Source organism: Corynebacterium intestinale, assembly GCF_023574125.1.
Taxonomy (GTDB): domain Bacteria; phylum Actinomycetota; class Actinomycetes; order Mycobacteriales; family Mycobacteriaceae; genus Corynebacterium; species Corynebacterium hesseae.
In genome coordinates, this window is record NZ_JAMKFF010000009.1 from 1 (window position 1) to 56,400 (window position 56,400).

Genomic DNA, 56,400 nt, shown 5'->3' on the forward strand with positions numbered 1-56,400 from the left:
CTGTCCAAAAACACCAAAGACTCCCTGCCCAAAAAGCAGGGAGACTCCACGTCCAAAAAGTCATTGGACTCCTAGCCCAAAAAGTTACTGGACTCCGTGTCCAAAAAGCCCATGGACATAACACACGTAGCTGCCCTATCGCATACCGGGCTAGCTAGCGCTGGCCAAAGTAACGGTGGCGAGGGTGCGGCCTGTGGGTTGCTCGCTGCCGCCTGCGGGTTCCTCGGTGACCATGACTTTGACTGCCGCGCCGTCGAAGGGCATCCATACCCCATCGTGTGGGTCCTGGCCGATGACCCCTGCCGAAGCCATGCCGCCATCGGCGCTGACTGCCCATACCTGGGCGCCCATGCCATCGGCGAGCTGCGGCTGGCCATCCACCATCGCGCCGGATTTTTCCATCGACTCCGAAGACACGATATCCAGCTGTGCGCCCGATGCATCGGCGTTGCCCTGCATGAGATCCTCTGCCCCCATGATGGCGTGCATCGACTTCTCGCCAGGCGATTCAGCCTCTACCCGCGCGCTATCGCTCGTCTGATTCTGCGAGTCATCGGACTGCAACAAGGGCGGCACGGCAACCATGCCTACCACGAGGACCGCCGCCGCAGCCGGCACCGCCACGAAGGCCCGCCAACGGCGGCGCGGAAGCTCGATGACCTCGGCAGCTTCGCCACCGTCAATTTCCGCAAAGACGGCATCTTTCATTCGCACCGGCGGCTCGACCTCGGGGAGGGAATCGAGGAAGTCATCGAAAGTCTCATCAGAAAACTCATGCGTGTTGCTCATCTTCCCTCCTTTCCGAGAACCGCTTTTAGCTTCTTTATGCCATCGCGCACACGCGTCTTCGCCGTACCCAGCGGTACTCCCGTTGATTCTGCCAGTTCGGCATGCGTCAAACCATCGAAAAACGCGAGGGCCACCGCCGTGGAATGCGGCTCCCCAATCTCGTCGACGGCCTGGCGCAGGAGGTGTGCCTCCACATTGTTCAGGGCTTCGTCTTCGATCGGCTCAGCGAAGGTGGCGTGATCAAGCTTCGAGTCGCGGTCATCACGCTGCACTGCGGCCACATGGCTGCGCAGCTTATCGACGGCCCTCCCATGCGCCAACCTACCCACCCACGAGCGAGCATTCCCCCGTCGCGGGTCGAACTTCGCGGCGGAGGTCCAGACCTCAACGAAGACGTCTTGGGCAACCTCTTCGGCTAAGGCGGGATTGCGCAGAACGCTCAGGCACACGCTGTACACGGTGGGTGCGAGGGCGTCGTACAGCGCGCTGAAGGCATGCTTGTCTGCGGAAGCGGTCTGAACCAAAAGGCGGTTCAGCCGCTCGTGTTCATCGGGGGACATCGCAGGCACGGGTGTTGAGCTTACCTCCAGCAGCGGGGCGGACATGGCGCTTTTACTTAGTCATTTCTTCACTCGGCGCCATCATCTCAGAGCTGGGCATCATGTCCATGTCTTCCTTCTTGTCGTTGCAGGCGACCAACCCACTGGCGGCAACAGCAAGTGCAGCGGCGACAGTAACAAGCTTCTTCATTTCGGTGCTCCTTCTTCAAGCAATCGGGGCTCGGCTTTTCCGGGCCCTGTATCTGACTATTCGGAGCCGCCCCGCGATGCGGATTGGATGGATTTAAAACCAATCCGTTTTCACTCGTGCTCCGAACTAGTTGCATACCCACACCGCACACCAAGCGAAGGAGTACAGCATGCTATCAACGCTGTTCATCGGGTTTACCGGTGGCCTTATCACGGGCATCTCGCCCTGCATCTTGCCGGTCTTGCCGCTGGTCCTCGCCGTTAGCGGCGGCTCACGGTGGCGGCCATGGCAGGTCGTGGGCGGACTCGTCACAAGTTTCAGCCTCGTCACGCTGTTTGCCACAACGCTGCTCAATTCCCTGGGCCTGCCCGCCGACGTCCTGTGGAAGGTGGGAATCGCGCTGTTGATTCTTGTTGGCCTGGGAATGGTGTTTCCCCGCGTGCAGGAAGCCCTTGAGTGGCCTTTCCAGAGGCTTCCGAAAGCCGGCAGCTTGCAATCCAAGGCCCGCGGCAAAGGCGGGTTCGTCGTCGGCTTGGCCATGGGGGTTGTCTTCGTCCCCTGCGCCGGCCCCGTACTCGCAGCCATCTCCGTGGCGGGCGCCACTGGGACTGTCGACGCCCACATCCTCGCCCTCTGCTTCTCCTTCACCCTCGGCGTAGCCATCCCGCTGCTGGCCTTCGCTTTGGGCGGCAACGAGGTGGGCAAACGCGTCGATGCTTTCCGCTCCCACCAGCGCGGGGTGCGCATCACCGCGGGCATTGTGGTGATCGCTATGGCCGGTGCGATTTCGCTTGGCGCGCCCGCCTGGCTGCAGCAAAATCTCCCCAGCATCAACGCCGACGCCACGCCCGTTGAACAGGCCGCCCGCACAGCCGAAGGAACCCCAGTGCCCGCGTTCGCGGGGTTGACCGGCTGGTTCAACACGGATGCGCCCGTCGATCCGCGCACCTCCGGCAAGGTCACCCTCATCGATTTCTGGGCCTATGCCTGCATCAACTGCCAGCGCAACAACACGCACCTGACCAAGCTCTATGCGCACTACAAGGACTACGGCCTCGACATCATCGGCATCCACGCGCCGGAGTACGCCTTCGAGCACGAGGCAGCCAACGTGCGCCGCGCGGCCCGCGAGCAAGGAATCGAATACCCGGTGGCGCAAGACAATGACTTCGCCACGTGGAAGAACTTTGGGAATCGGTACTGGCCGGCGCACTATGTCGTCGACAAGCACGGCATGCTGCGCCAATCCCACCATGGCGAGGGCGACTACGCCGAGACCGAGCGCCTCATTCGTGAGCTTCTCCTCGAGCGCGACCCCAGCATAGAGCTACCCGAACCAATCGAGACCGCCGATGCGAACAGCGCGCCGCGCTCGCCGGAGACGTACCTCGGCACCGCACGCGCGCAGTACTTCGCCAACGCCGACTACCGCGTCGGCACGCACCAGTTCACCATGAACGAGCCGCCGTTAGGTCAATATTCGCTGGGCGGGACGTGGACGCTGGCCGACCAGCCCATCACCGCCGGACCTCACGCGCGCCTGCGACTGAACTACCGCGCCGCCTGGGTACAGCTCGTGGCATCAGGGCAAGGAACGGTTCGCGTGCATCACGCCGATGGTTCGGTCCGCACCTTTGACATCACCGAGGACGGCACGGTGGATCTCGTCCGGGAACCTGACAATCACACCGAAACAATCGAGCTGGAAGTAAGCGAAGGGCTCTCGCTGTATTCCTTTACTTTTGGCTAGCGTGGGGTTTATGAAGATTTCGCTGTATGGACAATCCGCCGTGGCCGTTGAGGCTCCCCAGGGGCGCATCGTCATCGACCCCGGTCCCCTCTCTGACCTGAGCTGCCTCGAGGACGCCAAAGCGGTGCTGCTCACGCACGCACACGGTGACCACCTCGACGTCGATGCCGTGCGCGGGAGCGGCCTGCCGGTGTGGGGAACGCGGGAGGCTATCGACGCCCTCGGCTCCGGCACCATCGTGCATGCTGGAGAGACGTTTACAGTTCTGGGCCTTGAGATTCACGCGGTGGGCGGCCTCCACGAGGAGATCCACCCCAATATCCCGCGCCCGGAGAACCTGGGTTATTTCTTCGGCGGCGTGCTGCACCCCGGCGACCAGTGGGTTGTCTCGGAAGGACTCACGGTAGACGTGCTCCTGCTTCCCATCTCCGGCCCGTGGGTACGCGGGGCGGATGCTGCGGACTACGCCATGCGCATCGGCGCGCGGCTAACAGTTCCCATCCATGACGCCGTGCTTTCCGACGCCGGCAAGCAGATCACCGACGGCATGCTCCAACGCGCCGGGGTGAGCGGCTATCGGCGCCTGCGGGTTGGTGAAAGCATCGAAATTTAAGCCGAACCAACCGCTCGGTCTATTTTTATTCTCGGGCTTGCCTGCGGTTTCCGGAAAACCACTAACGGCACTGAACCGCTTGGTCTAGCCTTTCCTGACATGAGCACCAAATACGATAATTCCAAAGTCAACGAGTGGTCCTTTGCCACCCGCGCCCTCCACGCCGGCCAGAACCTGGACGGCTCCACCAACGCACGCAACGTGCCGATTTACCAAACCACCTCCTACGTCTTCAACGACGCCGAGCACGCCGCCAACCGCTTCAACCTTTCGGATGCCGGCCCGATTTATACCCGCCTGACCAACCCCACGCAGGACGCGCTGGAGGAGCGCCTCGCTTCCCTCGAAGGTGGCGTGGCCGCCGTGGCATTTGCTTCCGGCCAGGCCGCCGAGACCGCTGCCATCCTGAACCTGGCCTCCGCCGGCGACCACATCGTCACCTCCCCGCGCCTCTACGGTGGCACCTCCACCCTCTTTACCGTGACCTTGAAGCGCCTGGGCATCGATGTCACCCTCGTGGAGAACCCCGACGACCCGGCATCCTGGCAGGACGTCGTCCAGCCCAACACCAAGGCTTTTTACGGCGAGACCTTCGGCAACCCAGTCGCCGATGTCCTCGACATCCCCGCCATCGCCGAGGTAGCCCACAAGAACCAGGTCCCGCTCATCGTAGACAACACCATCGCCACCGGCGCGCTGGCCCGCCCGCTGGAGCTGGGCGCAGACATCGTCGTGGTTTCCACCACCAAGTTCTACAGCGGCAACGGCTCCGCCATCGGTGGTGCCATCATCGACGGCGGCTCCTTCGACTGGACCGTCGAGCGCGACGGCGAGCCCGTCTTCCCCTACTTCGTCACCCCGGACGAGGCCTACCACGGCCTCAAGTACGCCGACTTGGGCGCACCGGCCTTCGCCGTCAAGGCGCGCGCAGGCCTGCTGCGCGATACCGGTGCCGCCATCTCCCCCTTCAACGCCTGGCTGACGCTGAATGGCATTGAGACGTTGCAGTTGCGCGTCGAGAAGCACAATGCCAACGCCCAGGCCGTGGCCGAGTACCTGGAGTCCCACGCCAAGGTCACGAAGGTCAACTACGCCGGCCTGGAGTCCTCGCCGTACAAGGCCACCAAGGAGAAGCTGGGCTATGACTACACCGGCTCCGTGCTCTCCTTCGACATCGACGGCGGCCGCGAGGAGGCGTGGGCGTTTATCGATGCGCTGAAGCTGCACTCGAACCTGGCCAACATCGGCGATACCCGCTCATTGGTGGTGCACCCGGCGACCACCACGCACTCCCAGTCCGATGAGGCAGCGCTCAAGGCCGCGGGCATTACGCAGGCCACGGTGCGCTTGTCCGTCGGTATTGAGGACGTCAACGACATCATCGCCGACCTCGAGCGTGGGTTCGCGGCCATTGGTTAGCGCCATCCCGGAGCTCGCGCCCGAAGGCGAGCTCGCCGTCGTCCCCATCGGTGACTTCACCACCGAAGCAGGCGCCGTGCTTGCCGACGCCCACGTGGCCTACCAACGCTGGGGCGCTTTCGCCGGCGACCCGGACGGCGTCAACAATGTCTTGGTGGTCGAGCACGCGCTGACCGGGGATTCCAACGTGGCGGACTGGTGGTCCGACCTGGTGGGCCCAGGCAAGGCCCTGGACACCACGCGCTGGTGCGTTATCGCGACCAATGCGCTGGGTGGCTGCAACGGATCGACGGGGCCGAAGTCGCTGCACCCGGATGGAAAGCCGTGGGGCGGGCGCTTCCCTGCGCTGTCGATTCGGGACTTGGTGGAGGCCGAGCACGACTGCTTGAAGAAGCTGGGTATTTCGCGTGTGCACGCGGTACTCGGCGGCTCGATGGGCGGGGCGCGGACTCTGGAGTGGAGCTTGCTGCACCCGGAAAGCGTGTCGGCGGTATGTGTGATTGCGGTGTCGGCCCGAGCTTCGGGCTGGCAGATTGGCATCCAATCCGCGCAGATTTCCGCCATCGAGCGCGACCCGTTTTGGCATGGCGGCAACTACTACCTCACGGACAAGACTCCGCGGGATGGCCTGGCGGCGGCGCGCCGTATCGCGCATTTGACGTATCGCGGCGAGCAGGAAATCGACGAGCGCTTCGGCGCTACCGCACAGCAAGGCGAGAATCCCTTGGGGCCGCACCGCCAGCTCAACCAGCGTTTCGCGGTGAACTCCTATCTGGATTACCAGGGGGCTAAGCTCACCGAGCGCTTCGATGCGGGTTCCTACGTGGTTCTCACGGAGGCGCTGAACCGGCATGACGTCGGCCGCGGGCGCGGCGGGCTCATCAAGGCGTTGGCGGCCTCCCAGGTGCCGACGATGGTGGTGGGCGTGGACACGGATATCCTCTACCCCTATCACCAGCAGGAGCACATCTCCCGCAACGTCAACCAGCTGCTGGCGATGGCCAAGATTGTCTCCCCCGTGGGACACGATGCTTTTCTGACAGAGACCCGGCAGATGAACCGTATCCTGCGCAACTTCCTGCTGCTCTCCGCGCCAAATGGCTTGGACGTGGGCCCTGCGTACGTGGGCGATGAGTATTACATCTAATCCTGTCTGATTAAGATCCAAGCGCGTCGATGGAAAAAGCCATGAACACCATCGCCGCGCCCAAGATGCCTGTAAAGCAGGCGTCGAAGCGCCGGGAGCGCACTGCGAGCACGCCGACCCGCGAGGAGTCGCAGGTCAGGCGGACCACCGCCAGCCACACCAGCGCCCCGCCCAGCAGCAGCGTGGCGCGGCGCCAGTGCTCGAACACGGCATAGAAGCCCGACACCACAACCGCCGCCACGAACAAGCCGATGGCCAACCACTGAAGAGCCGGCGGCAGCGCCGAGGGCTTCAGGTGCGCATCGTGCGGGTTCGATAAAGACACCGGCGGCGCAGTTTTCCCGCGCGGCTGTGCTGGTTGCTCAGACATACTCACTACTCGAGCGCTCGACTTCACGCGCTACTGAGCGGCGAGCTTTTCGGCACGCTCGACGATGTTGCTCACCAGGAACGCGCGCGTCAGCGGGCCCACGCCGCCCGGGTTCGGGGAAACGTAGCCGGCCTTCTCCCACACGTCCTCAGCCACGTCGCCGGCGAGTTTGCCGTCAACGCGGGACACACCGACGTCGAGAACCGCAGCGCCTTCCTTGACCATGTCGGCGGTGAGCATGTGTGCCTTGCCAGCGGCCGCGATGATGACGTCTGCTGCGCGGGTCTCCGCGGCGAGGTCCTTGGTGCCGGTGTGACACAGCGTCACCGTGGAGTTTTCGCTGCGGCGGGTCAGCATCAGGCCAATTGGGCGGCCCACGGTCACGCCGCGGCCGATGACCACGACCTTGGCACCATCGAGCTCCACGCCGAAGCGGCGCAGCAGGTGGATGCAGCCATTCGGCGTGCACGGCAGCGGGGCGTCCTCGTTGAGCACCAGCTTGCCCAGGTTGATCGGGTGCAGGCCATCGGCGTCCTTGGCTGGGTCGATGAGCTCGAGCACGCGGTTTTCATCCAGGTGCTTCGGCAGCGGCAGCTGCACGATGTAGCCGGTGCAAGCATCGTCATTGTTGAGCTCTTCGATGACGCGCTCGAGTTCTTCCTGGGTAACGTCGCCAGGCAGGTCCTTGCGAATCGAATTGATTCCGAGCTTCTCGCAATCGCGGTGCTTCATCTTCACGTAGGAATGCGAACCCGGATCATCGCCCACCAGGACCGTGGCCAGTCCCGGGGTAATTCCCTTCTTCTTGAGGGCGGCCACACGCTGGGCCAGGTCCTCAAAAATCTCGTCGCGGTACAAGTTGCCATCTAGTTTGGTAGCGCTCATGCCCACCATCCTAGACTGATGCCTATGAGCAGCTTGCACATCGTCTTCGACAACCCCGTGATCCCCACCAACACCGGCAACGCCATCCGCACCGCCGCCGTCACGGGCGCGAGCCTGCACCTCATCGAGCCCCTCGGCTTCAACTTCGAGGACAAACACCTCAAGCGCGCGGGCCTGGACTACCACGACCTGGCGGATCTCAAAATCCACAAAGACTTCGACGCCTGCATGGAGGCCCTCCCCGGCGCGCGGGTCTTCGCCTTCACCACCCACACAGATCAGTGGTTCACGGACATCGACTACCAGGAGGGGGACGTCCTCCTCTTCGGCACCGAGCCAACCGGCCTGCCTGAGGAACACGCCTTCCACCCGCGCGTAACGGAGCGCGTGCGCATCCCCATGATGCCGGCTAGGCGCTCGATGAATTTATCTAACGCGGCGTCGACGGCCGTGTACGAGGCCTGGCGCCAGCTCGGCTTCCGTGGCGCGGTCTAACAACTCGCGGCACAATGTGGGTGGACTTTCACACCGAAGGAGATACCTTGCCTAGCCTGCGCCCACTTCTTGATTCCCTCACTACCCGCGTCGAAGCTTCGTCTGCCGCGCACGCCGCGCAGATCGCGCGCGTGGATCCCGTCCACCGCCCCGGCGCGGTCAACCTCGTGCGCTACATGGAATTGCGCTCCCAGGACGCCGTCGAAATCCAGGAAGGCCTCACCGCGTTGGGCGCCACGAGCCTTAGCCATCCAGAGCCCGCGGTGCTTGAGCGCCTCCACGCCGCGCGCAACGTGCTCGACGCCTTCGATGGCCAGGCGGCGACCTATCCCGTGCAGCCGATTGCCACGGCTTATGCGGACGCGGACGATATCCTCGACGCCAACACCGAAGCCCTCCTCGGCCCCACCCAGGAGGACACCCACGCGCGCATCATGGTGACCCTTCCCACCGAGGCCGCAGAGGACTATGAGCTGGTCCTCGGTTTCGCCCGCGCGGGCATGGAACTAGCCCGCATCAACTGCGCCCACGATGGCCAGGATGCCTGGCAGAAGATGGTGGCACACGTCCACCGCGCCGCCGAGGAGGTGGGGCGCGAGATCCTGATTTCCTGCGATATTGCTGGCCCCAAAGTCCGCACCGGCAGCATAGAGCCGGGTCCGCAGGTCATTCGCGTGCGCGGCGAGCGCACCGCGGCAGGTGAGCTGCTGAGCCCGGCAACACTCGTGCTTCACGACGCCCCCTCCTCTACCCGCGCCCAGGGGGTGGCGGGGGAGGCGTCGCCAAGCGCGGCCCGCCCGGCGGTAGCGCTGGAGGTGGATGGCGAGTGGTTGGCGCGCCTGCACCCCGGCAGCGAGGTGCGCTTCACGGAAGCGCGCGGGCGCTCGCGTGTGTTCACCGTGGAGAGCGCAGAAGCAGGCGTGGCGGTGCTGCACGGTGATCGCAACTGCTACCTCGCCGAGGGAACGGTGTTGAGCCACGGCGGGGACACCACGCAGGTGCATGGAGTTCCGGCCCTGGAGCAGAAGATTCGCCTGCACCGCGGCGAGGAGTTGGTGCTGAGCACTTCGCAGGAGCCGGCGCGCATCGTTGAGGGTGAGGTGACCACAATTGGCTGCACGCTGCCGGAGGTGGTCGGTGCGCTGGAGGTGGGTCACCGGGTGATTTTCGATGATGGCGCAATCTCCGGCCGCGTCCGCGAGGTGCGGGGCAACGGCGCTGAGCGCGAGGCTGTCATCACCGTGGAGCACGCCGGGCCCACCGGCACCAACCTGGCCGCCTATAAGGGAATCAACCTGCCGGATACCGACGTCCCGCTGCCCAGCCTCACCGAAGAGGACATCGAGGCGCTGCGTTTTGTGGCCACGCACTGCGATATCGCGGCGGTCTCTTTCATCCGCACTCCAGCTGATGTGGCCTTCCTCTATGACACGCTCGAGGAGATTGCCGCCGAGCAGGAGTCCGAGGAGATGGCGCAGCGCGTGCGTGACCTGGGCATCGTGCTCAAGATTGAGACGGTGCCGGCCTATGAGCAACTGGGAAGCGTGTTGCTGGAAGGCATGCGCCATGCCAAGTTCGGCATCATGATTGCGCGCGGTGACTTAGCCGTGGAGTTGGGATTCGAGGAGATGGTCCAGGTGCCGGGGCGGATCATGAAGGTCGCGGAGGCGGCACATATCCCGGTCATCATGGCCACGCAGGTGCTGGAGACCCTGGCCAAGACGGGGCTTCCCTCCCGCGCGGAAATCACGGACGCGGGCTATGCGCTGCGCGCGGAGTGCGTCATGCTCAACAAGGGACCGCACATCACCGAGGCGATTGAGATTCTGGACCGCATGTCCCGCAAGCTGGGCCAGTCGCGGCTGAAGAACCGCCAAAAGCTGCGCCAGGTGAGCAGCTGGACCAACTAATTCAGGCAACATGTAGGAAACGCGGCGCCCCGAGCGCCGCGTGGTGAGGATCACCTAACCGAAAGCGGCGAAAAACTAGACAGACCTATATTTACTTAGGTTAACCTATAACGGTAATGCTTTAGAGAAAGAGAGCTCACCGTGAAGTTGTCTGGGTGCCCACGGCAAACCGCCGACGCCATCCCCATGGGATGCACCATCACCTTGGGAAACGAGTGCATTTCCTGCACCTGTGACGCCGCCTTGGCAGTGCGCCTCGGCGAGCTAGGCATCCGCCCCGGCGCCACACTGACGATGGGCCCGCGCGTGGCCGGCGGCGCCCGCGTTGTCTCGGTGGGCAGCTGCCGCTATGCCATCGACAAGGCAACACTGCAAGCCATCGAGGTCTAAAACATGGCCACCACGAAACCCAGCTGTCACGGCGATCCGGGCGGCGCGGTAGCTCCTGCCGGAGCACCCATCATCGCGCTCGTCGGCTCCCCGAATTCCGGCAAGTCCACGCTCTTTAATGCTCTGACCGGCGCGAAGGCGCAGACCGGCAATTGGCCGGGAACCACCGTTGAGGTCAGCCGCGGTGCGTGGAAGCTGAGTGAATCCACCGCCGATCTCATCGACTTCCCCGGCACCTACTCGCTCGATCCGCTCAGCCCCGATGAGGCGCTCACCCGCGCCATGCTCATCGATTGCCCCGATGATGAGCGCCCCGACGCCGTCGTCGTGGTCGTCGATGCCAGCGCCGTCGCGCGCGGCCTCAACGTGGCCCTCCAGTTGGCGGAGCAGCCCTACCGCCTCATCATCGCGCTGACGAAGACCGACGTGGCCCTCAACCAGGGGCAAACGGTGGACCCCGTTGCGCTCGCTGAGGCCACCTCCATCCCGGTGGTGGAGGTTGATGGGCGTAAGCGGGAGGGCGTCGAGAAGCTGCGAGAGGTTGTTGTAGATTCTCTGGCGGCTGAGCCCGTGCAACTGCGCGAAGACACCGGCCTGGAGGGCCGCTTTGCGGAGCTGGATGCGGCGGCGAAGGCCTCGGTGAGCGAGGTCGAGCACGCCACGCCCCTCTCCCACCGCCTCGATGCGGTAGCCCTTCACCCGGTCGTGGGGCCACTGCTGTTCTTGGCCGTGATGTGGCTGGTCTTCCAGATCACCACCACGGTGGCCGCTCCCCTCCAGGATGGCCTGGAGGCGTTGGTCTCCGGCCCCTTGAGCGATTGGGCGCGGGCGGGGCTTGAGGCCATCGGCTTAGGTCACCCCCTCGTTACGGGCTTGCTTGTCGACGGCCTCATCGGTGGCGTCGGCATGGTCCTCACCTTTGCCCCGCTCATGGCGCTGATGTTTTTGTGTTTGGCGGTGCTGGAGGATTCCGGCTACATGGCGCGCGCGGCGGTGGTGACCGACCGCCTTATGCGGGCCATCGGCCTGCCGGGCAAGGCCTTCATCCCCATCGTGGTGGGCTTTGGCTGTAACGTGCCGGCGATCTCGGCCACGCGCGTGCTGGGAAGCCCGCGGCATCGCATTATGACGGCGCTGCTCATCCCGTTTACCTCGTGCTCGGCGCGCTTGGTGGTCTTCGTCATGCTCTCGGCCACGTTCTTCCCGGAGCACGCCGGCAGCGTGGTGTTCATCATGTACGTCATTTCCATCGCGCTGCTCGTGCTGGTGGGTTTGGCGCTGCGCAAGACGCTGTGGCGCGCGGTGCCTGAGGAAGCGCTGGTTATTGACTTGCCGACGTACCAGCTGCCCACCGTGCGCCTGGCGCTGAGCGTGATGTGGACGCGTTTGAAGGGCTTCCTGCAGACCGCCGGCGGCATCATCGTGACCACCGTGGTCGTGGTGTGGCTGCTCATGGCCATCCCGGTTGGGGCCGCGGTGCACGAGACCACCTTGGGCGAGCCACCAGCGCCGGAGGATTCCACCTATGGCGCGGTCTCGCGCACCATTGCCCCGGCCTTTGCCGCGGCTGGCTTCGACTCGTGGTCCCTGGCGGGCCCGCTGGTCACTGGTTTCGTGGCCAAGGAGGCGCTGATTTCGACGTGGGCACAGACCTATGCCGTCGACGACGTCACCGACGCCTCCGCGGAGGAACAATCCCACAGCGCGCTCAGTGACCATGTGCGTCAAGATTTCGACCGCGCCTCCGGTGGCCATCCCCTCGCCGCGGTGTGGGCCTACATGCTCTTCCTGCTGGCCTACACCCCTTGCGTGGCCACGATTGCCGCGCAGCGCCGCGAGATTGGCTGGCGCTGGACGCTCTTCGGTTTCGGCATTCAGCTGGCCACCGCGTGGGTGCTGGCAGTGAGCGCCTTCCAGATTCTGAGGGTGTTTATCTAGTGCCTGCCTCGCCCATTCACGCCGTGCAGCAAGCCATCGAATCCGGAGTGCGCTCGCGCGTAGCCATCGCGGCCCAGACCGGGCTGGAGCCCGGCACGGTGGACCTCATCCTGGACCACCTCACCGCCAGCGGGGTTCTCGATATGGAACCGCTCGGCTCCTGCCCCGCGGGCGGATGCGGGTCTTGTTCGACGGCCTCGGCGTGTGCCGGCCCCAGCAGCACCCGCGGACCGGTGCTGCTTAAGCTTCGTCGCCGCTAGGGGCTGGCGCCGACTCGAGGGCGGGAAGGCGGCGGGAGCGCAAGCGGGTGAGGAGTTCGGAGGCGTCGGCAGGCGTGAGGTCCTGGCCGGCCATCTTGACTGGGCCCGCCACAAGGTCGAAGCGCACGGTGCGCACACCCGCGAGGTGCCCCAACGGCCCCACCTTCAGCGTGAGCTCCTGGATGTGCGGGGTACCAATCACCATGACGCGGCGGTTGATGCGGCCGCGGTGCACGATGGTCACCGGCTGAGGCGATTCCACCAGCGTCACCGACTGCTGCTTACGGTCGACGGGACTGACCCAGGTGGCCCGGCGCGGGGAGGTATAGGTGGGCTGGGTGTGCCCTTCAGGGCGTGCGAAATCCTCAATCTGCGCACGGTCCAGATCTGAGATGAGCTCTAAAAGCTCCAGCGCCTGCTCCCGGGTGCCCACCGGCAGGATGCGCGTGGAACCAGACTGCTTGCCGCCGCCCTTCGCGCCATACCCGGCCACCGAGACGTGCACCTCGTACCAGCCGAAGCGCCTCCACAGGAAAGGCTGGCTCACCCGCACGCCGTGGATGCGGCTAATGCGGATGGTTTGGCGGCGGCGGTCGGCAAGACCGTAGGAGACGTTGAGGGCGTTGGCGGGGGCGTCGTGAAGCGCGGTGAACGTCCACGAGGAATCCACCAGACTCCACACCCGCCCCACGAAGCCCACGATGATAGGCAGCAGCGCGGTCCACATCCCGGGGAGGAAGAGCAGGCCGCCGATGACGAGTGCGGTAACCAACGTGGGCAGGCGCAAAGCCTCAGCGGCAATCGTGCGCAGGATGGGAATCTCCGGGATCAAGGCGGCGGGGGTTTCCGGCGCTGGCTCACTGGCAGGCCCCTTATTTGTGCGCCGCAGCAGCTCCGCGCGCAGCTCTTCTGCTTTCGCCTTGGACAGGTACTCGATTTTGATGACGGAGGAGGTGCCGCCCGCGGTCTCCACACGGACTGCGGCCAAGCCCAATAGGCGTGCGATGATGGATTCCACGACATCCACCGCCTGGATGCGCTCGTAGCGCGCGGAACGGAAGGACGTTGAGATGACGCCGTGGCGCAGCGCGATTTCATCCTCGGTGAGCTTGTAGCCCAGCTTGCGCCACCAAATTCCGGAGACGAGCCAAATCACCGTGCACACCAGCACGAAGGCACCGATGCCCAGCAGGGTGCCGCGGCCGACCTCGCCCAAGTGCCCGCCCTGCACGTAGGACAGGACGTCCGACACCATGGAGGCGTTGACGTTCACCGCGAGAACGGCCACCAGCGCCAGAATCAGCGACCAAAAACGCAACAGCGGGGTAAGGCGGTGGACGCGGGTGTAGCCGTCGGCGTCGATAAGCGCGCGGTCCTTCACAGCCCGCTCATCCTCTCGCGGGCCTTGACGGCGAGGCGCTCGCGCAGGGCGTCGGCGTCGGCAGCAAGGAGGCCGGGGATGGTGGCGTCGCTGCTGGGCGACGCCGTGTGCAGCTTCACCTTTTTCAGCCCCATCGCCCGCTCGACGGGGCCGGCGGTGACGTCGACGAACTGGATGCGGCCGTAGGGCACGACGGTGAAGGTGTGCCAGATTTTTCCGCGAGTGACCAGTAATTCATCGGCGGTTTCCTGCCAGCCCAGGTTTTTCACCTGCGCGGGGATGAGCCAGAGTTCATAAAGCGCCCACACGAGAAACGCTCCGGCGACCCAATAGAGCCAATCCCACCAGAAATATGCCGCCACGGCCGCTAGGGCGGCGAGGATAATGTCCCAGCTCAAATTCGTGATGTAGCGGGCTTTCGTGAGTGACGGGGATACGGGGTTCATGCCAACACACTAACACGAACCCTTGACAAGTTGTTGGGTTTATACAACACTGTGGTGCATGTCCCCAAAGAAAAAGCCAACCCGCCCACTATTTAACCGGGTCCGCGTGCTCCGCGCTGAACGGGACATGACGCGCGCACAGCTTGCCGCCGCCATCGGGGTCAACCCCCAAACCATCGGCGCCCTCGAGCGCGGCGACCACTCCCCAAGCCTGGATCTCGCCTTCAATATCTGCGAGGTCTTTGACTTACCCGTGGAAGCCGTGTTCTCCCGGACCGAATTCACTCCCATGTCCTCCGAAATCTACCGAAAGGACTAACTCGCTCATGTCCGCCGTCACCATTCCCGATTCCGTTAAGACCCGCAAGCGCTACATCACCCTGGCCGATCTCTCCTCCTGCCTCATCATCCTGTCCCTCCCCCTGCAGTTCTGGGACTCCTTTACCTCACTCATGGTGGCCTGCCTCGGAACGCTGCTCACCGCGCTGCTGACCGCCCGCCTGCGCGGAGCGATAGGTGCCGCAGACCTGCCCACGACGGAGCTCGATGAGTACCAAATGCAGCAGCACGTCGAAGCCCGCGACGACGGCCTCAAGTTCTCCCTCGCAGCACTCGTCATCTTGCTGCCAGTGACTGGCCTTATCGCCTGGGGTGCCCGAACCATGCCCATCATGGACGGCGTGTTCGTGTCCCAGCTCTACCTCAAGATCATCCTGCTGCTCATGGTGTGGGTGCCATTCTCGGTGGCCCGTTCCCTGGCGGGAAAGATGAACCGCGACGAGCTCATCTCAAAGGAATAAACCTCTTAGCGGAAATCCCGCGAGCCGCGCGAAAGGGCCTCGCCGAAGGCCAGCGGCTCCAGCTGGTCCGCGGCAACGGTGACCGCCCCGGAGGCATTCTGCACGATGCCGCGCACGATGAGCGCGGGCGCCGTCCGAGCCGTCACCTTATCCCGAGCCCACAGGCCGGGCGTAACCATCACGTTCATCAGCCCGGTCTCATCCTCTAGGCCGAAGAAGACCACACCGGCCGCGGTCTGTGGTCGCTGGCGGTGCGTGACCACCCCGGCGATGCGCACGCGGGTGCCATCCTCCACGCCCGGCAAATCCGCCGCCGATAGGATGCCGCGGGCCTGCAATTCCCCACGAACCTGCTCCATCGGTTGCTGGTCGTGGGTCACGCCGGTGCTGGCCACGTCCGCCGCCATGAGCTCGAAAGCGCTCATGCCCGGCAAGGACGGCGCCTCAATCGCAGACAGCCCCGGCAGCATCCCCGCCCGTTCCGTTGCGGCCACGCCCGCCTGCCACAATGCCTGGCGGCGGTCCGCCCCAAAGACATCCAAGGCCCCCGCCACCGCGAGGGCCTCCACGTGATCGACGGTGAGGTCGGCGCGGCGGGAGAGATCGGGGACGTCGACAAACGGCGCGGCCGCTTCAATTCGGTCGGCGGCCTTGTTCCCTAATCCCTTGATGAGGCTAAGCCCCAGGCGGATGCGCGCTTGACCGTCCGCGCCCACCACCACGCGCGCCTCGCGGCCCGACTCGTTGACGCTGACCGGCAGCACCTCCACGCCGTGGCGGCGGGCGTCCTGAATAAGCGACTGCGGCGAGTAGAAACCCATCGGCTGCGCGCGCAACAGGCCCACACAAAACTGCGCCGGGTAATAGCGCTTAAACCACGCCGAAAAGTACACCAAGGAGGCAAAAGACTGCGAGTGCGACTCCGGAAAGCCGTACGCGGCGAAGGCCACAATCTTGGCCCACAACTTGTCCGCCACTTCCCCGACGATCCCGTTGGTCTCCTCCAAGCCCTCATAAAAGCGCTGCTTGAGCGCCGCCATCTTGGCCGGCGAGCGCTTCGAACCCATCGCGCGCCGCAAGTCATCCGCCTCCGCGCCGCTGAACCCGGCGGCATCGACCGCAATCTGCATGAGCTGCTCCTGAAAAAGCGGAATCCCCAGCGTCTTGCCCAGGGACTTCTCCAGCACCGGGTGGTCATAGGTCACCGGCTCCTTGCCATCGCGGCGGCGCAGGTAGGGGTGCACCGACCCGCCCTGAATGGGACCCGGGCGGATGAGCGCGACCTCCACCACGAGGTCGAAGAAGACCCGCGGCTTGAGCCTCGGCAGCGTGCTCAGCTGCGCGCGCGATTCCACCTGGAACACGCCCACCGCATCCGCGCGGCAGAGCATGTCATAGACTTCCGGGTCAGCCAGGTCCAGCTCCCACAGGTTGACCACCCTGCCGGTGCTTTCCTCCACCAAGTCCATCATGTGATGCAGGGCTTCGAGCATGCCCAGGCCCAGCAGGTCGAACTTCACCAGCCCGGCCGCGGCACAATCATCCTTATCCCACTGCAGCACCGAGCGGTTTTCCATGCGCGCCCATTCCACGGGCACGACATCCGCAATTGGCCGGTCGCACAGCACCATGCCGCCGGAGTGAATGCCCAGGTGGCGCGGCTGCCCTATAAACTGCTCGGCCAAGGATTCAACGTCCGAAGGCGCGGGCGCGATCCCCTTCGACCAGGCATCGGCCGAACCCTGCGGGTAGCCCAACGCGCGGGCGGCATCCCGCAGCGCGCCTTTGCGGCGGTACGTAATCACGTTGGCCACCTGCGCGGCGCGCTCGCGGCCGTGCTTGGCATAGACGTACTGAATGACCTCCTCGCGCCGCCCCGATTCAATATCGATGTCAATATCCGGCGGGCCATCGCGGTCCGGGGAGAGGAAGCGCTCAAAGAGCAAGCCCGCGGAAATCGGCTCCGCGTTCGTAATCCCCAGCGCGAAACACACCGCCGAATTCGCCGCCGACCCGCGCCCCTGGCACAGAATGTTTTCCCGTTTACAAAAATCCACCAGATCACACACGATGAGGAAGTAGCCAGGAAAGCCCAGCTGCTTGACCACGCCCAATTCATAGCGCATCTGCTTCCGCGCCCTGCGCCGAATCTCCTCGGGGCGCGTGGCATAGCGAACTGCCGCGCGCTCGAAGGTGAGATGCTCCAGCCAGGACATCTCAGTGTGGCCTTCCGGCACGTCGAAGTCAGGCAGGTTCGGAGCCAGCGCCTCCCAGGTAAAGCTACATTCTTCGAGGACGCGGACGGTTTCCGCAATGAGCTCGGGGCGCTCAGGCAGCAGGCGCGCCATCTGCTCCCCGGAGCGCAGCCAGGACGAGCCCATGGGGTGGGAGTTGGGGGAGGCGTCGGCAAGCGCGAGGCGTCTGGACAGGGCTTGCTTGGCCCCGGCCAACCGCGCGCGATCCCGCGTGGCGGCAGCCGGGTGGGCGGTAGCGATAGCGCGCGGAACCGGCAAGGAATCCAGCAGTAGGTGGTGGTCGGCATCCTCCGGGAGCTGGGTACAGACATACTCCAGAACCATGCTGTCTATTTTTATTCCATCGACCAGAAGATCGAAATGCTCCGCCCACTCCCAGCCCACCAGAAAGAGGCACTCATCCTGCAACTGCACCCCAATCTCCGCCAGGGGAGGATAGGACACGATCCCCTTCTCCCCCGCCTCCATATGAGCGCGAGAGATGAGGCGAGACAACCGCCGATAGCCCTCCGGTGTGCGTGCCAGGACGGTCAGCGGGGCCGGGTCGAGGCTAAGCTCCGCACCAAAGACAGCGGGCAGACCCACCTTGGCAGCGGCCTCCGCAAACTTCATAAGACCATAGAATCCATCCCGATCTACCAGCGCAATCCCCTGCAGTCCCAGCTCGACGGCGCGCGCCACGAGCTCCTCCGGCTCGGAGGCGCCATGCAGGAAGCTATAGGAACTTACCGCGTGCAGCTCCGCGAAAGGCACGGAAGAATGCCCCACTTTCGGCGCGTCCGTGGCCTGCGGCAGATGGTCCACCGAGACCGGGACGGGCCCCGGGCGGCCAGAGAGGATCCTCTCCACCCGGGACCACGGCAGCGCCTTACCCCCATTGAACCTCATATCCCCACACATTAGATTCGAACATAGGTTCCCGTCAAGGTTGTCGTTGAACAATCCTTTGAATAGACAAAGCGGTTCAATCGTTGCTAGTTTTTCCTGCAGTGCAAACTCCTGCGGTGACACGACTTGCCGCACAAACCAAGAAGGGACACTAGGAACCCACCATGAGCATCCGTCGCGTACTTGCCGCCACCTCGGCAGCCGTCATCGCCGCAACCAGCCTGGTTGCTTGCTCCTCAGACTCCGCTGAGTCCGAGAACTCCGGTGAGGCCATTACCAAGGACTCCACCATCACCATCGGCACCACCGACGCCAACATGGAAGAGTGGGCCGTATTCCAGGACCTGGCCAAGGAGGCCGGCTTCGACGTCAAGCTGGAAAACTTCGCCGACTACAACACCCCGAACCAGGCTCTGGACCAAGGCAAGCTGACGACCAACAAGTTCCAGCACCTGAAGTTCCTGGCTGAATACAACAAGGGCAACGGCACCGACCTCGTCCCGCTGGCAGCTACCGAGATCTACCCGCTGGCCATCTACTGGAAGGACCACAAGGACCTCGGTGACGTCGAGGGCCAGGAAGTCGCCATCCCGAACGACTCCACCAACCAGGGCCGCGCCATCGGCCTGCTGGTCCAGGAAGGCCTGGTCACCCTCAAGGAGGGCAGCCCGCTGACCCCGACCCCGCTGGACATCGATGAGAAGAAGTCCAAGGTCAAGGTCACCCCGGTGGACGCCGCCCAGACCCCGGCCGCCTACGGTGAGGGCAAGCCTGCCGTTATCAACAACTCCTTCCTCGAGCGCGCCGGCATTGACCCGCAGTCTGCCGTTGCTCAGGATGACCCGGACTCCACCGAGGCCGAGCCTTACATCAACGTCTGGGCCGTGCGTGCCGACGACGCCGATAACGAAACCCTCCACGAGCTGGCCAAGCTGTGGAAGGACCAGAAGGTCACCGACGCGGTCCTGAAGTCCTCCGGCGACACCGCCGTGGCCGTGGACCGCTCCCAGGAGGAGCTCCAGGAGATTCTGGACCGCCTCGAGGAGCAGGTTTAAGCAGCCTTCACTGACTAACTAGCAAAGGACGAATCATGCGCATCCGCCGTCTCGTAGCAGCCGCTGTAGCTAGCCTCGCTGCCGCTACCAGCTTGGTCGCCTGCTCGTCTGCAAGCTCCGATTTCGCCGCTGGTACCGCCGAGGATCCCATCATCATCGGCACCACCGACGCCGAGCTTCCGGAGTGGGGCGTGCTCAAAGAACTCGCTGCTCAAGAAGGCATCGAGATCGAGATGAAGAGCTTTACCGACTACGCCACCCCCAACCAGTCATTGGCTGAGGGGAGCACGGACACCAACAAGTTCCAACACTTAAAGTTCCTCGCCGAGTACAACGTGGGCAACGGCACGAACCTTGTCCCGGTTGCGTCCACGCAGGTCTACCCCATGCCTCTGTTCTGGAAGGGCCACGACAGCATCGACGGCATCGAGGGGCAGGACATCGCCATTCCGAATGACGCCACGAACCAGGGCCGCGCCATCAACCTGCTGGCAGCCAACGGTTTGCTGAAGCTCAAGGAAGAGGGCAAGCTCACCCCGGATCCCGCCGATATCGATGAGTCCGCTTCCAAGGTGACCATCACCCCGGTCGATGCTTCCCAGACCCCGTCCGCCTTCGGCGAGGGCAAGCCCGCCATCATCACCAACTCCTTCTTCAAGCGTGCGGGTATCAACCCGGCCGACGCCGTGCTTTACGACGACCCGGAAAACCCCAACGCCGACCCGAAGATCCTGTTCGACCCCTACGTCAACGTGTGGGCTGTGCAGGAAAAGGACAAGGACAATGAGAAGGTCAAGAAGCTAGCTGAACTCTACCTCTCTGATGAGGTGAAGGCCGCGGTGCAAGACACCACGGGTGGCACCACCATCTTCGTGGACAAGCCCCAGGCAGAACTCCAAGAGATACTGGACCGCCTAGAAGAGGAAGCCTCCTCTAGCTAAGCGAATCTCCCTCACCCCCGCGCTCACGCTCGTTTGCGTGACCCGGGGGATTTTGCCCGTTACTCCCTGCTTATTCACTACACGGACACGTACAAAGGAAAACCACGTGACTGAACACACTGGCGCCCACCAGGGCACCCGGATTGAATTCCGCAACATCACCAAAGTCTTTAAAAACAAGAAAACCACCACCACCGCACTCGATAATGTCTCCCTGACCGTCGAGCCCGGCGAGATCATCGGCATCATCGGCTTCTCCGGCGCGGGCAAATCCACGCTGGTGCGCATGATCAACGGCCTGGATAAGCCAACCTCGGGGCAGCTGCTTCTCGACGGCACCGATGTCGTCCCCCTGCCCGAGTCCAAGCTGCGCGGCATCCGCCGCAACATCGGCATGATCTTCCAGCAGTTCAACCTCATGTCCTCCCGCACCGCGGCGGGCAACGTTGAGTACCCATTGAAGCTGCAGGGCGTCGAGAAGCAAGAGCGTAAGCAGCGCGTCCAAGAACTGCTGGAGTTCGTCGGCCTGGCAGACAAGGGCGATAACTACCCGGAGCAGCTCTCCGGCGGCCAGAAGCAGCGTGTCGGCATCGCCCGCGCCCTAGCTAATAACCCTTCCCTGCTGCTGGCGGATGAAGCCACCTCAGCGCTCGACCCCACCACCACCCATGAGGTTCTTGACCTTCTGCGCAAGGTCAACCGCGATTTCGGCATCACCATCGTGGTCATTACCCACGAGATGGACGTCGTGCGCTCCATCGCAGACAAGGTCGCCGTCATGGAAGGCGGCCACGTTATTGAGTCCGGCAGCGTCTATGAGGTCTTCTCCAATCCCCGAACCAAGGTGGCGGAGAAATTCGTAGCGACGTCCCTGCGTAACACCCCGGACGTCGTCGAGGCCGATGACCTCTTGGCCCACGAGGGCCGCCTGTTCACCATCAACCTGACAGAGAAGTCCGGCTTCTTCGATGCCGCGGGCAAGCTCGCGGACGAGGGTGTGTCCATCGCCGTGGTCCACGGCGGTATCACCACCTTGCAGAAGCACTCCTTTGGCAAGATCACCGTCCGCCTCAACGGACCGGACGCAGCCATCGAAGACTTCTACGCACACATGCAACGCACCACCGAAATTGAGGAGATCCAACGATGAACGTCACCTACCTCGCGCAGGCTAATTGGGACCGACTGGGCAGTACGCTTGTCGACGCCATCAAGGACACCCTCATCATGGTCGCCACGACCCTGGTGCTTGCGGGCATCATCGGCCTCGTGCTGGGCATCCTGCTCTACACCACGCGCCCGGGCGGCATCCTGCAGAACAAGCCCATCCACTTCGTCATCAACATTCTGGTGAACTTCATTCGCCCGATCCCGTTCATCATCCTGCTGGCCTTTGTCCAGCCGCTGACGGTGGCGGTGCTGGGAAGCTCCATCGGCCGTGAACCGGCCACGTTCGTCATGGTCATTGCGGCTACCTTCGCAGTGGCGCGCATCGTGGAGCAGAACCTCGTGGCGCTGGATCCGGGTGTGATCGAGGCGGCCCGCGCGATGGGCGCTTCGCCGTGGAAGATCATCACCACGGTCATCATTCCGGAAGCGCTGGGCCCGCTGGTGCTGGGCTACACCTTCCTGTTCATCGGCATCGTCGACATGTCCGCGATGGCGGGCTACGTCGGCGGCGGTGGCTTGGGTGACTTCGCCATCGTCTACGGTTACCGCGCCTTCGAGTGGGAGGTCACCGTGGTGGCTACCCTCATCATCATCGTGCTGGTGCAGGCAGCGCAGTTCTTCGGCAACTGGCTTTCGGCCAAGATTATGCGCCGCTAACCACGCCAACCCCTATCTATACGCTGCGCTTTTCGACGCGACGCGCGACGTAGATTCGAGAGGTCTTCGGTTTGTCTCCGCAGGAGGAGACAACGCCGGAGGCCTCTTTTTCTTCCAGCTCCACGTCCCATGCGCGGCCGTCGCGGTGTCGCACAACGACGCCATTTCTCGCGGCGGGGGTTTCCGCTGCGGTGTCTTCCGCCGCGTCGACGCTAAGGTCGCCGTAGTGGAGGGGCTCGGAGGCGTCGAGAAGCTGGCGTGCCACCGCAAGCTCCGCCACCTGACCCCGGGGCGTGGTGAGGCCGGAACCGCGGTTGGCAGGGTAGAAATACTCTCCGTGCAGCGCCTTGCCCACGAGCTCGCGGCCGGCCTCCACGTTGAGGCGTCCAAAGGAATAGCCCCACGGCATCAGCAGCACCGACGGCGCGAAACGGTGGCCTTTGGTGTGGGAGGTTTCCCACACGGTCTCCTCAAATTCACACGCCAGGGAGGCAGCCAGCGGGCGCCCCTTGATGGCGCAGCAGGCATCGCGCTTGGCGTGGGTGCACACGAGCACCAGCGGCAGGCACGTGCCGGTGGGGTGCTCAAGATCCAGGTCAAGAATGTCCTCTGGGCCGTTCAGGGTGTAATCCTGCACCAGCCCCTCGCGCGCCCACACAACGAAACAACGGAAGTGCCCCGTCCCCCGCTCATGCCCGGCGCGCCCCGGGCGGCGAATGAGCTGCAGGCCCGCCACGCCCTTGAGCTTGGCCTTGAGCTTTTCGGTGAGGCCTGGGCCAAAGGTGTGGCCGTCAAGCACGTCGCGCGACCACGCCGTGGGCCACTCGAAAAGGACGTACACAGATTCTTGTTTAGCGGTACCAGCCAGGGGCTCGACCTGGACGTCGGAGCAGAAGGTCATGGCGCCATCTTAACTGGCATCACTTGCTTCACAACAATGTGGTTACGATGCTTAGCTCGATGCATATAATTCCCCGAAGTGCCACTACGCTCGAAGTTATGCCGAAACACAATCTCTTGCGCACAGCCGCCCCAGTGGCCGCACTCGTTGTCTCGGGTGCGCTCGTGCTTCAGGGATGCGCTCCTTCTTCCTCCCCGGATGGTAGTACCGGCGACCCCACGAAGACTCTCGACGCCACCCTGTCCGGCGCCTCCACTTCCACCGCTACCGTCACTCCCACTGCGCCCTCCCCCGCCGCACCGGCTGGGCTGACCCCGCTGGGCGACGCCAACATGGAGATGAAAACCCTCCGCCCACCGGCCCCCTCGGAGCTGGTGGTGACCGATGTCCGCGTGGGGAAGCACGAGGGATTTGACCGCGTGGTCTTCGAGTTTGTCGGGGATGGTTCGCCGGGCTGGTTCATCGATTACACCGATTCCCCCGCCCAGCAAGGATCCGGCAACCCGATTGCTTATGAAGGCTCCACCGCGCTCGACGTCAGCATCGACGGCACCGCCTACCCCTTCCAGCTCAACATGGAAGACCCGAATATCGGCACCGTAAATGGCGCCGGCGGCCTAGTTACCCAGGTGGTCAGCGGCGGTACCTTCGAGGCTCGCTCGCAGTTCGTTATCGGGCTTAACGAACGCCACCCGTATTCGGTGCAGGTGCTCAGGGCGCCGACGCGCCTGGTCATCGACATCTTGAACTAAGCCGTTCAGGCATAGGTTGCCTCCACCGACCAGCGCCCGCCTGCCCACACGAGGAGCCAGGCGCGCTGGCCTTTGTCGTTTTCCCCGACGACTTGCAGGCGCGCGCAGCGTTGCGCCGCACCCGCCTCCCACCACCCGGTATCCACGGGCCACGGGCCGGCCCACCCAGTCACCCGGTAGCGGTGCTGGCCCCACCCCAGGCCTGCTGGCTCCCCGGAAAGGAGGGCCTCGGCGGTGACGATGATGTCCTTCGAGGAGACGTCGATAAGCCGAATCCTCGCAGCCGGGTGCGCCAGGCTCGCCGGAAGCGGCGCCGGGATGCGCCCCGGCCACGTGCCCTCCGGCTGCGGGTCGCGCTGCTCGCCATAAGGGACGTACTCGATGCGCTCGGCCACCCCGCGCCCGGCCGCCGGGCGGGGCTGCAGCACGCGGTCCACCCCCAGCTGGGATTGCACGCGCGCGATGACACGCTTGGCCTGCTCGGTGGATTCATCCGCGCCCCACAAAAGCCCGTCCCCCGGCGGGGCGACCTCCACCGGTTCCAACGCCAGCTTGGCGATGCCCCCTCCCTCACCCGGCGCACTCCCCGCCCGCGCAGCACTCAACCAGCCGTCGAGCTGCCAGCGCACGCGGTCCGCCGTGGCGGCCTCGCTGAGCGCTTCCTGGGTACGCCAAATCCGCTCCAGGCGCTCACCGCCCTCAAACTCCGCGGCAACGCGCAGGCGCAGGCACACCACGCACGCTTCCTCGAGAGCCGCGTGGAGGCGAGCCGCCAGCTGACGCGCGGCGAAGGCCGCGGCATCCACGCGCTCCAAGGGCTCCTCGAAGCCCTGCTCCACGCCCAGGTCAGGGCGCGCGAGTTCCGGCGCCACGCGCCGATCCGGTGCGGCCGCGGCCACCGCGTGGCACCGCCGCCCGGCCTCGCCGAAACGGGTGGTGACTTGGCGCAGCGGCAGGCTCGCCAGCTCCCCTAAGGTGCGCACACCCAGCTGCTCTAAAGAATGAACCACGTCCGCCGCACAGCCCAGCGCCACTTCCGCCGCCAGCACACCCACCGGCTGCTGAGCCAGAAAGTCGCGCGACCCTCCTACCGGCACCACCGCGCCCAGGTTGCGGTGGCGGGCGGCAATCAGCGCGGTGGCAATCTCGTCCGCGACTCCGACGGTGGCGTCGAGGTGGGATCTGGAGGTGGCGTCGACAAGCATCTCCACCGCCTTCGCCTCACTGCCGTGGAAACGTCCGGCCGCGCCCGCGTCCACGATGACCAGCCCAGGGCGCAGCACCTCCACCGACGAAGCCACCGCATCCAGGCCCGCGGCAATCTCCGCGAACACCACCCCATCCCGGTCCGGGTTTGCCTCCTCCACGCGCAGCTCCGGCAGAACGGCCTGGGCTTGGCGCACGCGCATCCCACGGCGCACCCCCGCCCGGCGCGCCGCCGCGTTGCACACCGCCACGCGGTGCTGGGCGGCGATGACACACGCCGCCCTCTCGGCATCCTGCAGCGCCTGGATGGGCCAATCCGGGAACCACAGCGCCGCGACCCTCACACTGCCTCCAAGTGCGGGCGCGTGTCTGGTCGCTGCCCGCACGTGAGCACTCCACGCCGCGGGCGCATGCTTGCCGACGCCACCCGCACCCCTATATCAACCCCCCGAATCCGCCCGCTGCCCCGGCCCAGGCCATGCACCGCAACGACCTCCGCACCGATCTCCACGGCCGTGCCCGGCAGCCGGGTCCCCACGGTGAGCAGGGCCGCCTGCCCTGCCCGCACCTTCGCCAGCACGGGGCGCGCCCGGGTGGGGCTCAGCGCACCTGTCCCCTTGTGCACGACGAGGTCCAGCCCCTCACACAGCACGCTAGTTACCGCCCAGGGCTCCGCGCCCGGGTCGGGCACCGTGATGACCCGGGAGACATCACCATCCTCGGCCACTTGTGCGAGTGAGAGATCGGGCCAGCCCACCACCCCGACGTGTCCGCCCGCCGCGCTAACATGGGATATCAGCTCCACCACGAGCGCGGCACATTCCGCGCAGGCGGTTGCCCGCTTACGCGGCAGACCACCGCCCGGGAGCAGCTCAGATAACTTTTCAGGGACGCCAAGAAGTTCCGCGTCCGGCTGCACCTGCACCGAATCATCCGGGGTTTCCAGGCGTTGAATCTGGGCGCGTAGAACCGCAATCTGGTCGGCCCGTGAGCCGCCCGCTACGCGAACACCTGTTTGATTCATGGCTCCTATTATGAACCTCTCCCCGGACACGCGCAATTGCGCTGGTAGCGTTAGGCGCCATGAATCCCCTCCGCGCGCACACCACCCCAATCCCCACTCCGCCGTGGGTACGCCTCGGCGCCTCGCTGCTGGCTGGTACCGCCGTGGCGGCAGGTACCAGCCGCATCCACTTCGGGCTCGCCATGGGGCTCAGCCTGCTCCTCCTCATCGCCGCCTGCGCGCTCGTATTCCTGCACCCCTACCGCGCGGACCTGCGCGATTATGCCCAGCGCCACAACGTCACCATGCTGCCCAACGCCGCGCAGCTTATTCCCCTCATGGTGCTGTGGTTGATGGTTATGCTCTCCCCGCTCCTCGCACTACCTGCCTGGGGCAGCGCGCTGGTGTGGGCGCTCGTCGCGGGCGCGGCCTTCCTGCTCTTTCCCCACGTCGACGGCTCCCGCAAGCTCGCCTACGCACCCCCTGCCTAAACCCAACCCGCCTATGCCGGACTAACTGTGTGAGCGGCGACCACCTCCACCGGCCCCGATCCTGGTTTGTGCGGGGGCTGTCTGAGCCAGCGCCTTTGCCAACCCGCCAAGGCCAGGCTGTCTAGGCCAGGTCGCGCGAGGTGGCCCAGCGCGTGAGCTGGTGGCGGTTGGACTGCTGGGTCTTGCGCAAAATATTGGAGGCGTGCGTCTCCACCGTTTTCACTGAAATGAACAGCTGCTTGCCAATCTCGCGGTACGTATAGCCGCGCGCGAGCAGCCTCAAGACCTCCAGCTCGCGGCGCGTCAGCGCATCCACCGCCGGGTCTTGCCCCTCCTCCGGCTCCGGTGCGGGCGAGCCGGAGGCAAAAGCGTCAAGGACAAAGCCTGCCAGGCGCGGCGAGAAATACGCATCCCCGCTGTTGACCTGCAGGACCGCGCGCGCCAAATCCGGGCCGGAAATATTCTTCGTTACGTACCCGCGCGCACCCGCCCGAATCAGCGCAATCACATCCTCCGCCGCATCCGACACGCTCAGCGCCAAAAACACCGGTCTCGACGGCTGGCTAGCCGTCGCATTAATAACGGCGAGGCCGCCACCGTCGGGCATGTGGACATCAAGAAGCACCACGTCCGGCGAAGTACGCGCAATGCCCTCCAGCGCCTCCGCAACAGTGCCAGCATCGCCCACAATCTCAATCTCCGGGGCCGCCGCCAACTCGGCGCGCACGCCCGCGCGGAAGACGGAGTGATCATCAACCAAAAAGACCTTCACCATGCTCATAACGCTACCGCCAGCTCCACCTCGGTGCCCTCCCCCGGGGTCGAGGAAATCCGCACGCGCCCACCAGTTCCCTCTACGCGCGCGCGAATACTGTCACGAATCCCGTGCCTATCAGCGGGAATAGCATCCACGTCGAAACCCACCCCGCGATCACGCACAAAGATACTCAGCTCGCCCGCCAACAACTCCGCGTAGACATCCACCGCGTCCACGCCCGCGTGCTTGCCGGCATTGACCATAGCCTCGCGCGCCGCCTGAATAAGCAACTTCGCGGACTCCGTCAGCTCCGCATCCTCACCCACCGTCACAGCGGATACCCGCATGTCGAAGAGGTCTTCCACCTCCCCGCACGCCGCTTCGAGGGCTCCGAAGCAGGTGGTGGGGGCGGCGGAGGGGGCGTCGAAAAGCCAGGCGCGCAGCTCGCGTTCTTGGGCGCGCGCCAAACGCGTCACCTCACGCGAATCCCCCGCCCGCTTCTGAATCAGCGCCAGCGTCTGCAGTACCGAATCGTGCAGGCGGGCGGCAATCTCGGCGCGCTCCTCCGAGACCGCCTTGGCCGCCTGCTCCTGCGACAGCGAACGCCAGAGCTTCAGCACCAGCGGCACCACCAACGCACCAAAGCCCACCAGCGTCAGCGCCGTGGCCAGGATCGCCGAACCCGATCCGCTCTCCCACGTCACCGCCGCCACCACGACACCACCGATGACCAGGACAGCACCGGCCGCCACGGCAACCAGGCCCACCGGCGTGTTCAGCCCGCGGTCATACGCCAACCACGCCAGCACCGCGCCGACGGCCACCACCGCCAACGGCACCGCCACGCTTAGCGACGCCCCCGAAACCCCCAACACACCCACCGCACTACCCGCCAGCGCCAGGAACACCAGCACGAGGGAGAGGGGGCTGCGGCGGGTGGAGGGGGCGTCGTCAAGCGCGGGCGTGAAGATCCACAGCCCGGCATAGGCCATCGCCCCCACCCCACCCAGCAGGGTCAACGCGGTCAAGGCGATGCGCGCGGAGAGCGCCGAAACCCCCAGATTCTGTGCCAACCCCGCTGCCACGCCGGCCACCACGCGGCCAGATTGGGGGCGTGACATCACGGGATAAGGCGCCGCGTTCTCGGCGGGGACATAGGGCGAAGTCATACTAGACATAGTCCCACGCACCACCCCTCCGGCACATCGGGGACAACCCTGAGGTCTAAAAATCAGGGCGATTACCGATACCGCCGCGAAGCCCCGCGCGGCACCATAAAAGTATGACGAAGAACAGCACTTTCAACCAGATGTGGACAACCCGCCCCGTCCGCCTTCCCAAGAAGCAGGGTGGCGACGCCCAGCTCGCCGGTGTCTGCGAAGGCATCGCGGTGCGCTACCAGCTCGATCCGACGATTGTGCGCGTGGCCTTCGTGGTCGCAGCACTCGCTTTCGGCGGGGGCATCGCCGCCTACCTCGCCGCGTGGGCGCTCATGCCGCGCTACGGCTCGCCCTACTGCCCGCTCGATGCGGCCTTGGGCAAGGATGGCGTCAAGGAGGAGCAAGAGCTCGGTTGGATCCTAATTGTCGGCGTCCTTCTGACGTTTAGCTCCGGCCCACTGTTCCTCAGCGGGCAATTCCTCGCCGGCCTTCCGCCCGCTACGCTGACCTTCGGCCTGCTGGCGCTGGCCTGGTACGCCCTTCACCAACGCGAGCCGCTACCGCCTAGCGGACTGCTGGCCGCCGAACAGCCGGTGCGCGAGGAACCTGTCAACCTCAATTCTTATACCCCGGCGGGCGGCCACCCCTTCCCGCCCGGCCGCAGGACCCCACCGTCCTGGGATCCGCTCGGCGTGGTTCCCGATGCCTGGGACCTGCCGGAGCCGGGCCCGCGGGAGGAACCGAAAAAGAAGCGCGGTTCGCAGTGGGTTGAGGGCGCGATTGCGCTCGGTGCCGTAGGCGCCGCCCTGACGATTGCCTTCCTTGGAGTCACCTTCGTCTCCGAGGCCGACGAGTCCGGCTTCAGCGCCCGCTTCAACGTCGGTGAGCAAGACATCGCGCCCACCCATGAAGATGAACTCGAGGACTACTACGACCTGGGCATCGGCGAATCGACGGTGGACTTCAGCCAGCTCCACGACCTCACAACCAAGCACGACGTCACCGTCGACGCCGGCATCGGCGCCGTCGAGGTCATCCTCCCGAAGGACATCCCCGTCGCGCTGACCTGTGATGACGGCCTGGGAGAGAGCAACTGCACCGAACGCCAAGACCCTGACGCGCTGCTGAACATTCACATCGACGCAGGCATCGGCGAAGTCACGGTCACCGGCTAAACTGGCCCACCATGATTCACTTCGGCAACGACTACCATCGCTCCGCCCACCCCCGCGTCCTCGAAGCCATTGCGGAGGCGGATGGGGCTTATGCCGGCTATGGCGCCGACGAGCTCTGTGCCACGGCCGCTGAGCGCATCCGCACTGCCTGCCAAGCGCCGAACGCTGAGGTGCATTTCATGGTCGGTGGCACGCAGGCCAACGCCACCATCATCGCCCACCGCCTGCGCCCCTGGGAGGGCGTTATCGCGGCGGATAGCGGGCACATCGCCACCCACGAGACGGGCGCCATCGAGCACACCGGGCACAAGGTCATCACGCTGCCGAACCAGCTGGGAAAGATCACCGCCGCGCAGGTTCGCGCGTGCATGGAGGAATACCGCGCCTCCGGGGTGGAGGAACACATGCCGGAGCCCGCACTGGTCTACATCACACAGCCTACCGAGTTCGGCACCGCCTACTCCCGCGCCGAACTCGTGGCCCTGCGCGAGGTCTGCGACGAGTACGAGTTGGGCCTGTTTGTCGACGGCGCCCGCCTCGGCTATGGCCTCTCCGCTTCGGATATCACCCTGCCGGACCTTGCCGCGCTTGTCGACGTCTTCACCATCGGCGGCACCAAATGCGGCGCCCTCTTCGGCGAAGCCATCGTCTTCCCCGCGGGTGCGCCGCGCTTTCGCAATGCGATGAAGCAAAACGGCGGCCTGCTGGCCAAAGGTTGGCTGCTGGGCGCGCAATTCGCCTCCCTCTTCAGCGCCCCCGCTCCTGAATCCGCCGATGCGCTCCCCGGCACGGCTGCAACGACCCTTTACGAGCAGATCTGCGCCCGCGCCAATGCCCAAGCCCAGCGCATCGCCGAGGCATTCCGCACCACAGGCATCGACATGCTCTTCGACTCCCCCACCAACCAGCAATTCGCGCTGTTGACACGCGAACAGGAAGAGAAGCTCTCGCAGGACTTCGTGTGCCAGTTCTTCGAAGAACACGAAGGCCTGCGCGTGGTGCGTTTTTGTACGGCGTGGTCGACGGAAGAGGGGGACGTCGATAAGCTCTGCGCTGCGATTTCTGCGCTCAAGTAGCAAGGTTGCCCAACCTGGTTTAGGCTGTGAGCTATGCAACTGGGGGGTTACATTCAAGCACTAGCGCGCGGGCTCGACGTGGTCGAGCAATGCGCCGGTGTCACGCGCGCGCAGCTAATTGAGATGGGTGCGCGGCCGGATTTCGCGGAGAAGCTCCTGGGGCTGCACGCGGTGTATTTCGGGGACACGATGTTCCGCTCCCGGCAGCGCAAAGCGCGCCGCACGGGCCACGACGTGTTCACGCTCCTCGATATCGAGCGCTACTGTTCCAAGCTCAAGGCCCGCAAGGCGTGGGAGTTGCGCCAACTGCTGGCTGCCACCCCGCGGGAGAAAATCCCCATGGTGGCGAAGGCCAAGCTCAAAGAGTGGCGCCCGCCGAAGGACCCTGCCCCAGGCGTGCGGGTGACGCGGCGCGCGGGCCGCAACCACACGCTGAGTATTACGGATTCCTCGCTCAACATCTCGAAGCTGCTGGCCGTGCTGAAGACCACCGACAAGGACTTGCTCACCGCGGCGCATACCGTGTTCCGCGGCGGGGGCGGTTCGGGCCAGAAGCTGCAGTCCAACGTCATCGTGCGCTTGGATGAGCTGGACCGCATCGTGGATGGCGATGGTGAGGAGATTGAGCTGCAGCTGACCAATGGGGCCACGATGACGGGCGCGGAGTTCGTGCGCGAAAAGCTTGCCGACGTCGGCCTCATCACCCTCGTCCACCCCCACCACGGCCCCGTGAACCTCTACATGGCGAGCCGCTTTGCCAACACCAAGCAGCGCCTCGCGCTGTCTGCAGAGCACCCGACGTGCGCCTGGCCCGGGTGCAACGCGCCTGCCGACGACTCCCAGATCCACCACCTCACCCGCTTTCAAGATGGCGGGCCGACGAACATGGCCAATATGGTGCCGCTGTGCGCGTATCACAACGCGGTCAATGACGATGACCCGGAAAAGCCCACCGGCCGCGGGCACCTCGACCGCATTGATGGCCGCGTGCACTACCTGCCGCCGTGGGCCGGCCCGCCGATTCCCATCGAAAGCCCGGCCCACCCGCCTGCTCGCGCATCCTCAGATCCGCCGACATCCGGCCCGCCCGCCCCACGTTCCACGCCGCGTGCGGCACCAGGCTCTGCCCCCCGGCGCGCCGCCGCATAACTCCGGCGAACCTCCGGATCCGCCACCGAGTTCATCCCACCTGTAGAGCTTCGCCCTAATCACACAGCCGCTTTAACCAGCCGCTCGCTGAGAAAACTTGCTCGGCGTGCGGCTACTCGCGCGCGCGTTAAAGAGGTATGTGCCCTTGTGCCGTGCGTACTAACGCCGTCGATACTGGCAACGGGCACGCTAGCGGCATGCGTGTTAACCGTACGGTGCCGGCTGACGCCTGCGGCTGCGGCGGGCGCGCAGGAGCTTCAGCTCCATTCCGCGGAACTGAGTGCCAGGGGCGGAAAACGGGAGCGCGGCCGCGCCCAGTTAGTTAGGGCACGGCCGCGCTACGCAGCGTCTGGGAGTTTGCTTTGCTTCGCGTTTACTCCCACTCGATGGTTCCCGGCGGCTTCGACGTCACGTCGAGCACGACTCGGTTAACATCCTTGACCTCGTTGGTGATGCGGGTGGAGATCTTCTCCAGCACGTCGTACGGCAGGCGGGTCCAATCCGCGGTCATAGCGTCCTCAGAGGACACCGGGCGCAGGACGATCGGGTGGCCGTAGGTGCGGCCGTCGCCTTGGACGCCGACGGAGTGGACGTCGGCAAGCAGCACCACCGGGCACTGCCAAATCTCGCCGTCCAGGCCAGCGTTGGTCAGCTCGGTACGCGCGATGAGGTCCGCCTGGCGCAGCGTCTCGAGGCGCTCCTCGGTGACCTCACCGATGATGCGGATGCCCAGGCCCGGGCCCGGGAAGGGCTGGCGCGCCACGATCTCCTCCGGCAAGCCCAGCTCACGGCCAACCGCGCGCACCTCATCCTTGAAGAGCAGACGCAGCGGCTCAACGAGCTCGAACTCGACGTCGTCAGGCAGGCCGCCCACGTTGTGGTGGGACTTAATGTTCGCGGTACCATCACCGCCGCCGGACTCCACCACGTCCGGGTACAGCGTGCCCTGCACCAGGAAGGCGGCATCCTGGCCGTCCAGCGCCTGGTCGACGGCGCGCTCGAAGGAACGGATGAACTCCGCACCGATGGCCTTGCGCTTGGCCTCCGGCTCGGTCACGCCGGCCAGCTTGTTGAGGAAGGCCTCGCGCTCGTCCACAGTGATGAGCTTGGCGCCAGTCGACGCCACGAAGTCCTTCTCCACCTGCTCACGCTCACCCGCGCGCAGCAGACCGTGGTCGACGAAGACACAAGTCAAACGGTCACCGATGGCGCGCTGCACGAGGGCTGCGGCCACGGCGGAATCCACGCCACCGGACAGGCCACAGATAGCGCGGCCTTCCTCACCGATCTGCTCGCGCACATCGTTGATGAGCTGCTCCGCGATGTTCTCAGCGGTCCAGTTCTGCTCCAGGCCAGCTACCTCGGTGAGGAAGCGCGTGAGCACCTCCTGGCCGTGCGGCGAGTGCAGAACCTCCGGGTGGTACTGCACGCCGGCCATCTTCTTGGACAGGCACTCGAAGGCTGCCACGGGAGCACCCTCGGAAGAGGCGGTGACCTCAAAGCCCTCCGGAGCTTCAGTAACCGAATCGCCGTGAGACATCCACACCTTGTGGGTGTCCTCGAGGCCCTTGTGCAGCACGCCGCCGGACACGGTCATGTCCGTGCGGCCGTACTCGCGGGCACCAGTGGAGGCCACGGTGCCGCCCAGGGCTTGGGTCATGGACTGGAAGCCGTAGCAGATGCCAAAGACCGGGATGCCGAGCTCGAGCAGCTCCGGCTTCAGTGCGGGGGCGCCGTCCGCATATACGGAGGACGGGCCACCGGAGAGGATCAGCGCGGCCGGGTTCTTGGCCTTGATGTCCTCCACCGAGGCAGAGTTGGGGACAACCTCGGAGTAGATGTTGGCCTCACGCACGCGCCGGGCGATGAGCTGCGCGTACTGGGCGCCAAAGTCCACCACGAGGACAGGACGCGGGGTTGTATTTGGGTTAGTCACGGTCATCAGTTTAACGCAAGAACCCACACCCTAGCCCGCAGGGAGTGGCCCAAAATCTTTAGCGGTGGCAGCCGCCTTGCTCAACGCTGCCCGAAACGCCCGCAAGGCTGGGTGTCCCTCGCGCCCGGCGCGCACCGCGGTGTAGAGCGTGCGGGTGGGATTACCAGGCAAGGAAACCACGCGCACGCCCTCAATTTCGTAGAGGAAAAGGTCCGAGATCACCGCCACCGCGTGTCCGGTGCGCACCAGGTGCGCATGTAGAAAGGGGTCCGGGGTTTCATAGAGCACGCTGGGGTTAAAGCCATGCCGGCGGCACAGCCGGTGGACGAACCGCCCCAATAAAAACTCCTCCGGGTCCATGGCAAAGGGGATTTCCTCGTCATGCGCTGCAAAATCCTCTAAGCGCAACTCGCTCCAGGGCCCGGTGAGTGGGGTGATGAGGCGGAGGGGGTCGTCGAGAAGCAGCTCCCGGTGGGTGTGCTCATCCGTGGCGGGCATGTCCGACTCGTACTCCTCACCCAAGATGAGGTCCACCTCCCGGCGCGCCAGCAGCTCCATCGCGCCATCGGCTTCACGCTGAATGATCTGCACGCGCAGGTCCGGGTATTCGCGCGCCAACTCCGTCAGCGCCCGCGGGACCAGCGAGGACATGATGGTTTGAAAGGTCGTGACCTTAATCGTGCCCCGCACCGCGTTGGTTGACGCAATGACCTGCGACTCCGCCTCATCCGCCAACGCGAGCATTCGCTCCGCGTAGGAGGCCAGGATTTCTCCCTGTTCCGTCAAACGCACGCGCCGGCCGACCTTTTCATAGAGCGCCACGCCGACGTCCTTCTCACACTGCGCCAACTGCTGGGAGATGGCCGAGTGCGTATAGCGCAGCGATTCCGCCACCGCAGTGACGGTGCCGAGGCGGTGCAGCTCGTAGAGAATGCGGAGGCGGTGCAGGTCCAACATGACAGAATCCCTAACGGGTACGTGTTAAAAACTGTAGATAGACTAACAGTTCTTCCCACCCCACAATGGACTGCATGACCAATCCGTTTGCCGTTCTGTGCGTCATCGGCTCGTGTATTTCCCTCCAGCTCGGAGCCAGCCTCGCCATCCAGATTTTCCCCATTGGAGGCCCCTGGGGCACCGCCTCGCTACGCTTGCTTTTCGCCGCTGTGATTCTGCTCTTCATCGCGCGCCCGCGCGTGCGCGAGTGGAGCCGCGAGAAGTGGATCTCCGCCACCATTTTCGGCCTCACGCTGGGCCTGATGAATGGTTTTTTCTATGCCGGCATCGAGCTCGTCGCGCTGGGCCCGGCGGTCACCATCGAGTTTCTCGGCCCGCTGCTGCTGGCGGCGTGCCTCTCCCGCTCGCTTCGCGACGCCACCTGCGTCGCCCTCGCTCTCATCGGCATGGGTCTGCTGGGCTTGGACTCCTTCAACGGAGACCCTCTCGACCTGCGTGGGGTTTTCTTCTTGCTGTGCGCGGGTGCGATGTGGGCCGCCTATATCTTGGCCAGCAAGAAGGCGGGCGCTCTCTTTAGCGGCGCAGATGGATTGGCCGTGGCCTTCCTCATCGGCGGCCTCGTGCTCCTGCCTGTCGGAGGGCGCGGCGCGGTGGCTTTGGCCAGCGACCCAAACCTCCTATTGCTCGCCCTAGGCACGGGCGTGTTGGCCTCGCTCATCCCCTATTCGTTGGAGTTCATTGCGCTGCGCAGGCTCGCCCCCAACGTCTTTTCCATCCTCATCGCGTTGGAGCCCGTCTTCGCCGCACTCTTTGGCTGGCTCCTACTCTCCCAGAATGCCTCCCAGCTTAAGCTGGCAGCTATCGGCCTGGTTGTGGTGGCCTCGGTACTACAAACCATGGTGCCGGCGCGCGGGCGCGTAGTTTTCCACAAGGTGGCACTGCGCCCACGCCGCCTGAAGAAGCCCCGGCTGCGTGGCGCCCGAAACCGCGCGCCAGCGACTCTAACGCTACGGCCACTGAGGCCAGCGCCACGGCCACTGGAGCAGTGACATAAGCTCCGCCCCGAGCTTTGTTGAGCGGAGCAGCGTTACAACGGGGGGCTAGCGAACGGCCAAGCCCACCTTTTGGAAGGACTTCAGGTCCGTGTAGCCGCACTTGGCCATGGCACGCTTGAGCCCACCGACCAAGTTCAACTCACCCAGCGGCTCGTTGGACGGGCCGTGGAGCACGACTTCAAGGGAGGTCGCTGAAGCGTCCTCGGCGGTGCCAGAAGCGTCAACGCCGGAAGCGTCGGTGCCGAGGAGGGCGCCAGCCACGCCAACCGGCTCGATGATGCCGCGTGGGAAACGCGGGTGGCCGGCCGTGGACGGCCAGTACCAGCCCTTGCCGCCGGCTTCTGCCGCGCGGGCCAGGACCGGACCCAGAACGACGCCATCGGCACCACAAGCAATGGCCTTGGCGATGTCTGCGGAGGTGAAGATGTCGCCGTCGGCAAGCACGTGCACGTAACGGCCCCCAGTCTCATCCAGGTAATCGCGGCGTGCGGCCGCGACATCCGCGATGGTCGTCGCCATGGGGATATCAATGCCGACGGTCTCCGGGTTGGTGTTCACACCGGAGCCGACGATGATGCCAGCCGCGCCCGCGCGCATGAGGTGCAGCGCAGTGGTGTAATCCGCCACGCCGCCGGCAATCACCGGGGTATCCAGCGAACCGATGAACTCCTTCAAGTTGAGCGGCTCGCCACCGGTCTGCACGTGCTCGGCGGAGATCAAAGTGCCGTGGATAAACAGCAACTCCGCGCCGGCCTTAATAACCACGGGCGCCAGCTCACGGGCACGCTGCGGGGAGACACGCACGGCCACGGTCACGCCGGAATCGCGGACCTGCGCGATGCGCTCGGCCAGCAACTCCTCGTTCAGGGGTGCTGCGTGCAGCTCCTGCAGCGTCGACAGGTCACCGAAGTTCTCCGTCACGCGGGCAATCGCGCCCTCCAAATCCTCGTGGCGGCCCCACAGGCCTTCCGCGTTGATAACGCCCAGGCCGCCCTGCTTGCCCATCTCGATAACGAACTCGGGAGTGGCCAGCGCATCAGTCGGCGCCGAGACGAACGGGACGTCGAAGGTGTACGCATCGATGTGCCACGAGGTGTCGACGTCCTTGGAGGAACGGGTGCGGCGAGTCGGCACCAGGGAGATCTGGTTCAGGTCATAGGTGCGGCGAGCCTCACGGCCCACGCCGATTTCTACGTAATCACGCATGATTAGTCCTTAGCGGTAGTTCGGAGCTTCGACGATCTGCTGAAGGTGGTGCGGGTGAGACTCCTTGAGGCCCGCAGCGGTGATCTGGACAAACTGCTTGGTCTTGAGCTCGGCCAGGGTTGCGGAGCCGGTATAACCCATGGAGGCGCGCAGGCCGCCGACAATCTGGTGCACGATGGCATCGATGTCACCGCGGAATGGCACGCGGCCCTCCACGCCTTCTGGCACCAGCTTGTCCTCGCTCTTGACGTCAGCCTGGAAGTAACGGTCCTTGGAGTAGGAGCGCTTCTCCCCTGTCAGACCGCGGCCCTGCATGGCGCCCATGGAGCCCATGCCGCGGTAGCGCTTGTACTGCTTGCCCTGGACCACCACGATGTCGCCCGGCGATTCCGTGGTACCAGCCAGCATGGAGCCCAGCATGACGGTATCGGCGCCGGCAGCCAGCGCCTTGGCAATGTCACCGGAGTACTGCATACCACCGTCACCAATAACCGGAACGCCCGCCGGGCCGGCCACCGCAGCGGCCTCCATGATGGCGGTGATCTGCGGGGCACCCACGCCCGCCACCACACGCGTGGTGCAGATGGAACCCGGGCCAATGCCGACCTTGATGGCGTCGGCACCAGCCTCAATCATGTCGCGGGCCGCAGCACGGGTGGCCAGGTTGCCGCCGACGACGTCAACACGGTCGCCGAAGTTCTTCTGCACGCGGGAGACCATCTCGAGCACGCGGTTGTTGTGGGCGTGGGCGGAGTCGACGACGAGGACGTCCACGCCGGCGTCGACAAGCTGGCCTGCGCGCTGGTAGGACTCCTCACCGGTACCGATGCCGGCGGCCACGAGCAGGCGCCCGGAAGCATCCTTGGAGGCGTTGGGGAACTGCTCAGTCTTGACAAAATCCTTGACGGTGATGAGGCCGACGAGCTTGTTCTCATCGTTGACGATGGGCAGCTTCTCCACCTTGTTGGCGGACAGCAGCTCCAGCGCCTCTTCCTTGCTGACGCCTTCCTTGGCCACGACAAGCGGCATCGGCGTCATAATCTCGGAGACCTTGCGGGAGAAATCCGGCTCGAAGCGCATGTCACGGTTGGTGCAGATACCCACGAGGGTGCCCTGCTTATCGACGACCGGCAGGCCCGAAATCCGGAACCGCGCGCACAGCGTATCGACTTCATCGATGGTCATCTCCGGGGAAGCCGTGACCGGGTCGGTCACCATGCCGGACTCGGAGCGCTTGACAATCTCTACCTGCTGGGCCTGATCCTCAACTGACAGGTTGCGGTGCAGGACACCGATGCCGCCCTGGCGCGCCATGCCGATGGCCATGCGGGCCTCGGTCACGGTGTCCATCGCGGCGGAAGCCAGGGGCACGCCGAGGCGAATGTTGCGGGTAAACTGCGCCGAGGTATCCACCTCGGAGGGAACGACGTTGGATTCTGCCGGAAGCAGCAGGACATCATCAAAGGTAAGGCCGTAGAGTGCAATCTTGTCGGGGTTGTCTCCGCCGGTGTGGACGTGGCTCATGAGGGTGGGGCTCTCCTAAACTGACCAGATAGTTTTATGCGGTAGCCCTCACTGTAGTGCGTGGACGCCCCGTAGTGGTAGCCGTGGGGAGAGGAATAGGTATCTATAGGGAATTGCCATGCGCGCACGGAGTCAATAGGCTCGCAGGCGTGAACTTTTTCGCCAACATGCCCCGCGATCCTTTCGCGGACGACCCGAACGACCCAGCTTCCTTCCTCGAGGAGGATGATCACGTCGAGCCGCTGTCCGAGGAGGACCGTCTCGCCGTCATCCATGATCTGGCCATGGTCCAAGAGTTTGCGCGCGTTTTAAGCCCGCGCGGCATCGATGGCATCTTCTTTTTCTGCGAGGACTGCGAGGAGAACCACTTCTACGAGTGGGACATCATGGCCTCCAACATGCAGGCCACGCTGGCGGGCCAGCTCGCCCCCGTGCACGAGCCGGGCGCGGAGCCGGACCCGATGCGCTACGTCCCTTGGGATTATGCGGTGGGTTATCTCGACGGCATGGATTCGCGCTACTAGCTGCGGTCAGCGCGGTTGCGCGGTAAAACTACCGCGCGTTAAACGGAAAGAACCTCTCCCCTCCTGTTGCGGGGGGAAGAGGTTCTTTGTGGTTTTATTGCTGGAATTGCGCCGGCGGGAGCTGGCCATTATCCGTGGCGCCATCCGAAGCCCCGTCGGAGTTGTCGCCTTGCGGAGGCGTTGCCTGATCGCCGCCCTGATGGCCTGGCTCCGGCTGGTTCTGCTCCGGCGGGCTCAGCGGATTGCCCGCCGAGACCGTGCGGGTCACCACGACGGTGGAAACTGCAGTCTCTGTCTGCGTTACAGTTTCTGGCTCCGGCGGCTGCTGCTCCTCCACCGGGGCGGGCTTCTCCACGGTCTGCGTCTGCGTCACCGTGGCGCTGGGCTGCTGCTTCGTGGTCCGAGGGGCCTCTGCCTCACGTTCCCGCTTGGCCTGGTCCACCATCTTTCGGGCTTCTTCAAGCAACTGGCGGGTGCCGTCCATGTCGCCTTGAGCGGAACGCTTTTCCATCTCATCGAGCGTTCCGGCAAGCTCCACTACGGACACATCGTGCTCGTCCGCACCGAAGAGCGACTGGTTTACGCCGTACAGCGGAGAACCTGGGCCGGCGTTGACGACCACAGCGCCGGTACCTGCGATGAGCAGCGTAGCTGCGGCCGCCCCGATGAGTCCGTGCATGAAAGGCTTGCTTCGACGGCGACGTGCCGCACCGAGGGAAATGATCTCCGGCTCTTCCTCCGCGCCTTCAACGAGAGGGGCCGGAGGCATCTGCTTTTCGACGTCCCCGCGCAGCTCCAGCAGAAGCCCCGCCAGTTCATCACCGCCATCGGAGGGATCTGTTCCTTCGGAGAGAGTAGTGAGGAATGCATCATCATCAACCAAGGGCTGCAGCTGCTCAGCGACACCCTGCTGAGGCTCGTCCTTCTTTGCCATGATGACCTCCCTTCCTTATTAGAGAATTATTAGTTTGTCGGTGCCAAGTGCCGATGGCTCACTGCTAGCTCTGGGCTAGCCCAATTACTGGTTCACTCTGCTGGTTCACATTGTTGGTTCACTGCGTCTCGTGCGAATCGAGGGATTTGCGCAATTGCGCGAGTGCACGATGCTGCGCCACGCGGACTGCGCCAGGGGTGGACTCCACAATTTCCGCGGTCTCCTCTGCCGACAGCCCCACGAACACACGCAAGATGATAATGTCCCGGGCCTTGTCACTTAACGTATCGAGCATGGCCCGCACTCTGTTACTACCGTCCACGGCAAGGGCGGATTCTTCGGGGGTAGCGTCCTGAGCAGCATCCTCCGGAAGGTCTTCCGTGGGGTGAGTGTGGTCGCGGCTCAGGGCGCGGTGGGCATCGGTTACCTTGTGAGCAGCAATGCCATAGACGTAGGCCATAAACGGGCGGCCTTTATCTTTGTACGTGCCAATAGACGTCGCCACCGCCAAACAGATCTCCTGCGCCACGTCCTCCGCCGTGGGCTGGCGATGGCCGCCGATGCGCGCGCGGCAATAGCGCAGGACCTGCGGATGAATGATCCGCATGATGCGCTGGAGGGCGCGGCGGCTACCGTCGACGGCCAGCGGAACGAGGTCCGCTAATTCCTTATCGCTGTCGCGCTTCGCCGCCGTTGAGGAGCCGCTCGCGTCTGTAGCCTGAGTAGCCACTGCCATCCTTGCCGTTCTGCTTTTGCTCTTCTGCTTAATGCATTACTTCATATTCTGTATGAACATCATGGCATAACCTTTTGACGAAACCCCAAAACGACGGGTCTCATCCCCAGCTTTGACCCCACTCAAAAAAGTTCATACACCGTTCATCTTAGCCTTAAGCGCAGGTCACAGGGGCTCCAATTGAGGAGTCTCAGCCAGTTATACCTGCATGTCAGCATTGCGTAACGCGCTGTTTACCCAAGGGGGACACACTTCAATCTCGTCTCACCTCGCCCTGGCGCTCGCGGGAGTTCATCCCGCGTTGGTCCGCGCGCCCACAGCACGCACCGCGCCTGGGCACTCTATCTTTGGCAAAGGAGAATCGAACGTGTCTCAGTCCTTCCTGCTCCCCGGGCCGAATACGGACTTTTGGGATTGGCAGCTTCATGGCGCATGCCGTGGGGAAAACTCTGACGTGTTCTATCACCCGGACGGCGAGCGCGGACGCGCCCGCGCCCAGCGCGAGAACCGCGCCAAGGCTATTTGCAGCACCTGCCCGGTCATCGAGATGTGCCGCGAACACGCTCTCGCCTCCGGCGAGCCCTACGGCGTGTGGGGCGGCATGAGCGAGTCGGAGCGCGTCGTTGCCCTGCGCTCGCGTCGCACCCACGCGACCGTCGGCGCCTAGTCCGCTTCTGCCAGCTCCCAGCCTTGGGGTCGGACGACAAACCACCACCCCTATTGGCTGAACGCAACAAGGCCGCTCTCACCACTGGATGAGCCCGCCGTGGGCCGTCGCGCAGCGGGCCTTTTGCGAAGTTTCTTTAAGTAGCATCACGCCCCTCCCCCACCTGCACTGATATCCAGCAGCCAGCACGGGCAAGGGGCAGCCGGTGAAAGCCGCCAGTTTTACAACACCTGCGCCAGGTAGCGGGCGGTCAGCGTGTCCTTGTCGAGGAACTCGCGCGGCGAGCAGGCCGCCACAACCTCGCCGCCGGCTGAGCCCGCGCCGGGACCGAGATCAATGATGTGATCGGCGTGCGCCAGGACGGCGCGGTGGTGTTCGACGCAGATGAGGGTGAGGTGGTCGTCGACAAGCGTGTCAAAGAGGCGCAGCAAGGTGTCGATATCTTTCTGATGCAGGCCCACCGTCGGCTCATCGAGCACGATGATGTCCGCAGTCGCCTTGCGGTCGCACAACCGCACCGCCAGCTTCAGCCGCTGGCGCTCGCCGCCAGAGAGCGTCGAGAGCGGCTGCCCCAGCGTCAGGTAGCCCAGCCCCACGGCAACGAGCTGCTCGTACACGCGCTTCGCAGCAGTAACTTTGGCCTCGCGGCAAAACTCCACGGCCTCAACCGCGGGAAGCGCGAGTACCTCCGCGATGTTCTTGCCCGCCAGCTCGTAACCCAAAACGTCGGCAGCAAAGCGGCGGCCCTCGCACACCTCGCAGGGCACATCCGCGCTGTCCATCGCACCAAACTCCACGGTCACCACGCCAGCGCCGGAACAGGCCGGGCACGCGCCCTCCGAGTTGAAAGAGAACATTCCCGGCGTGGCCCCATCGTTGGCCTTGGCGAAGGCCTTGCGCAGCGCGTCCATCTCACCGGTGTAGGTGGCCGGGTTTGAGCGCCGCGAGCCAGACAACGAAGACTGGTCGACAACGAGGATGCGGTCGTCGTCCGGCAGGCATTCCATCAGCGATGACTTTCCGGATCCCGCAACGCCCGAAATGACCGTGAGCACGCCCAGTGGAATATCCACGTCGACGTCCTTGAGATTGTTATGGCGCGCCCCGCGGATCTCCAGCGCGCCGGTGGGCTCGCGCACCTCATCCTTCAACGCCACCTTCCCGCTGACGGACGGTGCGGCACCGACGGAAAGGATTTCGCCGCCCGCCACTCCGGCGCCGGGGCCAAGCTCGACGACGCAATCCGCAATCGCCATCGTCGCCGGGTTGTGCTCCACCACGAGCACCGTGTTGCCCTTATCGCGCAGCTGCAGGAGAAGCTCATTCATCCGCGTGACGTCATGCGGGTGTAGGCCAGCGGTCGGCTCATCAAAGACGTAGGTGACGTCTGTCAGCGCCGAGCCGATGTGCCGCACCATGCGCGTGCGCTGTGCCTCGCCACCGCTCAGCGTTCCCGTCGGGCGCGCCAGCGTCAGGTAGCCCAGCCCCAAATCCAGGGCGGCCTCCAACCCACGCAGCGGGGCCACGGCAAGCGGTGAGTTGATGGTGCGGAGCCATGCGGAGGCGTCGGCAAGCTCCATGGCGCAGACATCCGCGATGGAGACGCCGTTGAGGTAGGACTCGCGCGCGTGCTGCGCCAAGCGCGTGCCGTGGCACTCCGGGCAGTCGATGAAGACCACCGCGCGCTCGACAAAGGCCCGCATGTGCTTTTGCAGGGACTCCACGGGCTTGCTCAGCACGTTGGTTTTCAGACGCGTGACCAGCCCCATGTAGCTCATGTTGATGCCGCCGACCTTGACCTTAGTCTCGGTCTCATAGAGGTCCCGCTTCTGTTCCTCGGTGAACTCCTTGACCGGCACGTCGGCTGGGTACAGCCCGGACTCGGCGTAGGCGCGCCACATCCACGAGCCCACCTTCATGCCGGGGTACATGATGGCGCCATCGTTCAGTGTCAGAGTCTCATCAACGAGCTGGCGCTTGTCGACGTCCCCCACTTCCCCCCTTCCCTCACACCTCGGGCACATGCCGCCGGTGCGCTCGAAGCGACGCACCTCTTTGACGCCATTGACCTCGATGGCGCCCTGCCCGGAGGCGGAGGGCACGTTGAAGGAATAGGCCGCGGGGCCGCCGGCACGGGGCTCGGCTAGGCGGGAGAAGAGCACGCGGAGGTGCCCGGTGATGTCGGTGGCGGTACCGAACGTCGAGCGCGCGGAAGCCGCCATGGGCTCCTGACCCACGACGATGGCTGCAGTGAGCCCTTCCAAGCGGTCCACGTCGGGGCGGGGTGGGGCTTGCATGAAGCCCTGCACGAAGCCGGGATAGGTTTCGTTGATGAGACGCTGCGATTCAGCCGCAACGGTATCGAAGACCAGCGAGGTCTTGCCGGATCCGGACACACCGGTGAAACAGTGAGCTTGCGCTTAGGGATGCGCACGTCCACGTTCTTGAGGTTGTTTTCGCGGGCGCCGGTGACGGTGATGAATTCTTGTTCCACGGCTCAGCAGTCTACTAACGGGGCGGGGGCTCCCGCCCCACGGCAAAGGCCCGCCGCCCCGCGATGGATGCGGGTTAGCGGGCCTTCCTTGTGGCTACGCGGGAAACGGACGTTTCCCGCGCACTTTTAGTGCGCGTGCGCGTGCGCAGCCTGTGCCGGCTCTTCCTCGGCGGGCTTCTCTACAACGGAAGCCTCGGTGGTGAGCACCATGCGGGCCACGGAGGCGGCGTTGACCACGGCGGAGTGGGTGACCTTCACCGGGTCGATGATGCCCTGCTCCAGCAGGTTGCCGTACTCCAGGGTGGCGGCGTTGAAGCCCTCGCCGTTGGCCTTCTCGGCAACGTGGGCGACCACGACGGATCCGTCCAGGCCTGCGTTCTCGGCGATCCAGTAGGCCGGGCGGGTCAGCGCGCGAGCCACGGCCAGCACACCGATCTTGGCCTCACCCTCGAAGCCCTCGGCGAAAGCCTCGAGCTCCTGGGAGATCTGGACCAGCGCAGAGCCGCCGCCGGCGATGACGCCCTCTTCAACGGCCGCGCGCGCGGCGTTGATGGCGTCCTCGACGCGCAGCTTGCGCTCGTTGACCTCGGTCTCGGTAGCGGCGCCAACGCGGATGACGGCAACGCCACCGGACAGCTTGGCCAGACGCTCCTCGAGCTTCTCCTTATCCCAGGTGGAATCGGTGCGCTCGATTTCGCGGCGCAGCTGCTCGCGGCGCTCCTCGACGGCCTCTGCGGTACCGGCACCATCCACAATCACGGTGTCTTCCTTGGACACGGTGACGCGGCGGGCAGAACCCAGCACCTCCGGGCCGACCTCCTTGAGGTTGATGCCAACCTCAGGGTCGACGACGGTAGCGCCGGTAACAACAGCCAGGTCATCCATGAAGCCCTTGCGGCGCTCGCCGAAGTACGGAGACTTCACAGCGGCGACCTTGAGAACCTTGCGGATGGAGTTCACCACGAGCGCCTGCAGCGGCTCGCCCTCGATGTCCTCAGCGATGATGAGGGTCGGGCGCGAGGACTCCGCGATCTTCTCCAGCAGCGGCAGGAAGTCCGGCAGGGAGGAGATCTTGTTGCGGACGAGGAGAATTGCGGCGTCGTCAAGCACGGCGTTGTAGGTCTCCTCTTCCGTCGCAAAATACGGGGAGAGGTAGCCCTTGTCGAAGGAAATGCCCTCGGTAACGTCCACGGTGGACTCGATGGTCTGGGACTCCTCGACGGTTACGACGCCGTCCTTGCCCACCTTGTCCATCGCGCCAGCAACCATCTCGCCGACCTCCGCATCGCGGGAGGAAACGGTGGCAACCTGGGAGACCTCCGCGGAGGAGTTCACCGGGGTGGCACGCTTCTTGAGCTCCTCGACGACCTTCTCAGCCGCCGCTTCGATGCCCTTGTTCAGTTCGATGGGGTTAGCGCCGGCAGCAACGTTGCGCAGGCCTTCGAAGACGAGAGCCTGGGCCAGCAAGGTGGCGGTAGTCGTACCGTCACCGGCGATGTCGTTGGTCTTGACGGCCACGGACTTCACCAGCTGGGCGCCGAGGTTCTCAAAAGGATCGTCGAGGTCAATGTCGCGGGCGATGGTGACGCCGTCGTTGGTGACGGTCGGGCCACCGAAAGCCTTGGACAGCACGACGTTGCGGCCGCGCGGGCCGAGGGTGACCTTGACGGCGTCGGCCAGCGTGTCTACGCCGCGCTGGATGCCCTCGCGGGCCTCCTGGTCAAATGCAATCAGTTTTGGCATAGGGTTAATCGCCTACTTTTACTTCTCGATGACAGCGAGCAGGTCACGGGCGGACAGCAGGAGGTACTCCTGGCCGTCGTACTTCAGCTCGGTGCCGCCGTACTTGGAGAAGATGACGGTGTCACCCTCGTTGACGCCAACCGGGACGACCTCGCCCTTGTCGTTGGTGCGGCCCGGGCCGACAGCGACGACGGTGGCCTCCTGCGGCTTCTCCTTCGCGGAGTCCGGGATAACCAGGCCGGATGCAGTGGTGGTCTCAGCTTCAACGATCTGGACGAGGACCTTGTCCTCCAGCGGCTTGATGTTTGCCATGATGATTTCCTCCAAAGTGTTCCTAGTGCGCGTCCACGTGGACGCGCGCGTGCCGGTTGTGGGTGTCCAGCACAGCCGTCGTCGCGGGTGAACAACTGTGGGTCAAAACAACCTGCCTAGCACTCTACCCTCGCGACTGCTAGCCCTCAACGTTGTGGGCCGCTAACCCGTTCGCCCTCCGCGAACGAGTCCCCTGACGCGAGAAATGTCGATCTCAAGAACGGGGTAACCTTCGCTTCGGCGCGGCGCCCCCGCGCGCGAGAGCTATCACGATTCCCGCCACAGCCTCAGTTAATACGGGCGGAAGCTCTGCAGCGTTTGGCAGCGTAGCCAACGGCAGCCGGGTTTTAGTCGCGAGCAACCGCGCGTGCTCCCGAAAACGGGAAAAGACGCTCGGGCTCATTCGAGCCGTCGCGTCTTTGAGTCTTAAGGGGTGCGCGAGCACCCCAGCACTGCGCGTCTAACTTAGACCTGTCGGTGGGAATTCAGCACAGCCGCGCGCCACAGCTGGTACTCCTCCGGATTGTCCTCGCGGTAGTTCTTCACCGCGCGGATGCCGTGCTCCACGGCCTCGGCGACCTCGTCGATGTTCTTGTCGTCACCGTCGGCAGCAACGAAGATAACCGGACCGCAGATGGAACGGATTGGGTCCTGCAAGAAGGCGGAATTGCCGGTCGCAGCTGCATTGCGCGCCAGGGAAGCCACCGGGTTCGGGTCGGCGCCTTCAGCCTTGGCGTTCGGGTTAAACAGCGCCGCGTAGGTCTGGCCATCATCCTGGAAGGCCACAGAGACACGATCCTCGGTGGTGCCGCCGAGGAATTGATTTGCGTGCTCGAGCTCAAACTCGATGGTGCGGCGGGACAGATCGGGGTTAACGAGGAATCCAGTGGTCATAGCGGTGTGAGCTCCTTATGTGCGAGCGAGGCAATTATCGGTCATCACACTACCTGCACCCTGGGGGTTGCGCATCCGCTAGCGCGCAGCAGCCACGAGCGGCACTTCCACCTCAAGCTGTGTATCGGTCCCGCATGCCAGGCCGGAGGGTTCTGCGCCTTCGTGGATGAGCTGGGCGGCCACCGCCGCGATCATCACGCCATTATCGGTGCACAGCTTGAAGCGCGGCACACGCAGCTCGATGTCCGCGGATTCGCAGCGCTTCGCCGCCAGTGCGCGCAGCCGCGAATTCGCCGCCACGCCACCGCCGAGCAGCAGTACCTTGGCGCCAGTGTCCTGGCAGGCGCGCACGGCCTTGGCGGTCAGCACATCTGCCACCGCCTCCTGGAAGGAGGCACACAGGTCCTCAACCTGGACCGTCGCGCCCTCGCGCTCGGCTTTTTCCACGTGGCGCGCTACTGCCGTTTTGAGGCCGGAAAAGGAGAAGTTGTGGCGGTTGGGCCCGCGCAGGTCCTCGGCCTTGGACAAACCACGCGGCAAATCGATGGTGGGCTCGCCTTGGGCGGCCAGCTTATCGATGACCGGCCCTCCCGGATACCCCAACCCCAACAGGCGGGAGACTTTGTCGTAGGCTTCGCCGGCGGCGTCGTCAAGCGTGGTGCCCAGTTCCTTCATGGGTTTGCCCACGGCTTCGACCTCGAGCAGCTGGGTGTGGCCGCCGGAGACGAGCAGCGCCACCGAGTGCGGAAGCTCATCGCCCTCTAAGTTGGCCACCGCGACGTGCCCGCCGAGGTGGTTGACGCCGTAGAAGGGCACGCCCCACGCGGAGGCGAAGGCCTTGGCTGCCGACGCCCCGACGAGGAGCGCGCCGGCCAGTCCCGGCCCCACGGTGGCGGCCACCGCATCTGGCTTCTCGACGCCCGCCTCCTCCAGCGCCGCCTTCATCACCTGCGGCATGGCCTCGAGGTGGGCGCGGGAGGCAATCTCCGGCACCACGCCGCCAAAGCGCGCGTGCTGCTCCATGGAGGAGGCGACGACGTCGGCGCGGATCTCCATGTGGCCGTTGTCAGACAGCTCGATGATTCCCACGCCGGTTTCGTCGCAGGAGGACTCGATGCCGAGGATTAACATCTCTCACTCTTTCGTGGTCGGTACATGGTGTGGGCATCCGCGCCGGAGGGCTGGTAGTAGTTGCGGCGCAGGCCGTTGATGACAAAATCATAAGCCTCATAGAGGCGAATGGCCGGCTCGTTACCCACGCGAACCTCAAGGAAGATGGGCGCATCGTGGGAATCTGCAAGCTCGACGATGGCGTCCATCATCAGCCGCGCGATACCGCGCCGTTGGGCGGCGGGGTCGACGCCGATGGTGCGGATTTCGTATTCCGGCCAGGCCGCGGGCCCCATCCGCCCCACGCCGGCGTAACCGAGAGCTTCGCCGCGGTCGTCGTTGTGGTCATCGCGGTTGACGTTATAGTCCACGCGGTTGTCGATATGGTCATCGCGGTTGACATTCATGTCAACCGCCCAGTAGGTGGTGTGCCCCGCCGCGATTTCCTGCTCGAAGGCACGCGGCGGCCAGGGAGTTTCACCGGGGAAGAGTACTTTTTCTAGTTCGGCGCAGCGGGGTGCGTCCTCAAGCACGAGCGGACGCAACCTCATGATGCCGGTGTTTCCCCGATGCCGCCGACCAAAGCGGCCGAGCGCGGCTTCGCCTTCGGCTCCACGGCATCGGGACGGCGCAGGTACAGCGGGACGAGCGGCGCGGGTTCGGCACAAAGATCAGCGCACGCAACCAGTCCCGCCGCGCGCGGGGTAGCCCACTCGCGGGGAAGGCCAGCGATATCTTCCGGCAAGCGCGGGGCAATAGACTCGGGGAAAACCAGGCGCGTGGTCTCCGGACTCGAGAGCCCAGCGGCGCCCAGTTCCAGGGCCTCCGGCTTCGACACGTTCGGTCCGCTGAGACGCTTACCGTCGGCGTAGGTGGCCCAGTAGACCTCTTTGCGGCGGGCATCGATGGCCACCAGCCACTCCCCCGCGCGCCCGTGCGCGATGGCATCCAATGTGCACACGCCATGCACCGGCAGGTGAAGAGCCACCCCCAGAGCGGAAGCGGTAGCCATGCCCACGCGCAAGCCGGTAAACGGGCCGGGCCCCGTGCCGACGACGATGGCGTCGAGGTCTGCGTAGGTCAGGGAGGCAGCGGCAAGCAGCTCCTCGATAGTGGGGATGAGCTGCTCGTTGTGAGCGCGCGTGCCGCTAATGACGCGGTCGATACTCTCCCCAGTGTCGGTATCAACGATGCCCGTCACCAGGTCCGTGGTGGCGGTATCGAGTGCAAGAACCTTCATTAGCCTGCGAGGTGCCAGTCGGTGTCGACGTAGTCGGGGTTGTTCTTACCCATCTGATCCACGTAATCCTGGGTATCGCGAATAAACTGCAGCGGCTGGCCCTGCTGGAACGGCAGCAGCGGCGGGATGTCCTGCTTGGCTGCTTCCGGCGACTTCAGCTGCTGCAGCAGACCATCACACAGGTCCACCTGTGCGCGCGGGAGCTTCTCCGCCTTGAATTCACCGGTCTGCGAAGCCAGCAGGATGTAGTTCACGTCATCAGGCACGGCCCCGTCGGCGAAGTCAATGTTCAGGTTCTTCGTCTCCACGCCGCCCTTCTTGAGCTGATCTTCGGTGGCACCCGGGCAGACGGCGGCGACCGCACCCCACTCCTGGCCGTACACATCCTGCGGGATAAACATGGCGAAGTCCAGGTTCTTCGGGTACGCGCTCAGGGACTGGGCAACGGTCGACGGCTCCTTCGTCTCCGCATCTGCGGTCCGGACCATCGGCAGCACGATGAGCGCGGCAAGGAATACAGCGAAGCCGCCGATAACGACAGTGGTGATGAATTGACCAAGCTTGTTCATAAAGGTGTTTTAGCTCCTCACGCGGGGGTAGCGGGAATAAACAGTACGGGGATATCCTACGCGACAACCATCAAACAATAATCAAGGCCAAGACCTGGCACATGAGAATCTTTCCGATCATCGTCGTGGGGTACACGGTGGCATAGCCGCGCTCTGCCAGCTGAGTACCGGTTTGCGGGTTGAGGTAGGCCATGATCGCCGGGTTCGTGGTCATGCCGGCGGCGATGCCCATCGACTCATCAAACTTGAGGCGCAGCGCCAGCATGGACACCGCAACGATGCCGATGGCAGAAACCAGCGTCAGCACAATGCCCACGCCCATGTACTTCAGGGAGGTCGGATCCGACAAGGCATCGCGGAACTGGCCGCCTGCCGACGTACCCACGCCCGCCAAGAACAAGGTCAAACCCAGCGTGGAAATCGTCTGCTTCGCGTGGAATGGAAGCTGCCAGTTGATTGGGCCCGAGCGGCCCAGCGCGCCCAAGATGAGGCCGACGACGATGGGGCCGCCACCAAAGCCGAAGGACAACGTGGTGCCGCCCGGAAGCGGAATCGGAATAGCGCCGAAGAGCAGACCGATGAAGAGGCCTAGGGCAAAGGGCAACAAATCGACGTTGCCGAGTTTGGCTTCGGAGTCGCCGAGGAAACGGCGGACGTCGTCAAGCCTGCCCGGCGCGGTGATGACGCGCACGCGATCCGAGTAGTTCAGGACGGTTTCCTCGTTCGGCACGACGTCGGAGTCGCCGCGGCGCACGCGCGCGATGAGGAAGCCTTCCTTCACAGTGTCCAAGTCCTTGAGCTGATAGCCCGCAACACGTGGGCTGGACACGGTCAGGCGCCGGTAGACCAGGCCATCCTCCTCATGAAGGTTGATGTGGATCTCCTCACCCAACTGGGAAATCGCGCTATCCAACGCGGGCGCGGTGCCGTTGAGTAGGAATTCCATGCCGGCGCGCAGCGGGAGCTCCGGGTAGGCCAGGTCGTGCTCGTGTGGGTTGTTCACATGGCGGGTGGCGATGACGCGCTCACCGGTCACCTCTTGGAGGTCCCCCACCGTTGCGTCGAAGTCACGGGTCAGGCGCACTGCCCGCCACTCGAGCGGTTCTGCGATCATGCCCTCGGCGCGCGCGTCCTCAATGTGGTTCACGCGCAGCACCTTGGCGCCAATCGCGGCAACCAGAATGGTTCCGATGATGCAGCCCGGGTAGGCCAGGGAATAGCCCACCACCGGGGTGCTATCGCCGCCCAAGGCTTCGACGACCGCGGCCATACCAGGCGTCGAGCTCACCGAACCCGCCAGCGTGCCCACGCTAATCGCCGGGTCGAGATCAAACATGCGCATCGCCAGGGTGGTCAGCCCCGCCAACACGAAGAAGAAGACGATGACCACCATGGACATCTTCCATCCACGCCGGCGGAAATCCTGGAAGAAGCTACGGCCGAAGTTCAGGCCGATGACATACACGAAGATGGCCAAACCAAATTGATACACGAACGCCGGGACCACGATGTCTGGGTTGGCCGCGGACAATCCCAGGGCCACGAACATCGCAGCGGCGGCGCCAAGCGAGATGCCGAAGACATTGATCTTGCCGACGGCTAATCCCACCGCCATGATCAGAAAGAGCGTGAGCAGGGGCTGTTCAGCAAGGAAAGCCAGCACGTTAATTCACCCATTTCCATGTGAATACGCGGACGTCATCGTCCGAATCGCGGTTGATTGTAACGGCGAGGTACGAGTCAGATAGCCGCTCCATGAAGCCCCCGCCCCATTCGGCGACGACGACGGCGTCCTCTATTTCGGTGTCTAAGTCTAGACTGTCCAGCTCCCCCAACGGATCCTCTGAATGATCCAAGAGGCGGTAGGCATCCACGTGCACCAACGTCGGCCCGCCCACGCGCGAGGGGTGCTCGCGCGCAATGACGAAGGTCGGCGACGTCACCCGCCCCTTCACCTGCATTCCGCGGGCAATCCCCTGCGTGAAGGTGGTTTTCCCGGCGCCCAGGGGACCATCAAGAATAACCAGGTCCCCAGCTTCTAAAGCCGCGCCCAGCTCCTCGCCGAAGGCCTGAGCATCCTCCGGAGTTTCGGCCTCGCGGTGTCCTTCGTGTGGAAAATCACTGCGCATCGCTAGCTCCTTCGCGGTATGTGCGCTGGGTGCGCCCAGTGGGGCGGCACAGTACTTCGTAATTGATGGTCCCGGCTGCCTCGGCCAGCTCGGTAGCGCTCATGCCGCCACGGCCAAAGATAACGGCTGTCTCCCCGGCGCGCACACCGTGGGGATTGGCCCCAAGGTCGACGACAATCTGGTCCATACAGACCCTGCCCACCTGCGGGTAGAGCTCGCCGCCGATCCCTACCTGCACCGCCCCTTGAAAGGCCCGCGGCAGCCCATCGGCATAGCCCACGCTGACGGTGGCGAGTTGACGGTCGCTATCTGCGGTCCAGGTCAGGCCGTAGCAGGTGGACTCCCCCGCCGAAATCGGCTTCACCGCGACGACGGACGCTTCCCACGTCATGGCGGGCTTCAGCCCATGGTCGCGGCCGGCCACCGGTTCGAGCCCATACAGGACCAGCCCGACGCGCACCTGCTCGAAGCGCGCCGAGGGGCGGGTCAAGGCCGCGGGCGAGTTGGCCAGATGGTTCAGCGGGCACTCAAGCCCGACCTCACGGGCAAGCGCTAGGGCCTCGCGGAACTCCGATTCCTGATGATCATTGTGCGGGTGCTCCGGCTCGTCCGCACAAGCAAAGTGGGACATGAGGCCGAGGACGGTGATGTGGGGGGCGTCGGCAAGCAGGCGGAAGGTCTCCTCCCACGCGTGCTTGTCGACGCCCGAGCGGTGCATCCCCGTCTCCACCATCACGAAGACCTCGGTGGGCGCATCAGTGGCGGCGATGAGCACCTGCGCGTGCGCAAGCGAAGGGATGCCGATCTGGATCCCGGCGACTAGGGCCGGGGCGAGGTCCTCCGTCGGCTCCCACAGCCAGGCAGCGATGGGGAGGGTGCCAATGACCTTCCGCAGCGCCACGGCCTCGGCCAGCGTGGCCACCCCGAAGGCGTCCGCCCCCGCCTTCGCCATGACCGGGGCGCAACGCTCGATGCCGTGGCCGTAGGCATCCGCCTTGACCACGCACATGAGGCGGGCCGGGGCCACCGCCTCCTTCACGCGAGCGACATTGTGGGCAATAGCGTTGAGGTCAACGGTGGTTTTCAACATGCCCACCATTGTGCCACTTAAGGGTGCGGCGCTATTCGACGGTCACCGACTTCGCCAGGTTGCGCGGCTGGTCCACGTCGTAGCCCTTGGCGGTGGCAACACCGCAGGCGAAAATCTGCAGCGGCACGGTGGCAAGCAGAGGCTGCATGAGCGTCGGCGCCTGCGGGATACGGATGATGTGGTTGGCGTAGGCCTCGACGGCCTCGTCGCCCTCTTCCGCGATGACGATGGTGATGGCGCCACGGGCGCGGATCTCCTGGATATTGGAGACGACCTTGGAATGCAGGGAATCCCGGCCGCGCGGGGAAGGCACGATGACGAAGACCGGCTGGCCCTCTTCGATGAGCGCGATGGGGCCGTGCTTGAGCTCGCCGGCGGCGAAGCCCTCCGCGTGCAGGTAGGCGATCTCCTTGAGCTTGAGCGCGCCCTCCAGCGCGACGGGGAAGCCGACATGGCGGCCCAGGAAGAGCACCGACTTGGCATTCTCCATGGCGTTGGCCAGGTCGTAGACCTGCTGCTCGTTGTCGATGATTGCCTGAACCTTATCCGGCATATCACGCAGATCCTCGAGGACGGAGTTGACCTCATCGGAGAACATGTTGCCGCGCAGGCGGGCCAGGTAGAGGCCCAGCAGGTAGGTCGCGGTGATCTGCGCCAAGAAGGCCTTGGTGGAGGCCACGGCGATCTCCGGGCCGGCGTGGGTGTAGAGGGCAGCGTCGGACTCGCGCGGGATGGAGGAACCCTGGGTGTTGCAGATGGCGATCACCTTGGCGCCCTGCTGGCGGGCGTGGCGCACGGCCATGAGGGTATCCATGGTCTCGCCCGACTGGGACAGGGCCACAACCAAGGTCTTCTCGTTGACGATCGGATCGCGGTAGCGGAACTCGTGGGCCAGCTCCACCTCGCACGGGATGCGGCACCAGTGCTCGATGGCGTAGCGGGCAACGTGGCCAGCGTAAGCGGCGGTGCCGCAGGCGATGACGATGATCTTGTCGATAGACTTGAGCACCGACTCCTCGATGCGAATCTCATCGAGGACCAGGTTGCCGGTCTCGTCGAGGCGGCCCAGCAGCGTATCGCGCACGGCTGCCGGCTGGTCGTGGATTTCCTTCTCCATGAAGGAGTTGAAGCCGCCCTTTTCGGCCGCGGCGGCATCCCACTTGATCTCGAAGGGCTTGCCCTGGGCGGGGTTGCCCTCATAGTCGGTGATCTCGACATCATCCGCGGTGATGGTGACGACCTGATCGTTGTCCATCTCCACGGCGGACTTGGTGTAGTCGATGAAGCCGGAGACGTCCGAACCCAGGAAGTTCTCCCCGTCACCCAGGCCGATAACTAGCGGCGAATCGCGGCGCGCGGCCACGATGCGGTCTGCCTGCTCGGCGTGGATAGCCAAGAGGGTAAACGCGCCTTCCAGGCGCTTGCCGGTCAGCTGCATGGCCTTGGTGAGGTCACCGCCGGCCTCGTTGTGGAACACATCCGCCAGGAGGGTGGCGGCGACTTCGGTGTCGGTCTCGGAAACGAAGTTGTGGCCCTTGACCTCCAGCTCGGTCTTGAGCTCGGCGAAGTTCTCGATGATGCCGTTGTGAACGACGGCGAGCTTGCCGCCATCCACCACGTGCGGGTGGGCGTTCAGATCGGTCGGGCCACCGTGAGTGGCCCAGCGGGTGTGCCCGATGCCCAGGACGGAATCCTGAAGCGGACGCGCGGCGATTTCGGCTTCCAGCGCGGCGACCTTTCCGGCCTTCTTGCGCCAGCCGATCTTGCCATCGGCGTACATTGCGACGCCTGCTGAGTCATAGCCGCGATACTCCAGTCGACGCAGGCCCTCCAGCACAACGTCTAGGGCAAAGTACTCACGGCCATCGGTGTTATGGCCAATGTATCCAACGATTCCACACATAGGTCGAAATTTTACAGCATGATTTAACATGCCGAATCGCAAGGATCCTACTTAATCTCCCGCACTGTTCACCGCTTTGCTTATTCTTTCCTCTATTCTGTAAAGCGTGTCTGCGAATTTGAAGAAGCATCTCGGTACGTTGTCTAAGCGCGGCCCGCACCGCGTCCTCGTCGGAGACCTGTCTTATGCAGGGCTTGAGGGCAAGGTGTACACCCCGGTTGAGGGCAAGGGCCTGCCCGCCGTGGCGTTTGCCCACGACTGGACGAAGAGCATCAAGGACTACCACGCCACCCTGCGCCACTTGGCCAGCTGGGGCATCGTGGTGGTTGCTCCGGATACGGAGACGGGCGTCTTTGCCAAGCACCGCGACTTGGCTGCCGACCTCGAATCGGCCCTGCAGATTGCCGCCGGCGTTAGGCTGGGCGCCGGCAAGATTTCGGTCTCCGCTTCCAAGCTGGGTGTCTTTGGCCACGGCATGGGCGGTGGCGTGGCCACCCTGGCTGCCGTGGATAACCCGAAGGTCCGCGCCGTCGCGGCCCTCTACCCTGCCGATACTTCCCCGTCCGCAGTTCAGGCCGCACACACCGTGAAGGCACGCGGCCTCGTTATTGGCGCGGGCCAAGATGATATCTTCCGCGCGGGAAACCCCGCGAAGCTGGCCAACGCCTGGGGCGGTCCGGTGGCTTACCGCGAAATTGCTAAGGGCACGCAGTCCGGCTTCAGCGAGGACAAGCTCTTCAAGTTGGCGCTTGGCTCCGGCTTCTTCCAAGGTTCCGCAGTCGAAACTGCCCGCGGCCTTGTCACTGGCTTCTTCCTGTCCACCCTCGCTGGCGAATCCAAGTACGACGACTTTGCGGCTGCCGACGCCTCCGCCAAAGGCGTCGAGAGCTTCGTCGGCGAAGACCTCACCAAGCGCGCCGGTTTCTAGCACGACAGGAGTGGTTTCGACGAGCTAGCACCGCAAGGCGCACATGTGCTCCGACTAAAGCAGGACGATCGTTTATTCGTCCTGCTTTAGTCGTTTTAACCGAGGAACCTCAATGAAAAGCCAAGCGATAAGTGCGATGCCCGGCAGAAGCAGCTGAGCGGCCGTCCACAGTTTTATGTGGGCCATTTCTCTGTCGTATTTAATCTCAATGCCAAGCACAACAAAAGCCACCAAGAGGTACAGCATGGGAAGAACGCCCCACAAGACGTCATAAAGCCAAGGAACTGTCATGCGGTCTTCCCCCAAACCCTGGTTGATACGTACAGCGACTACTCACGCCACGGTAGCACCTGGGGCTGCTGGCGCACAGAGGAGTTTCCCGGTTTCCGTGTCACCCGCGCCTGAGCACCGATTGCACTTGACCGCGCGGGCGGCCTCGCCCCTGCCCCTGGCTTTGGCCGTGCCCTACA

55 protein-coding genes and 1 pseudogene are annotated in these 56,400 nt (G+C 64.6%); 24 read left to right on the plus strand and 32 right to left on the minus strand.

Annotated features, from left to right (window positions below; genetic code table 11):
• Positions 1-150: 150 nt before the first annotated feature.
• From M5J06_RS09765 to M5J06_RS09775, 3 genes are read right to left on the minus strand one after another with little or no spacing between them, the layout of a single operon-like run.
• Positions 151-789 carry an anti-sigma factor gene (locus M5J06_RS09765; protein WP_250224546.1) on the minus strand — a complete coding sequence of 213 codons (639 nt, stop codon included), beginning with the start codon at positions 787-789 and terminating at the stop codon, positions 151-153.
• Complete coding sequence (locus M5J06_RS09770; RefSeq protein ID WP_250224547.1) at positions 786-1,394, minus strand: sigma-70 family RNA polymerase sigma factor; 609 nt, start codon at positions 1,392-1,394, stop codon at positions 786-788. The genes M5J06_RS09765 and M5J06_RS09770 overlap by 4 nt, the downstream gene beginning before the upstream one ends.
• A gap of 7 nt (positions 1,395-1,401) precedes the next feature.
• Complete coding sequence (locus M5J06_RS09775; protein ID WP_167595548.1) at positions 1,402-1,539, minus strand: hypothetical protein; 138 nt, start codon at positions 1,537-1,539, stop codon at positions 1,402-1,404.
• Positions 1,540-1,708: 169 nt separating this feature from the next.
• On the opposite strand from M5J06_RS09775, the gene M5J06_RS09780 reads away from it, so the two are divergent.
• The 4 genes from M5J06_RS09780 (at position 1,709) to metX (ending at position 6,468) form a co-directional block, all read left to right on the plus strand.
• Positions 1,709-3,289, plus strand: coding sequence for a redoxin domain-containing protein (locus M5J06_RS09780; protein WP_250224548.1), 1,581 nt, complete (start codon positions 1,709-1,711; stop codon positions 3,287-3,289).
• Positions 3,290-3,299: 10 nt separating this feature from the next.
• Positions 3,300-3,902, plus strand: a complete 603-nt coding sequence (locus M5J06_RS09785; protein WP_250224549.1) for an MBL fold metallo-hydrolase — start codon at positions 3,300-3,302, stop codon at positions 3,900-3,902.
• 99 nt (positions 3,903-4,001) lie between these two features.
• Positions 4,002-5,321: an O-acetylhomoserine/O-acetylserine sulfhydrylase gene (locus tag M5J06_RS09790; RefSeq protein WP_250224550.1), complete on the plus strand. Its 1,320-nt coding sequence runs from the start codon at positions 4,002-4,004 to the stop codon at positions 5,319-5,321.
• Positions 5,314-6,468: a homoserine O-acetyltransferase MetX gene (metX, locus tag M5J06_RS09795; RefSeq protein WP_232748440.1), complete on the plus strand. Its 1,155-nt coding sequence runs from the start codon at positions 5,314-5,316 to the stop codon at positions 6,466-6,468. The genes M5J06_RS09790 and metX overlap by 8 nt, the downstream gene beginning before the upstream one ends.
• 10 nt (positions 6,469-6,478) lie before the next feature.
• Here metX and M5J06_RS09800 read toward each other — a convergent pair whose 3' ends face one another.
• Both M5J06_RS09800 and M5J06_RS09805 read right to left on the minus strand, forming a co-directional pair.
• Entirely contained in the window at positions 6,479-6,793 is a 315-nt protein-coding gene (locus M5J06_RS09800) for a DUF3017 domain-containing protein (RefSeq protein ID WP_413773171.1), read from the minus strand.
• Between the two features lie 75 nt (positions 6,794-6,868).
• Positions 6,869-7,723, minus strand: a complete 855-nt coding sequence (locus tag M5J06_RS09805; protein ID WP_250224551.1) for a bifunctional methylenetetrahydrofolate dehydrogenase/methenyltetrahydrofolate cyclohydrolase — start codon at positions 7,721-7,723, stop codon at positions 6,869-6,871.
• Between the two features lie 24 nt (positions 7,724-7,747).
• On the opposite strand from M5J06_RS09805, the gene M5J06_RS09810 reads away from it, so the two are divergent.
• The 5 genes from M5J06_RS09810 to M5J06_RS09830 all read left to right on the plus strand — a co-directional run bounded on the left by M5J06_RS09810 (position 7,748) and on the right by M5J06_RS09830 (position 12,716).
• Positions 7,748-8,218: a tRNA (cytidine(34)-2'-O)-methyltransferase gene (locus M5J06_RS09810; protein WP_250224552.1), complete on the plus strand. Its 471-nt coding sequence runs from the start codon at positions 7,748-7,750 to the stop codon at positions 8,216-8,218.
• A 14-nt stretch (positions 8,219-8,232) separates the two neighbouring features.
• A complete protein-coding gene (locus tag M5J06_RS09815) occupies positions 8,233-10,128 on the plus strand; it encodes a pyruvate kinase (protein WP_437177591.1) in 1,896 nt (631 codons plus the stop codon).
• A gap of 141 nt (positions 10,129-10,269) precedes the next feature.
• Positions 10,270-10,518: a FeoA family protein gene (locus M5J06_RS09820; RefSeq protein WP_070521454.1), complete on the plus strand. Its 249-nt coding sequence runs from the start codon at positions 10,270-10,272 to the stop codon at positions 10,516-10,518.
• 3 nt (positions 10,519-10,521) lie between these two features.
• Positions 10,522-12,456, plus strand: coding sequence for a ferrous iron transport protein B (feoB, locus tag M5J06_RS09825; RefSeq protein ID WP_250224554.1), 1,935 nt, complete (start codon positions 10,522-10,524; stop codon positions 12,454-12,456).
• Complete coding sequence (locus tag M5J06_RS09830; protein ID WP_250224555.1) at positions 12,456-12,716, plus strand: FeoC-like transcriptional regulator; 261 nt, start codon at positions 12,456-12,458, stop codon at positions 12,714-12,716. Before feoB ends, M5J06_RS09830 begins: the two co-directional genes overlap by 1 nt.
• Here the strand turns inward: M5J06_RS09830 and M5J06_RS09835 are convergent.
• Positions 12,697-14,097, minus strand: coding sequence for a PH domain-containing protein (locus M5J06_RS09835; RefSeq protein ID WP_250224556.1), 1,401 nt, complete (start codon positions 14,095-14,097; stop codon positions 12,697-12,699). The two genes, M5J06_RS09830 and M5J06_RS09835, sit on opposite strands and share 20 nt — an antisense overlap.
• Positions 14,094-14,543, minus strand: a complete 450-nt coding sequence (locus tag M5J06_RS09840; RefSeq protein ID WP_250224557.1) for a PH domain-containing protein — start codon at positions 14,541-14,543, stop codon at positions 14,094-14,096. Before M5J06_RS09840 ends, M5J06_RS09835 begins: the two co-directional genes overlap by 4 nt.
• Before the next feature lie 58 nt (positions 14,544-14,601).
• Between M5J06_RS09840 and M5J06_RS09845 the strand changes: the two genes are divergently transcribed.
• Positions 14,602-14,862: a helix-turn-helix transcriptional regulator gene (locus tag M5J06_RS09845; protein ID WP_070527976.1), complete on the plus strand. Its 261-nt coding sequence runs from the start codon at positions 14,602-14,604 to the stop codon at positions 14,860-14,862.
• A gap of 7 nt (positions 14,863-14,869) precedes the next feature.
• A complete protein-coding gene (locus M5J06_RS09850; RefSeq protein ID WP_070521473.1) occupies positions 14,870-15,343 on the plus strand; it encodes a hypothetical protein in 474 nt (157 codons plus the stop codon).
• Between the two features lie 5 nt (positions 15,344-15,348).
• Here M5J06_RS09850 and M5J06_RS09855 read toward each other — a convergent pair whose 3' ends face one another.
• The gene (locus M5J06_RS09855; RefSeq protein ID WP_250224558.1) at positions 15,349-18,486 is read right to left on the minus strand and encodes an error-prone DNA polymerase; all 3,138 of its coding nucleotides are present in this window, start codon (positions 18,484-18,486) and stop codon (positions 15,349-15,351) included.
• 164 nt (positions 18,487-18,650) lie between these two features.
• Between M5J06_RS09855 and M5J06_RS09860 the strand changes: the two genes are divergently transcribed.
• The 4 genes from M5J06_RS09860 to M5J06_RS09875 all read left to right on the plus strand — a co-directional run bounded on the left by M5J06_RS09860 (position 18,651) and on the right by M5J06_RS09875 (position 22,309).
• Complete coding sequence (locus M5J06_RS09860) at positions 18,651-19,541, plus strand: MetQ/NlpA family ABC transporter substrate-binding protein (protein WP_250224559.1); 891 nt, start codon at positions 18,651-18,653, stop codon at positions 19,539-19,541.
• 35 nt (positions 19,542-19,576) lie between these two features.
• Positions 19,577-20,482, plus strand: a complete 906-nt coding sequence (locus M5J06_RS09865) for a MetQ/NlpA family ABC transporter substrate-binding protein (protein ID WP_250224560.1) — start codon at positions 19,577-19,579, stop codon at positions 20,480-20,482.
• A 106-nt stretch (positions 20,483-20,588) separates the two neighbouring features.
• Positions 20,589-21,632, plus strand: a complete 1,044-nt coding sequence (locus M5J06_RS09870) for a methionine ABC transporter ATP-binding protein (RefSeq protein ID WP_250224561.1) — start codon at positions 20,589-20,591, stop codon at positions 21,630-21,632.
• Positions 21,629-22,309 carry a methionine ABC transporter permease gene (locus tag M5J06_RS09875; RefSeq protein ID WP_070521487.1) on the plus strand — a complete coding sequence of 227 codons (681 nt, stop codon included), beginning with the start codon at positions 21,629-21,631 and terminating at the stop codon, positions 22,307-22,309. The genes M5J06_RS09870 and M5J06_RS09875 overlap by 4 nt, the downstream gene beginning before the upstream one ends.
• A 16-nt stretch (positions 22,310-22,325) precedes the next feature.
• Here M5J06_RS09875 and M5J06_RS09880 read toward each other — a convergent pair whose 3' ends face one another.
• Complete coding sequence (locus M5J06_RS09880; RefSeq protein WP_250224562.1) at positions 22,326-23,210, minus strand: ferredoxin family protein; 885 nt, start codon at positions 23,208-23,210, stop codon at positions 22,326-22,328.
• Positions 23,211-23,308: 98 nt separating this feature from the next.
• On the opposite strand from M5J06_RS09880, the gene M5J06_RS09885 reads away from it, so the two are divergent.
• On the plus strand, positions 23,309-23,962 hold the full coding sequence (locus M5J06_RS09885) for an AMIN-like domain-containing (lipo)protein (RefSeq protein WP_154762119.1): 654 nt from the start codon (positions 23,309-23,311) through the stop codon (positions 23,960-23,962).
• A gap of 5 nt (positions 23,963-23,967) precedes the next feature.
• Here M5J06_RS09885 and M5J06_RS09890 read toward each other — a convergent pair whose 3' ends face one another.
• Together M5J06_RS09890 and imuA' are read right to left on the minus strand one after the other, a co-directional pair.
• Entirely contained in the window at positions 23,968-25,512 is a 1,545-nt protein-coding gene (locus M5J06_RS09890) for a DNA polymerase Y family protein (protein ID WP_250224563.1), read from the minus strand.
• Positions 25,509-26,192 carry a DnaE2-dependent mutagenesis accessory factor ImuA' gene (gene imuA' / locus M5J06_RS09895; protein WP_250224564.1) on the minus strand — a complete coding sequence of 228 codons (684 nt, stop codon included), beginning with the start codon at positions 26,190-26,192 and terminating at the stop codon, positions 25,509-25,511. Before imuA' ends, M5J06_RS09890 begins: the two co-directional genes overlap by 4 nt.
• Positions 26,193-26,251: 59 nt before the next feature.
• Between imuA' and M5J06_RS09900 the strand changes: the two genes are divergently transcribed.
• Positions 26,252-26,662, plus strand: coding sequence for a hypothetical protein (locus tag M5J06_RS09900; RefSeq protein WP_144268709.1), 411 nt, complete (start codon positions 26,252-26,254; stop codon positions 26,660-26,662).
• A 121-nt stretch (positions 26,663-26,783) separates the two neighbouring features.
• Here M5J06_RS09900 and M5J06_RS09905 read toward each other — a convergent pair whose 3' ends face one another.
• Both M5J06_RS09905 and M5J06_RS09910 read right to left on the minus strand, forming a co-directional pair.
• Positions 26,784-27,437: a response regulator gene (locus tag M5J06_RS09905; RefSeq protein ID WP_250224565.1), complete on the minus strand. Its 654-nt coding sequence runs from the start codon at positions 27,435-27,437 to the stop codon at positions 26,784-26,786.
• 2 nt (positions 27,438-27,439) lie between these two features.
• Entirely contained in the window at positions 27,440-28,588 is a 1,149-nt protein-coding gene (locus M5J06_RS09910; protein WP_250224608.1) for an ATP-binding protein, read from the minus strand.
• Between the two features lie 113 nt (positions 28,589-28,701).
• Between M5J06_RS09910 and M5J06_RS09915 the strand changes: the two genes are divergently transcribed.
• The 3 genes from M5J06_RS09915 to M5J06_RS09925 are packed head-to-tail and all read left to right on the plus strand — an operon-like array spanning position 28,702 to position 31,979.
• Complete coding sequence (locus tag M5J06_RS09915; protein ID WP_154762117.1) at positions 28,702-29,754, plus strand: PspC domain-containing protein; 1,053 nt, start codon at positions 28,702-28,704, stop codon at positions 29,752-29,754.
• An 11-nt stretch (positions 29,755-29,765) separates the two neighbouring features.
• Positions 29,766-30,830 carry a threonine aldolase family protein gene (locus tag M5J06_RS09920; protein WP_250224566.1) on the plus strand — a complete coding sequence of 355 codons (1,065 nt, stop codon included), beginning with the start codon at positions 29,766-29,768 and terminating at the stop codon, positions 30,828-30,830.
• 33 nt (positions 30,831-30,863) lie between these two features.
• A complete protein-coding gene (locus M5J06_RS09925; RefSeq protein ID WP_250224567.1) occupies positions 30,864-31,979 on the plus strand; it encodes an HNH endonuclease signature motif containing protein in 1,116 nt (371 codons plus the stop codon).
• A 373-nt stretch (positions 31,980-32,352) separates the two neighbouring features.
• Here M5J06_RS09925 and guaA read toward each other — a convergent pair whose 3' ends face one another.
• A complete protein-coding gene (gene guaA / locus M5J06_RS09930) occupies positions 32,353-33,921 on the minus strand; it encodes a glutamine-hydrolyzing GMP synthase (protein WP_250224568.1) in 1,569 nt (522 codons plus the stop codon).
• Positions 33,922-33,945: 24 nt separating this feature from the next.
• On the minus strand, positions 33,946-34,872 hold the full coding sequence (locus tag M5J06_RS09935; RefSeq protein ID WP_250224569.1) for a LysR family transcriptional regulator: 927 nt from the start codon (positions 34,870-34,872) through the stop codon (positions 33,946-33,948).
• 74 nt (positions 34,873-34,946) lie between these two features.
• On the opposite strand from M5J06_RS09935, the gene M5J06_RS09940 reads away from it, so the two are divergent.
• A complete protein-coding gene (locus M5J06_RS09940; protein WP_250224570.1) occupies positions 34,947-35,921 on the plus strand; it encodes an EamA family transporter in 975 nt (324 codons plus the stop codon).
• Positions 35,922-35,972: 51 nt separating this feature from the next.
• Here M5J06_RS09940 and M5J06_RS09945 read toward each other — a convergent pair whose 3' ends face one another.
• Entirely contained in the window at positions 35,973-37,133 is a 1,161-nt protein-coding gene (locus M5J06_RS09945; RefSeq protein WP_144268713.1) for a GuaB3 family IMP dehydrogenase-related protein, read from the minus strand.
• Positions 37,134-37,142: 9 nt separating this feature from the next.
• Positions 37,143-38,657: an IMP dehydrogenase gene (guaB, locus tag M5J06_RS09950; protein WP_250224571.1), complete on the minus strand. Its 1,515-nt coding sequence runs from the start codon at positions 38,655-38,657 to the stop codon at positions 37,143-37,145.
• A gap of 149 nt (positions 38,658-38,806) precedes the next feature.
• On the opposite strand from guaB, the gene M5J06_RS09955 reads away from it, so the two are divergent.
• Positions 38,807-39,181: a DUF5319 domain-containing protein gene (locus M5J06_RS09955; RefSeq protein ID WP_070521533.1), complete on the plus strand. Its 375-nt coding sequence runs from the start codon at positions 38,807-38,809 to the stop codon at positions 39,179-39,181.
• Positions 39,182-39,275: 94 nt separating this feature from the next.
• Here the strand turns inward: M5J06_RS09955 and M5J06_RS09960 are convergent, their stop codons facing one another.
• Both M5J06_RS09960 and M5J06_RS09965 read right to left on the minus strand, forming a co-directional pair.
• A complete protein-coding gene (locus M5J06_RS09960; protein ID WP_250224572.1) occupies positions 39,276-40,115 on the minus strand; it encodes a hypothetical protein in 840 nt (279 codons plus the stop codon).
• A 118-nt stretch (positions 40,116-40,233) separates the two neighbouring features.
• Complete coding sequence (locus tag M5J06_RS09965) at positions 40,234-40,851, minus strand: sigma-70 family RNA polymerase sigma factor (RefSeq protein ID WP_070521539.1); 618 nt, start codon at positions 40,849-40,851, stop codon at positions 40,234-40,236.
• Positions 40,852-41,218: 367 nt separating this feature from the next.
• Here M5J06_RS09965 and M5J06_RS09970 point away from each other — a divergent pair, with 367 nt between their 5' ends.
• A complete protein-coding gene (locus M5J06_RS09970) occupies positions 41,219-41,518 on the plus strand; it encodes a WhiB family transcriptional regulator (RefSeq protein ID WP_070564990.1) in 300 nt (99 codons plus the stop codon).
• 221 nt (positions 41,519-41,739) lie between these two features.
• Here M5J06_RS09970 and M5J06_RS09975 read toward each other — a convergent pair.
• The 12 genes and pseudogenes from M5J06_RS09975 to glmS all read right to left on the minus strand — a co-directional run bounded on the left by M5J06_RS09975 (position 41,740) and on the right by glmS (position 55,002).
• Positions 41,740-44,012: pseudogene (locus M5J06_RS09975) on the minus strand (excinuclease ABC subunit UvrA).
• Between the two features lie 126 nt (positions 44,013-44,138).
• Positions 44,139-45,755: a chaperonin GroEL gene (gene groL / locus M5J06_RS09980; RefSeq protein WP_143334272.1), complete on the minus strand. Its 1,617-nt coding sequence runs from the start codon at positions 45,753-45,755 to the stop codon at positions 44,139-44,141.
• A gap of 18 nt (positions 45,756-45,773) precedes the next feature.
• Positions 45,774-46,073, minus strand: coding sequence for a co-chaperone GroES (groES, locus tag M5J06_RS09985; protein ID WP_167595557.1), 300 nt, complete (start codon positions 46,071-46,073; stop codon positions 45,774-45,776).
• A gap of 459 nt (positions 46,074-46,532) precedes the next feature.
• Positions 46,533-46,961, minus strand: a complete 429-nt coding sequence (locus M5J06_RS09990; RefSeq protein ID WP_010189475.1) for a hypothetical protein — start codon at positions 46,959-46,961, stop codon at positions 46,533-46,535.
• Between the two features lie 78 nt (positions 46,962-47,039).
• Positions 47,040-48,092: a tRNA (adenosine(37)-N6)-threonylcarbamoyltransferase complex transferase subunit TsaD gene (gene tsaD, locus M5J06_RS09995; protein WP_070521556.1), complete on the minus strand. Its 1,053-nt coding sequence runs from the start codon at positions 48,090-48,092 to the stop codon at positions 47,040-47,042.
• On the minus strand, positions 48,086-48,622 hold the full coding sequence (locus tag M5J06_RS10000) for a GNAT family N-acetyltransferase (protein ID WP_250224573.1): 537 nt from the start codon (positions 48,620-48,622) through the stop codon (positions 48,086-48,088). The genes tsaD and M5J06_RS10000 overlap by 7 nt, the downstream gene beginning before the upstream one ends.
• Positions 48,619-49,311 (minus strand): tRNA (adenosine(37)-N6)-threonylcarbamoyltransferase complex dimerization subunit type 1 TsaB, encoded by a 693-nt coding sequence (gene tsaB / locus M5J06_RS10005; RefSeq protein WP_250224574.1) that lies wholly within the window; start codon positions 49,309-49,311, stop codon positions 48,619-48,621. Before tsaB ends, M5J06_RS10000 begins: the two co-directional genes overlap by 4 nt.
• The gene (locus M5J06_RS10010; protein WP_250224575.1) at positions 49,311-49,880 is read right to left on the minus strand and encodes a hypothetical protein; all 570 of its coding nucleotides are present in this window, start codon (positions 49,878-49,880) and stop codon (positions 49,311-49,313) included. The genes tsaB and M5J06_RS10010 overlap by 1 nt, the downstream gene beginning before the upstream one ends.
• A 70-nt stretch (positions 49,881-49,950) precedes the next feature.
• The gene (locus M5J06_RS10015) at positions 49,951-51,543 is read right to left on the minus strand and encodes an aspartate:alanine exchanger family transporter (protein ID WP_250224576.1); all 1,593 of its coding nucleotides are present in this window, start codon (positions 51,541-51,543) and stop codon (positions 49,951-49,953) included.
• A 1-nt stretch (position 51,544) separates the two neighbouring features.
• The gene (gene tsaE / locus M5J06_RS10020; RefSeq protein WP_250224577.1) at positions 51,545-52,009 is read right to left on the minus strand and encodes a tRNA (adenosine(37)-N6)-threonylcarbamoyltransferase complex ATPase subunit type 1 TsaE; all 465 of its coding nucleotides are present in this window, start codon (positions 52,007-52,009) and stop codon (positions 51,545-51,547) included.
• Positions 51,999-53,105 (minus strand): alanine racemase, encoded by a 1,107-nt coding sequence (gene alr / locus M5J06_RS10025; RefSeq protein WP_250224578.1) that lies wholly within the window; start codon positions 53,103-53,105, stop codon positions 51,999-52,001. The genes tsaE and alr overlap by 11 nt, the downstream gene beginning before the upstream one ends.
• Positions 53,106-53,130: 25 nt before the next feature.
• Positions 53,131-55,002, minus strand: a complete 1,872-nt coding sequence (gene glmS, locus M5J06_RS10030; protein ID WP_250224579.1) for a glutamine--fructose-6-phosphate transaminase (isomerizing) — start codon at positions 55,000-55,002, stop codon at positions 53,131-53,133.
• 106 nt (positions 55,003-55,108) lie between these two features.
• Between glmS and M5J06_RS10035 the strand changes: the two genes are divergently transcribed.
• The gene (locus tag M5J06_RS10035; RefSeq protein ID WP_070597131.1) at positions 55,109-55,930 is read left to right on the plus strand and encodes a dienelactone hydrolase family protein; all 822 of its coding nucleotides are present in this window, start codon (positions 55,109-55,111) and stop codon (positions 55,928-55,930) included.
• A gap of 72 nt (positions 55,931-56,002) precedes the next feature.
• Here M5J06_RS10035 and M5J06_RS10040 read toward each other — a convergent pair whose 3' ends face one another.
• Positions 56,003-56,221, minus strand: a complete 219-nt coding sequence (locus tag M5J06_RS10040) for a hypothetical protein (protein WP_070521584.1) — start codon at positions 56,219-56,221, stop codon at positions 56,003-56,005.
• Positions 56,222-56,400 lie beyond the last annotated feature (179 nt).

Coding starts and splice junctions, on each gene's coding strand:
- M5J06_RS09765 (WP_250224546.1), bottom strand. CDS start 789: ATGAGCAACACGCATGAGTTTTCTGATGAGACTTTCGATGACTTCCTC.
- M5J06_RS09770 (WP_250224547.1), bottom strand. CDS start 1,394: ATGTCCGCCCCGCTGCTGGAGGTAAGCTCAACACCCGTGCCTGCGATG.
- M5J06_RS09775 (WP_167595548.1), bottom strand. CDS start 1,539: ATGAAGAAGCTTGTTACTGTCGCCGCTGCACTTGCTGTTGCCGCCAGT.
- M5J06_RS09780 (WP_250224548.1), top strand. CDS start 1,709: ATGCTATCAACGCTGTTCATCGGGTTTACCGGTGGCCTTATCACGGGC.
- M5J06_RS09785 (WP_250224549.1), top strand. CDS start 3,300: ATGAAGATTTCGCTGTATGGACAATCCGCCGTGGCCGTTGAGGCTCCC.
- M5J06_RS09790 (WP_250224550.1), top strand. CDS start 4,002: ATGAGCACCAAATACGATAATTCCAAAGTCAACGAGTGGTCCTTTGCC.
- M5J06_RS09805 (WP_250224551.1), bottom strand. CDS start 7,723: ATGAGCGCTACCAAACTAGATGGCAACTTGTACCGCGACGAGATTTTT.
- M5J06_RS09810 (WP_250224552.1), top strand. CDS start 7,748: ATGAGCAGCTTGCACATCGTCTTCGACAACCCCGTGATCCCCACCAAC.
- M5J06_RS09815 (WP_437177591.1), top strand. CDS start 8,233: ATGTGGGTGGACTTTCACACCGAAGGAGATACCTTGCCTAGCCTGCGC.
- feoB (WP_250224554.1), top strand. CDS start 10,522: ATGGCCACCACGAAACCCAGCTGTCACGGCGATCCGGGCGGCGCGGTA.
- M5J06_RS09840 (WP_250224557.1), bottom strand. CDS start 14,543: ATGAACCCCGTATCCCCGTCACTCACGAAAGCCCGCTACATCACGAAT.
- M5J06_RS09845 (WP_070527976.1), top strand. CDS start 14,602: ATGTCCCCAAAGAAAAAGCCAACCCGCCCACTATTTAACCGGGTCCGC.
- M5J06_RS09850 (WP_070521473.1), top strand. CDS start 14,870: ATGTCCGCCGTCACCATTCCCGATTCCGTTAAGACCCGCAAGCGCTAC.
- M5J06_RS09855 (WP_250224558.1), bottom strand. CDS start 18,486: ATGAGGTTCAATGGGGGTAAGGCGCTGCCGTGGTCCCGGGTGGAGAGG.
- M5J06_RS09860 (WP_250224559.1), top strand. CDS start 18,651: ATGAGCATCCGTCGCGTACTTGCCGCCACCTCGGCAGCCGTCATCGCC.
- M5J06_RS09865 (WP_250224560.1), top strand. CDS start 19,577: ATGCGCATCCGCCGTCTCGTAGCAGCCGCTGTAGCTAGCCTCGCTGCC.
- M5J06_RS09875 (WP_070521487.1), top strand. CDS start 21,629: ATGAACGTCACCTACCTCGCGCAGGCTAATTGGGACCGACTGGGCAGT.
- M5J06_RS09880 (WP_250224562.1), bottom strand. CDS start 23,210: ATGACCTTCTGCTCCGACGTCCAGGTCGAGCCCCTGGCTGGTACCGCT.
- M5J06_RS09885 (WP_154762119.1), top strand. CDS start 23,309: ATGCCGAAACACAATCTCTTGCGCACAGCCGCCCCAGTGGCCGCACTC.
- imuA' (WP_250224564.1), bottom strand. CDS start 26,192: ATGAATCAAACAGGTGTTCGCGTAGCGGGCGGCTCACGGGCCGACCAG.
- M5J06_RS09900 (WP_144268709.1), top strand. CDS start 26,252: ATGAATCCCCTCCGCGCGCACACCACCCCAATCCCCACTCCGCCGTGG.
- M5J06_RS09905 (WP_250224565.1), bottom strand. CDS start 27,437: ATGGTGAAGGTCTTTTTGGTTGATGATCACTCCGTCTTCCGCGCGGGC.
- M5J06_RS09910 (WP_250224608.1), bottom strand. CDS start 28,588: ATGACTTCGCCCTATGTCCCCGCCGAGAACGCGGCGCCTTATCCCGTG.
- M5J06_RS09915 (WP_154762117.1), top strand. CDS start 28,702: ATGACGAAGAACAGCACTTTCAACCAGATGTGGACAACCCGCCCCGTC.
- M5J06_RS09920 (WP_250224566.1), top strand. CDS start 29,766: ATGATTCACTTCGGCAACGACTACCATCGCTCCGCCCACCCCCGCGTC.
- M5J06_RS09925 (WP_250224567.1), top strand. CDS start 30,864: ATGCAACTGGGGGGTTACATTCAAGCACTAGCGCGCGGGCTCGACGTG.
- guaA (WP_250224568.1), bottom strand. CDS start 33,921: ATGACCGTGACTAACCCAAATACAACCCCGCGTCCTGTCCTCGTGGTG.
- M5J06_RS09935 (WP_250224569.1), bottom strand. CDS start 34,872: ATGTTGGACCTGCACCGCCTCCGCATTCTCTACGAGCTGCACCGCCTC.
- M5J06_RS09940 (WP_250224570.1), top strand. CDS start 34,947: ATGACCAATCCGTTTGCCGTTCTGTGCGTCATCGGCTCGTGTATTTCC.
- M5J06_RS09945 (WP_144268713.1), bottom strand. CDS start 37,133: ATGCGTGATTACGTAGAAATCGGCGTGGGCCGTGAGGCTCGCCGCACC.
- guaB (WP_250224571.1), bottom strand. CDS start 38,657: ATGAGCCACGTCCACACCGGCGGAGACAACCCCGACAAGATTGCACTC.
- M5J06_RS09960 (WP_250224572.1), bottom strand. CDS start 40,115: ATGGCAAAGAAGGACGAGCCTCAGCAGGGTGTCGCTGAGCAGCTGCAG.
- M5J06_RS09965 (WP_070521539.1), bottom strand. CDS start 40,851: ATGGCAGTGGCTACTCAGGCTACAGACGCGAGCGGCTCCTCAACGGCG.
- groL (WP_143334272.1), bottom strand. CDS start 45,755: ATGCCAAAACTGATTGCATTTGACCAGGAGGCCCGCGAGGGCATCCAG.
- M5J06_RS09990 (WP_010189475.1), bottom strand. CDS start 46,961: ATGACCACTGGATTCCTCGTTAACCCCGATCTGTCCCGCCGCACCATC.
- tsaD (WP_070521556.1), bottom strand. CDS start 48,092: ATGTTAATCCTCGGCATCGAGTCCTCCTGCGACGAAACCGGCGTGGGA.
- M5J06_RS10000 (WP_250224573.1), bottom strand. CDS start 48,622: ATGAGGTTGCGTCCGCTCGTGCTTGAGGACGCACCCCGCTGCGCCGAA.
- tsaB (WP_250224574.1), bottom strand. CDS start 49,311: ATGAAGGTTCTTGCACTCGATACCGCCACCACGGACCTGGTGACGGGC.
- M5J06_RS10010 (WP_250224575.1), bottom strand. CDS start 49,880: ATGAACAAGCTTGGTCAATTCATCACCACTGTCGTTATCGGCGGCTTC.
- tsaE (WP_250224577.1), bottom strand. CDS start 52,009: ATGCGCAGTGATTTTCCACACGAAGGACACCGCGAGGCCGAAACTCCG.
- glmS (WP_250224579.1), bottom strand. CDS start 55,002: ATGTGTGGAATCGTTGGATACATTGGCCATAACACCGATGGCCGTGAG.
- M5J06_RS10040 (WP_070521584.1), bottom strand. CDS start 56,221: ATGACAGTTCCTTGGCTTTATGACGTCTTGTGGGGCGTTCTTCCCATG.